The sequence below is a fragment of the Yersinia sp. 2466 StPb PI genome (genome assembly GCF_041538325.1).
GTDB classification, from domain to species: domain Bacteria; phylum Pseudomonadota; class Gammaproteobacteria; order Enterobacterales; family Enterobacteriaceae; genus Yersinia; species Yersinia enterocolitica_E.
Map to the genome: position 1 here is coordinate 2,998,369 of NZ_JAULSL010000001.1, position 57,671 is coordinate 3,056,039.

The window sequence follows — 57,671 nt, forward strand, 5'->3', positions numbered from 1 at the left end:
AAGTGCTATTCAAACCCACTCTGACCGATTTGGCACTTGCTTGCCACCGCCCTACAATTTGAAATCTGTTAGGTATGATTCAATGCATTGGCATAAAAATGTCTGCTACCAGGTTCTTGTCGGCCCAGTATCAATATGTACAAAGTTACTGCGAGGGTAATATCCTACACCACCTGCACGCATTTTTAATGCTGCTTTGCGGATATTACTCAATTGAATACCTTCAATATGAAAATCCATTGCCCGCCCTTGCGTGTGGAAACTGTGTTTGGCCACACCACGGCTGCGTTCGCGCAGTTCATTATTGGTATCAAGTGAGCGGTACCCGGAAATAAGCTGCACCGGTTTAGTTGTGCCAAGAAGCCCTTGCAGGCGGTATAGTTGATCAAACAGGCGTGGGTCGATAGTTTTTACCTTATTGGCCCGATAATCGCGAAAGAGATGGTTTAAGCGGGAAAGTTCATCTTTGTTATAGCCCCGACCATCAAAAAATTCGGCTTTTATGGACTCGCCTGTATTGAGGTTATTCAGGGTCAAGATCCGTGGGCGAGGAGTAGAAAGGGTGGCAAATGCCTGCCCTGGAAGCAGCGATATACCCAGCGCTGCCCCGCCTAACGTTAGCCATTTACGGCGATAATTATCAATTTTATCCATGATCTCTGTTAATACCCGGCAAGAATGTCAAAAGAAAGCACTAACCAAATGTGCCGTCCCGAACCATAACCGCCTACGGAAAACCAGTCAACCCGCATTCGGCCCGCACTCGCTGTGCGTTTAAGTTCGGTTATAGAGAACCCCAATTTGGGGCCCCCTACGACAACCCGATATTAAGACCATTAGTTATTGAGTTTTACTGCATTTATTGCATTAAAAGTTCAGCCTGAGGTGAGATTTGTGCACCGGATCTCACCGTCTTATCATAATTGTAAATATCTGTTCTAAATTGTGGCCTACCGTCATCCGCCACCCATGCTGTCAGGTAATACAATTGCACCGGGACACGTTGGCGAATATTCACGTAGGTGGTATCGCCTTGTTTTAACGTTGAGGAAACCCGCGCATCATTCCAACCAGCATCTTGCAATAACATATTTGCCAGATCCGAGGCTTTATTGACGCGGACACAGCCGGAACTTAATGCACGGATATCTTTCTGGAACAGACCATGGTTCGGCGTGTCATGTAAGTAGATAGCATCAGAGCTTGGCATATTGAATTTGAAGCGCCCTAATGAATTGCTGGCACCTGGTGCCTGACGCAGACGGTACGGGAAGTTATTAGGCGAAATCATGCTCCAATCGATCATCGATGGATCAACAACTTCAGCCTCATTACTCCAACCAGACAGAACGGTATAACCATGACGCTGGAAATAGCCGGCGTCATAGCGTGCTTTGGGTACGATATCCTGGCGCACCAGAGACGTTGGTACATTCCACGGCGGATTGACCACCACATTATTTAACGCACTGCTCATCAACGGTGTCTTGCGGCTTGGACGGCCAACAATCACCCGCGATGAGAGAACCTCAGCACCATTCTTATAATAATTAAGCGAATAGTTTGGGATATTAACCATAATGCCGTTATCGACGTGTCCCGGTAAAATACGCAACCGCTGAATATTCAATGCCAATAATGTTGCCCGCGTTTGTGGTGAGACATTCAACCATTCACGAGTTCGGACACCAATAACACCATCATCACTTAGCCCATGCCACTGTTGAAAACGTTTAACGGCTTCCACCAACTCAGGCGTATAAACATTGTCGGTTATAGTTGTGGTGAGCGGCGCTGATGGCGACGCTACAACCCCACCGGTAACAGGAACGTCGGCCACGGGTGCCGCTGAAGGGCTAACCACTAAACTGTGAGCCTGAGCACGGCTCTTTTCTTCATCAACCGAGAGATCATCATTGACCACGGCTACTGCTGGATTATCCACCGGGATAACCTCTGGGGCTTTGGCCGGTTCAGATGCAATGGGGTGTAGCATGCCCGTTCTGTCTAGGATTTCCCGTAGCGCTGGAATATCGTCACTTAACTGACCTGGGCGCAGGCTGGGGCCATTAGACATCTGTGGCCATGGCTGGCGGTCTGCCAGCATCAGTTTCAATGCCTGATGCATTTTGTCGTATTGAGGATGTTGGGGGGCCAGCGATGCCAGATAGGGTGCGGTGGTCCCTTCATGCACCGCTTGCTGCCAACGATTTAAAATAGTAACCGGCGGCATCGCCATTTTGTATGGCACATTGCTGTATAACCAGACACTACCGTTAGCGCCAACACCTGAGATAAAGTGCAAGTATCCCAGCATGGCATCTGACAAAATAACATCGCGAGCTTGACCGGTAATGTCAGGGTCACTCAGCCATTTTACCCACTGCATAAATTGCGGCTGGAGACCGGAGAGTGCCACTTCAGCTAATTGCTGCTGAAAATGCTGCACCGCAGTTCTATCCTGCCACATCGGTTGCATACGGTTGGCGGCATAAAGCAATGCCAACTCAGAAGCATAGAAAGGTGTCACCGTTTTAGGCAGCACTGATAATAACTGTGAGCGGCTTTGTGCGACCGACATTGTCGTACCACTCATAGGCAGCGCTGAGGATGAGTCTAACGGCATGACAGGTGCCGTGGCTGATGCTGTAAATATCGGCATCAGGCTATAAATTAAAGCGCAGTATAATGCTAATGCGCGTTGCGGATTTCGTTTCCCTATCGACATTCTATGCCCCCGGTATGCTTATCTAAGTACGTCATAGTCTGTCGTTACCCTTCTTCCCTGAAGCCGCAGCATTGTTGCTGCTCTGGCACCCGAATCCCTGAGCGTCGATCAGTTCAACGAGATTTGTTCGTTGGCTACCACTTCAATAGTTTCGGGTTTTCATCATTATTATACAAACAGAACTGCCCCTTGCGTGGTCAACGATATAAATTTAACCATTTACGTTACGCTAACAGATTTCCAGTGGTTATAAAATATAACCCTAAGGTGTGGAAGAAATAAAAATGGCCGCTAGTTAGCGACCATTTAATCGGATTAATTATTGCCGCCTTCTTTCTGAACAATAATTAACCGCCGGGTTGTATCTCGGCAGGTATCGGCGGCAATGTTGGTATTTCATTGGCAAAACCTCGTAAGCCAACCACATGTACATGCTCATGATTTTGGAAGACTTTTCGTACCAACTTATAGGTTGTCCCTTTTTCCGGGCTGATATTTTCTGGTGCTGCAATTATTAATTGCATTTCCAGCCGCTCGCACAGTTCAAATAATGTCGCGATAGATTTGGCATCCAAACGCGCCGCTTCATCGAGGAACAGCAAACGGCAAGGGGAAATATCTTTGCCGCGCAGACGACGTGACTCTTCTTCCCAACTCTGTACCACCATGACCAGTATTGACATACCGGTACCAATAGCCTCACCGGTTGACAATGCGCCGCTTTCTGCCCGCAGCCAGCCATCTGAACCGCGATAAACTTCGACTTCCAGTTCCAGATAGTTACGGTAATCAAGCAGTTCTTCACCGATGGTCTGCGGCAAGCGCTGCCCCATATCCATTTGTGGGTTCAACCGCTGGTACAGTTTTGCCAATGCTTCGGAGAAGGTCAGACGATTGCTATTAAACAGATCCTGATGCTGCTCTTGCTGCTCGGATAGCACATCGAGCAAGGTCGCGTGAGCTTCACGTACATTCACATTCAGCCGCACGCTCTTGACCTGACCAAATGACACCGCTTGCAAACCCTGATTCAGCATACGGATGCGGTTCTGTTCGCGCTGAATAGTTTTACGGATAATATTCGATACACTTTTGGAACTGATTGCCAGCTTCTGTTCGCGAGCGGTTAATTCTTCGGTCAAACGGCCCAGTTCAATCTCCATCTGTTCAATGGCTTCAACCGGATCATCAGTGCGAATAATATCCTGACGAATACGTTCACGCAGATGTTGGTAGACCGCGATATAGAACTGAATCTTACGCTCAGGCCGTTTCGGATCTTCAGACAAACGCAGCACATCGCGCAGATGTTCATTATCAGCCACCGCCAGACGCAGAGCACCCAAGGCTTTATCCGACATAGAACGCAGCTCGTCACCGTCCATATAGGCCAGTTCGCGGCGATGCAAACGACGCTCAACGCCATTATCTTTCACCATCCGCATCACCGCACACCAACCTGCTTTGGCATTGACGACTTGTTCACGGATCTGATGATAATCTCGTTCCAGCTTGCGCAGTTTCTTCTGGAGGCTATCCATCTCAGCTTCACAGAAGGTTAGCTGTTTTTCCAACTGATTACGGCGTGAACGGTTAGTACTTAATGCCGCATGCAACTCGTCACGGCGGGTACGAGCACGGGCTTCTGCATTAGCATCAGCCTGAACACCGATATCCACCAGTTCCTGACTTAACTCTTTCAGCATGTCACGCTTGGCGTCATAAGAACTTTTTAACGACGCTAGCACCTGATTATACTGGGTAAATTGCGCTTGATACTGACGTAACTGCTCACGAGCGCGAGTGCGTTCTGCTTCCGCCTGCTCCAAACGCTGGCGCAGTTTGTCGTTGAGATCAGAGTTCTCCGTCAACATGCCCGCAGAATCGGTATAGCTAAAGTGCGCACGACGCTGAACAACTTCAGTCAGTGCAAAAGCTTGCTGTTTAGCCTGACGCTGGCTGTTTTGCGCCAATACATAGTTTTCCTGCAACTGTTCGTGTTGTTGCGGGTCACTTTGTAATACCGCTAACAGCGGTTCAAGTTTAGTCAGGGAAGCGCCATGCTTCTGAATATGGCGAGCCGCCTCTTGCGCTTGCGCCGATTCTTCAGTTATCTCTTCGACACGGTCAGTCAACGTATCATCAAGTAGCAATGAAATCAGTGGGATCAAGCGGTTAAGGGCTGAAATCCCCTCTTTAGCCTGTTCAAATTGCTGGCGCTGCTGCTGGTTGCTTTCTTCGTGTGCACTCAGAGCTCGCTCTATTTCACCACGACGGGTATTGAGTAAACGAATTTCAGCTTCAGGATCTGCATCAAATGCCACGGCCAGATGAGAACCGATAAAACGGCTGAATGCTTGATGCAAGCGTTGCGTTTTTTGCACATCAAATGACAGCGTGGCATAACGTTCAGCCAGGCTGTCACGCTCTTGATACAGTGCTTCCAGCCGGTTCTCACGGGCAGCGCGGCCAAACAGCGGCAGTTCTGGATAACGGGAGTAACGCCACTGGCGATCCGCAATTTTAACCACTACTGCTTTTTCATGCTCTTCAACGGCAAATACACTGTCATCAAATGATTGTGGGTCACCCTCGATAAGATAGAGGTCTTCCGGGCAGTCTTCTAAACCCTGTAGTTGATCCCGCACTAGTGACAAGTCCGGTACCACGATACCGTGGCGCGATGGGCCATACAGCGCGGAGAAGTATGGCGCATCATCGATGGTAACATCGTCATAAATCTCGGAGAGCAACACACCACCGAAGCGTTCGGCCAAAGCAATCATCCGCGCATCTTCAGCACCACTTGGCTGACTTAACCGCTCAATTTGCGTATCAACAGCACGTTTGCTTGCGGCAACTTCATCGCGATCCACCGTGGTTTCGCGTTCACGCTCCAGCAGTTGCTGCATGTGTTCGGTAACCTGACGGCTATCCTCCAGCGCCTCACCGCTCTGTTCGCTGAGTTGACTCAGCGCATCTTGTGCCGCCAACCAGACTGGCGCACGCGCCGTCAGCTCTTGAATTTTGAGCTTAATTTGCTCGAGTTCCTGACGCATTTCCATGCGCCGCTCACCAGCATCACTGACGTTGAGAGAGAGCTCTTCAACCTGTGACTCCAGCTCACGCTGCAACTCTTCCAACTCCTCCGGCTGGTATACTTGCCCCTGACGTTTACAGAACTCTTGCAGCAAGCGCTCTGCGTCTTGCTGAGCACGTAAACGCTGTTCCAGCTCTGACAAACGCATCCGCAATGGTTGCACACGTTCAGCCAAATGTTGTTGAGACGGCCAGTCACGCAACAATTCCCGCGCAGTTTGCCAGGCTTCACTGCGACTGACCTCGCCGGCGATAGCCACCACTAACTGATAAGCTTGCTCAAATTGGCTGTGCGCAGCATCAGCAACACTCAGTTTTTGCTCAAGTTGTAATAAAGATTCAGTCGCTTCCTGCTCTTTGGCATGGAAGGTTTCTAGCCACTCTTCGGCATTATCGGCAGTTAATTCTGGCAACTGACACAGTGCGCGCGCGCGTTCCAAAGCCTGTAAGGCTTGCTGATATTGGATAGCACGGGTCTGTTGAACGTCCAGCGCTTGCTGGTAATCGGCCAACTGACTTTTCAGTTCGTCCACCTCCAACTCAGCAGCTTCAGCACGGGCTTCGTTATCGGCCTGCTGCTCGCTGGCCTCGGCGACAACTTCATTTTGCTCTTCCAGCCGGTAAGTCAACTCTTCCAAATCACTCTGGTAGCGCTCGATCTTTTCCTGCTGGCGCATGGCGGTCTGCACCAGACTCAGGTGGTCACTGGCCGCCTGATAATCTGTTTCCAGATCCGATTCCGCACTGCTTTGCTCGGCTAATTCTCGCGACATTTCCACATGACGATACTGCTCAGTCACCAATTGCTTGCGGCTGGTCAGCAAGTCACGGCGCAATACCAATGCGCCATCAAGATGGATCCGCCGCTCATTGGCATGACGCATATAGTCAGCAGCAACGTAGGACGTTGCCTCTGAAATCAGATGCTTAAACAGATCACGATCAGATTGAGTGACACGAATAGCCTCAAGGGTCATACGGTTTTCACGCAATGCCGCTTCCATATCCTGGAAGGCTTTCCGCACGCCGCTGTTTTCTGGCAATAAGTAATCACGCAGTGAGCGGGTAATCGCGCTGGAAATACCACCGTACAACGATGCTTCTATCAAACGGTAAAATTTGCTGCGATCGGCAGAAGAGCGTAAACGCTTTGGAATCACACCCAAATCAAACATCAGCGAGTGGTAGTCAGTGATGGAGTTAAATTGCTTGAACTGCACCCCTTCCATCGCTTCGACGCGCTCTTTCAGCTCTTGTAATGACAGGACGCGCGCCTGACGCTCACCCACCACCTCTGTAAGAATCTGGGTAGGTTGGATAGCCGTCGGCAGCCCCTGAATGGTGAAAGGCTTAATATCAACCTTGCGGTCACGCCCTGCCACTTGTTGCAACCGCACCCCGACAACCACACGTTGGTGGCGGGAGTTGACGACATCCAGCGTTGAATAACAGACCCCGGCCCGCAATTTGCCGTGCAGACCTTTATCACGAGAACCACTGGTGGCACCGGCTTCGGTGGTGTTACGAAAGTGCAGCAGTGTCAGGTCAGGAATCAGTGCTGTAACGAAAGCGGCCATAGTGGTGGATTTACCCGCACCATTGCCGCCAGATAAAGTGGTTACCAGCTCATCAAGATCGAATGTCCGGGCAAAAAAACCATTCCAGTTAACCAAGGTCAGCGAGCGAAATTTACCGCGTTCAATCATTCCTGTTCATCCTCTGCACTGTCCGCTGCATTACCCATGGTGATGTCAGTTTCATCGCTTTCATCATGGAGTGACAGACTGTTTTCCACCGCCATGGCCTCGCCATCACGGATCATGCGTAACTGGGCTTCCCGTGGGTCATCGCCGCTACGCACATCAGCACCAAAGCGAAATACCGCTTCAGTGATACGAAACTTGCTGCTGTCATTGCCCATAAAGTAGATCATCCCCAACCGACGCAGCCGGTTAAGTGACGTTCGTACTTTCTCCTGCAACTTCTGCTTATCCAAATCCGACCCGGTTGAGCGCTGGTTAACAAACTTCAGCAATTTGCTCTCATCGGCCAGACTTAGCAGCTCTTCGTATAATTCGTGCTGCGCGAAAATGCCTTCATGGGCCAAACGTTCAGGGCTGAGATACAGATAACAAAGGATCTTGCCAACCATCATATCCAGCTCAGATAGCACCGAGCGTGGAATCAGCGTGGTAGAACGGGGACGCAGATAGAAGAAACCTTCCGGTGCACGGATTAACTCCACGTTATAACGGGTATAAAACTCTTCCAGTTGCTCCTGAAAATCCATCAGGAAAGCATGATTATCCAGTTCATCAATCCCGATATGACGACCGGCACGTAACTGGCTGTCAAGTGCTGGAAACAGTGAGTTGGCCAATGCCTGAGCCAGTTTAACGGGCATTACTACTTCAATATTTGTTGATGACATGTGCCTGCACCTTGGCTCCGTAATCATTGATTGCCAACCATTCTGCTGGTAACCCTGAGAAATCGGCTTCGGCCACACCAAGGCGAACTGCCTGGTCGACCAGGATACGAGCCACGTCGAAATGACGAGCACGCGGATATTGCGCGAGGTAGTCGCGCATCACTTCCCCCAGATTAAGTGGCATCTTTTGTTGCTGGTATACCAACAACGCCTGCTCAATCAGGGCGGCTAATTGCTCACGGATCTCATTAAATTCTTCAAATTCCAGATCCGGTGGCAGCTCCCCGGTAACTTCCTCACTGCGCAACGCCAGTTCTTCATCGCGCATATCCAGCAAGCGATCAGCGTTGGCATAGGTGAGAGTCCATGGGCTATCAAAATAATTCTGAACTGACTGGCGCAAGCGTTGGGCGAAGACACGGTTTTTATCCATATCAATCGCAGTACGGATAAACTTATGCACGTGGCGGTCATAGCCGATCCACAGGTCAATCGCCTGCTGACCCCAACTGATAATGCGGTCAAGTTTACTTTGTAAATCAAAGACCAACTTATCCACCAGATCCAGACCCGCATTGCCGATAGTGGCTTCTTGAATACGTAACAGGTTAGCCTGAAGTTTATCACCTGCCGCTTCCAGCGTATCTTGTAATTCACGCAGTGTGCCGGATGTTTCTGACAACAGCATTTCACAACTGGCAATAGCCGCCCGCCAATCCTGATTCAGCAACGCGGCGATATCTTCCTTCACACTATGTTGCTGCTCGTCCATCAAGCGTTGCGTCATATCAATGCTGTCGAAAATTTCAGCAACTGAATATTTTAGCGGGGCAAAAACATTACGATGCCAGTGGAATTCATCCCCCCCCTCTTCGGCTGCTTCTGCCGCCCGTTGTAGCTCTTGTGCGACAATCGATAACTGCATTGACAGGCGCAGGGTGGAGAATTCGCGCTGCCGGATATAGTAGTCAGTGATACCAATGCCTAACGGCGTCAGGCGGTAAATCGCATTACCATCGGCAATTTCACTGGTAAAGCGGTTGAGTAACCGCTGGCGCACCATGTCATTGATAGCATTATTCGCGCGCACGGCCACGGTTTCATGGGTCTGCTCAAAACCTTTGCAGACGTGGCGAAATGCATCAACTAACTCCCCTTCACTCATTTCGCCATCCAGCCGCTCACCGTTTAACGTGGCAATAGCTAAAAGAAAGGCCAAACGATCGGTGGGCAGAGTAATCGAAAAGTCATTTTTCCGCGCCCAGGCGACCAGTTCGGGTACTGTCTGGGAAAAGTCACTCATAATGGGTCCTTCAGATTTGGCTTAAACGCCATGACATGCACGTAGCGCCCCAGGCTGATAAAGGGCTCCTGCCGGCAATAGCGCTGTTCCAACGCCAATAATTCAGCAAACTCATCAACTTGTTGCTGTTTATTTTTCATGTAATCGTGAAACACCCGTACTCCCGTCTTACCGCTAATGGATAAACCCATTTGCTCAAGCCAACCATATACCGTTGGTGGATCTAAAGGGTATTGCGGCGATAGCGAACGCTGCCTACGCCTTTTTACACCCGGTAACGCCAACTGAAAGTTACCCAATACCGCATTACGCATCACCAATCCATTGGCATTGAAAAACATCAATGAGAGCGCGCCGCCGGGAGTCAACGCATTAAAGAGTATTTGCAGAACTTGTTGAGGCTCTGCAATCCATTCTAAAACCGCATGGAACAATATCAGATCAACCGGCTGTTCTAAATGATGGGTGATGTCCTGAGCCGCACTTTGTACAAATTGCATGTTGTGGCTCACACCTTTTTCCAAGGCAGCGGCCTTCGCGCGCTGGATCATCTCCGCTGACAGGTCACATAATAGGACCTGATGGCCTAATGCCGCCAGTTGGCAAGCCATATGCCCTTCGCCACCACCTGCATCTAAAATCCGCAACGGGCGTGGTGGCAACTGCGCTAACAGCCCGCTGATATCTTGCCAAACCACCGCCTGGCGAATCATTCCCTTCGTCGTACCATAGATATTGCGGGAAAACTTCTCAGCAATGTCATCGAAATTGCGATCCTGCATGAACAACTGCTCCGCTATAACTATTGATTTAACGGCTTTGATAGATAATGGTAAATCAATAGCCACAGTAAAAAGAATGCCTACCAACCTGCTATTTTGGCACAGCCTGACTTAGAATAAATCCTCTTGGCCTGTAATCAGCGCCAAATGCCGGTTTTTCAGCCAAAATGGCCCTATTTTTATGCTTTTCACCTTAAAAAAGTTTGTTGGCGGCTTATTAATGCCCCTGCCCTTGTTACTCATCATCATGGGGCTGGCACTAATTTTATTGTGGTTTACCCGCTGGCAGAAAAGTGGCAAAACACTTTTTGCGTTGAGTTGGCTGGTATTATTGCTTATTAGCCTGCAACCTGTCGCTGACCGCCTGCTATTGCCACTGGAAAAGTCATACCCGACTTATCAGGGAAACGACCCGGTAGATTACATTGTTGTGCTCGGTGGCGGCTACACGTTTAATCCGAATTGGGCACCAAGCGCCAATTTATTCGCAAATAGCCTGCCAAGAGTCACTGAGGGTGTCAGGCTGTATCGTGCACATCCTAACGCAAAAATGGTTTTTACTGGCAGTGCGGGTCCGAACAACCAAAGCAGTGCAACAACAGCAGCTCAGGTGGCAGAAAGCTTAGGTGTTCCGGTGGCGAATATTATTGCGTTAGAGCAACCGAAAGATACCGTTGAAGAAGCCGCGGCGGTCGCCACTCTGGTGGGTAATAAACCATTTTTGCTGGTCACCTCGGCAAATCATCTGCCCCGAGCGATTAAATTCTTTACCGCCATTGGGTTACATCCAATCCCCGCGCCTGCAAATCAGTTAGCCATCACCACGCCACTGCATAGCTGGGAGCGTGCTATTCCAGCAGCGGCTTATTTAGGCCACACCGAGCGTGCCTGGTATGAAACATTGGGGCTGTTGTGGCAAAAATTAAGCGGGGATAGCAAGGATGAATAATTTTGCTATTAATAACTCATTGTCACCCGTCAATATCCAATAGATTTCGAAATGCAGGAAGGCGGCAAGGGAAAAAATCCCGATGAGCTTACTTATTTTTTAAGATCAAGACCAGTAAGTGATTCGGGTTATTGAGCGCAGCCAACACACCAGCAACTTGAAAGATGAAGGATATTAATCTAGCCAAGGGAGAAGTTGCCTGGCGGCATTATCAAATACAGCACGATCCAGATTCCCGGTATGGATGAAGCGGGCCACCAGTTCCCAAAGGGTATAGAGCCATCGGCGGGCAACAAAGGATTCAGAGACCGGTGCTTTATTGAGATAACGATAGAATAGCTGACTAGGCATGCCCTCTTCGCTGAGGCGGAACAAGTCATACTCTCGTGGAGCCCACAACATCGGACCAGGATTAAGCATCGCTAGCAACTGATCGCTGCGCGCATCTTTTAACATGCTGCGGAGAGTCAGGTTGCCGTGCACCAGCACTGAGCTGTCATCAAAACCGGCAAAAAGTGCCGTTAATGACGCCTTCGCACGGTAAAGTATTGCACGGTCTTCCAATGTCATAACCGGTGAATTCATATTAGACAAGGTCGCCCACAACACTTCAACTCGTTGCTGATACCAACTGAACCAATCATTTTCCTGGGTGCTATCAACATTACCCACACAACCGTGGCTATCAATGCGGTGCCATGCCAGCACACCTTCAACTATCTGATCCATTAAAGCATCCCAGCGCTCCCCCGTCCGAGTCGGTGCCTCCACCGAAACACCACGTAAACGCTCCATCAACAGAATTTCTTTATACGGGGATTGGTGGGTCATCACCAGTCCGTACACTGTGGGTAACCGGATATCACCTTCCCGAGCCAGCATGGAAAGTTTATACGCCTCTTGCTGTGCAATCCCCTGACAAACATAGCTCTTCGCCAGTAATGGGATTGCCTGCCCCTGCTGGTTATACATCGCGTACAGGTGGGCATAGGGCTGCTCGCTGATACGTTCGAGGCGGGTGATAGATTCCCCGAGCACCACACTTAATTCAGCTTTCAGTTGTTCCATTATGCTCAGTCCAATTATCTGGCGAAATTGATGGTTCATAATGGGATGACGGGCGGGAGATTTCCAGAATGCAGATCAACTATTATTGATAATAAAAATCAAACTATCGGATACAAAGTAAAAACGCCAGGCCCAATTGGACCTGGCGCAAACAGTTCGGTGCCCGTAATGGTTACTGATGAAGCATGATAGCGCGCACCCGATCCAGATCAGCCTGAGTATCAACCCCAACCGTGGGTATCGCTTTTGCTACCGCGACGTGGATCTTTTCGCCATACCACAGTACTCGAAGTTGCTCTAATAGCTCGATTTGTTCGAGTTTGCTCGGCGCCCAATTAACATAACGGCGGATAAAACCTGCACGATAAGCATAGATACCAATATGGCGTAAGAAACAATCACCGATAGTCTCTTTTGACTGAGCAAAACGCTCTCTTTCCCATGGGATCGCCGCGCGGGAGAAATAGAGCGCGTAGCCTTGCTCATCCATCACCACTTTAACCGCATTAGGGTTAAATGCTTCTTCGCTACTTTCAATCGGCACCGCTAATGTTGCCATGCCAGCACGACAAGCGGCCAGATTATCAGCCACCTGACAGATAATTACCGGGGGTATCAGAGGTTCATCCCCTTGGACATTTACGATAATATCATCATCGGCAAAACCATATAGTTCAATAACTTCGGCTAAGCGCTCGGTGCCAGATTGATGATCGGCACGGGTCATACAGACCTCACCACCGGCAGCCTCAACGGCTCTCACCACCTCAGGATGATCTGTTGCCACAATCACCCGTGACGCGCCCGACGCCTTTGCTCGTTCCATCACATGAACTACCATCGGTTTGCCCGCAATATCAGCCAATGGCTTGCCGGGTAACCGGGTTGAAGCATATCGAGCGGGAATTATAGCGATGAAACTCATGCGTGCTTCTCATCAATTGACAGTGGGCGGGCTTCATTCTCCAACAATACCGGAATACCATCGCGCACCGGGTAAGCCAGATTGTCAGCTTTACATACCAATTCAAGGTTTTCTTTATTGAAATACAACTTGCCGTTGCAAACCGGACAGGCAACGATCTCGAGTAAACGGTGGTCCATACATCCTCCAGAATGGAGTTTAGCCAGCAGGAAAGTGCTCGAGGATACCATATCTGCTGAGGCAGGTTAACTGTACCGATGCTGCCTGCGCTATCAGCGATTAATAACAAGGAGTTATGTTAATTAGCAACTACATAAGTAAATATAGATAGCTATCTCGTGGGATAAATGCTGGTTTTGTTATTGATATGTTGAATAGCGAGGAGTAGAATTTTGTGATTCACATCACATAAATGGGCATGTCGAGTAAGAGATGAAAGTATTCCATAAAATTATTGCGCTGTTTGCTAACTTCAGCAACTAAGCCGCATAAAGACAAATAGAAGCACCTGCAAAAGCTGCCCGGCGACAAAGCAACCTGTCGAATAGAGGCCAAAAATACCCAAGGGTATAAATACAAACGGCTACCAAAAGGTAGCCGTTTGCTTAGAAAACGAGTTGATCGTCGTCGTTTACTTAGAAAGCGATCACATCTGCTGCTGACGGCCCGTGAATACTACGATAAGTAGAGAATTCAACGTCCTGCCCTTCACTGAGTGATTTATTTTTGGTGTTGGCGATAGCCGTCTTGCTGACATACACATCCAAACTACCATCGTGTGGCGAGATGAAACCGTAACCTTCTGATTGGTTGAACCATTTCACGCGACCCATTTTTAACGTCATAATAAATTTCCTTTTACTGGGCATCCTAACAACTCATTTTTATTTATTGTTTAGATGCAGTTGCCCATCCTAAAGTTTTCTGATTAAACCTCTATGAGCTTGATTTTATGAAAAAACCCGCATAAGTGCGGGCTTTAGAATTTTGCTATCCAGATCGATGATTAGCACATCGGCATCATCACTTTCTAAGATAATCTAAACATTATTTCTCTTAAATTACAGAGCAACAACGTTTGCAGCAGCCGGCCCGCGCGGGCTGTCTTGGATGGTATACTCAACACGCTGGCCTTCAGCCAAGGTTTTGAAACCATCAGTTGCGATCGCGGAGAAGTGAACAAACACATCTTTACCGCCATCATGCTGTTCAATAAAACCAAAACCTTTGCTTTCGTTGAACCACTTAACCTGACCTGTCTTCTTAGACATAAACTTCACCTTCAACTTCTTCTTTCAAATAACATTAAATCTGCCATAAGGCACTCGCGCTATGAGTAATAGCGGGCCTGCATCAGAACATTACTTATGGGAGTTACTATCAGAGATACTGGAAGGTTCGTCTTTGGATCGGCATCAACAAGATAACGTCTGGGAGGAACTGCTTTACTTTAGTCTCGAACACTCTTACACATAAATAGGTCTGTAGCACAGGCCAGCGGCTATTAACTCATAAAATACCATGCCGCGCAACTATTTTATCTGGGAAGGTAGTTCAGTAAGTAGCATCAATGGGATGCCACGCATAAAAAACCAATATTCTCCACTGCTTACCCCATTAATTATCGATATCAATCTAGACTAAAAACTGAATAAGCATGAAGGAGCTATCCGATTATGACTCACCCACCGTTTGTCCACCCCGATGAGATTCGCGCCAGATTCTCCAGTGCCATGTCGGATATGTATCAGGATGAAGTGCCGCTATACGGAGCCTTGTTACAACTGGTTGCTGATATCAACAACCAAACTATGGGTCAGCAACCGGAACTTACCCGCCATTTACGCCGGACCGGAGAGATTGAGCGCCTGAACATGGAACGACACGGTGCTATCCGAGTGGGAACCGCCGCTGAACTTGCGACCCTGCGCCGCCTGTTTGCGGTGATGGGTATGCTGCCTGTTGGTTATTATGACCTGGCCCCGGCTGGGGTTCCGGTTCACTCGACGGCATTCCGCGCTGTCCATGAAGCTTCGCTGCAAACCTGCCCATTTAGAATTTTCACCTCATTATTGCGCCTTGAATTAATTGAACAACCAGAGCTGCGGCAACAAGCTGCCGATATTCTGGCAAAAAGAGTGATATTTACTCCACGGGCTATCGAATTAATTACTCAGCATGAAATTTCCGGCGGGCTGACCAGCAATGAAGCCGATGACTTTATTGCTCAGTCATTAGAGACATTTCGCTGGCATAATCAAGCGACAGTAAGTGCTGATGTTTACCAACAACTGCACGATCAGCATCGTTTAATTGCCGATGTGGTGGCTTTCAAAGGACCCCATATTAACCACCTAACGCCACGAACGTTGCATATCGATGCCGTACAAATTGCGATGCCAGAACATCAGATTACCCCCAAAGCGGTGATCGAAGGGCCACCTCCGCGCCGCTGTCCAATACTATTACGGCAAACCAGTTTTAAAGCCCTTGAGGAACAGGTTTCGTTTGTCGCAACAGATGGTCGACTCACTCGAGGGCATCACACCGCCCGTTTTGGTGAAATAGAACAACGGGGGACAGCGCTGACAGCGAAGGGGCGTAATCTCTATGACTGCCTGCTACAGGCGGCACAAGATCAACTACAGGTTCCCGTAAATGAAAAAAATGCCCTGCAATATATGGCGATTCTCAAGGAGAAATTTAGCCAGTTCCCAGATGACTACCCGACAATGCGCGCTGAACAGCTCGCTTTCTTTCGCTATTTCCCTACCGAGAGAGGGCTAAGTACCCTTACTGAATCAATGCAAAACCTGACATTAGACCAATTGATTGACGGGGAATTTATCCAATATGAGCCGTTAGTTTATGAGGATTTTCTCCCCGTCAGCGCAGCAGGTATTTTTCAATCAAATTTAGGGGACAGTGGTCACAGCCAGTTTGCGGGGCACTCCAGCAAGCAGGATTTCCAGCGGGCGCTGGGAGCCACGGTAATTGATGAACTACAGCTATATGAAGAAACCCAGCAGCGCTCAATTGTGGCATGCGCGGCATCCCTCGAGCTAACACTGCTGAGTCTATAAAGTGGGCTACTTGGTGTGGCGTGATAATGCCTGAATGTTCAACAGCAATTGTTCAGCCTGATCCGGCGGTAACTGTGCATCTACCGGCAGGTACCACCAATTAGGCTGAGCAAAAGCCCGGCACTTGACTGCATCTTTTTCAGTCATCAATAATATTTGCGGGCCACTCGTTAGCGGACTAAGTTGTGCTAATGAATAATCCTGATGGTCAGCAAAAGCATGCTTACTCTTAGGCTCAATACCCAGTAAATTCAGGGTAGTAAAGAACCGAGGAGGATGACCAATACCCGCCATTGCAACGACATGCTGGAGTTGCTGTGCGGGTAACCGCTCACCGCTAACCAGATTGACGGCCTGCCGCGCCACCAACTGCATCGGTATTTCTCCGCTGGCGGCAATACCACCATTGGTAATTACCGCATCCACTGAGTGCAAACGCCCCGCCCGTTCACGCATCGGGCCTGCCGGTAACCACCAACCATTACCGAAACGACGCACACCATCGATCACCACCAGCTCAAAATCACGCTGTAGCGCATAATGTTGCAATCCATCGTCGGTGATGATGAAGTCCAAAGTGTGAGCTTTTAGTAACGCTTTGATGGCATCTGAGCGCTTTGGTGAGACAGCGACCGGTGCCTGAGTACGTTGATATATCAGAACCGGCTCATCACCTGCCTGCACCGTGGATGTCTCATTGGATAGCAGTAGCGGATACACCGTAGATTTGCCCCCGTAGCCACGAGACACCACCCCAACACGGTAACCCCGTAGTTTTAGCTGTTCCACTAACCAGATTACGACCGGTGTCTTACCATTTCCGCCAGCAGTAAGGTTGCCGACAATAACCACTGGGACCGGTGAGCGCCAAGCAGAACGCCAGCCAAGAGAGTAACTGGCCCGGATAAGTGCTGTGACCGCACCGTATAACCAAGATAGTGGCAGCAGTAGCAGATACAGCCGAGACCGCCCAGACCAGATACGCTCAATCATTGGCCAAACTGCATACGATTAAGTTGGGCATAGGCACCATGTTGCGCCAACAACTCTGCATGTACACCACGCTCGACAATGCGCCCCTCTTCAATGACCAAAATTTCATCGGCTTTTTCAATCGTAGATAAGCGATGGGCAATAACCAATGAAGTACGGTTTTTCTGCAACTCATCCAATGCGGACTGAATCGCCCGTTCAGATTCAGTATCCAGCGCTGAGGTAGCTTCATCCAGAATCAATATCGGGCAATCTCGCAATAACGCACGAGCGATAGCGATACGCTGACGTTGCCCACCTGAGAGCATCACACCGTTCTCGCCAATAACAGTATCAAGGCCAAATTCCATTTTATTGATAAAATCCATGGCATATGCCATTCGGGCGGCTTCTTCGATTTCAGCGCGGCTATAGTGCTCGTCACGGGCATAAGCGATATTATTGGCAACCGTATCATTGAACAGATGAACATTTTGCGACACCAAGGCGACTTGGTTTCGCAAGGCACCAAGCCGATAATCACGCAAATCGTGCCCGTCCATCAAGATACTGCCTTCGCTGACATCATAGAACCGGGTCAGTAAATTGGCGATAGTTGACTTACCTGAGCCTGAACGCCCTACCAATGCCACGGTCTTACCCGCTTCAATGTGCATATTGATATCATTCAGTGCTGGGGTGTCTTTGCCTGGGTAGTAGAAAGTGACATGGCGGAATTCTATTTCGCCTTTAGCCCGCTCAACTTCCAGTTTCCCCTCGTCTTTTTCCTGTTCCATATCCAGAATAGCAAATAGCGTCTGACAAGCTGCCATCCCGCGCTGGAACTGTGCATTCACATTGGTAAGGGACTTCAACGGGCGCATCAGAGCAATCATTGCCGAGAACACCACAGTGATGGTACCCGCTGTCAGAGTTTCCATCACACTAGGGAAACTTGCCGCATACAGCACAAACGCCAACGCAAATGAAGCAATCAACTGAATGATGGGATCAGAAATGGAAGAAGCAGAAACCAGCTTCATCCCCTGCTGACGCATGCGATTACTGACGGTATCAAAACGCTCGGTTTCAACTTTCTGGCCACCAAAGATCAACACTTCTTTGTGCCCTTTCAGCATTTGCTCTGCACTGGTGGTCACTTCTCCCATGGTGCTTTGCATATTTTTACTGATATTACGAAAACGCTTAGAGACTAACCGGATAGAAACAGAAACAATCGGTGCAATGACGATTAAAATCAGCGACAACTGCCAGCTGTAATAAAACATCATGATAAACAAACCGATAATAGAGGCCCCTTCACGCACCACTGTAACCAATGCGCCAGAAGACGATGCCGCTACCTGCTCAGAATCATAGGTAATACGGGACAACAACGTGCCAGTCGATTGCTGGTCAAAGAAGGATACCGGCATCCCCATCATATGGCTAAATAAGCGGCGACGGATGAACATCACGACTTGACCAGAGACCCATGAGATACAATAGCTAGAAATAAAGCCGGTTATTCCACGAACCACCATCAAACCGATAACAGCCAACGGCATCCATTTTAAAATTGAGCTATTCGCTTTACCAAAACCATCATCGAGCAAAGGTTTCAGTAACGACAGCATAAACGTGTCACTGGCGGCATTAAGGATTAATGCTATCGCCGCGACAACAAGACCGGTCTTATAAGGAGAGATCATTGGCCAGAGGCGACGGAACGTCTGCCATGTGGATAGATCTTTATCATTCATCATGCAAATACCAGCACCAGAAGAAATAGCGGCCCATTCTACTCATTATGGCCTCCAACGCCAAACCGCTGGTGATACCAACGTGGCATTATTTGTTCCCGATAGCCCCTAATTTGCCAACTATCGATGTAAAAATACACAGTTAGCTGTCCGGATACCGAGGTATCACGCCAAATAATGCTATTTTTTTGATAGCGTTTAATCACTTTTTTAGCTGGCAGGTGCCATTGGTTATAGCGTGCAGCGGAAGCAAAAGCCAATTCTGGCTTCACTGCCCGCAAAAATGGGCCGGTTGAAGAGGTATTGCTGCCATGGTGGGGAACTTGCAGCAATGTTGAGGCTAGCTTAGCACGATAATTTTTAACTAACTGCCGCTCTCCCCGTGTTTCAAGGTCGCCCGTCAATAACAGACTGTGTTTGCCATCATCAATGCGAATAACACATGAGTCATCATTTTGGGCGTTAATCACATGAGTTCTTGGCCATAAAACCTCAAAATTTAAATTTTGCCATTGCCATTTCACGCCTTGCTGACAGGGCAAACCCGCTATCGGGCCAGTTAAGGAGAAAGGTGCACGGATTTTCGCCTGCGGGAATGCCGCCTTTAACTCAGCTAGCCCTCCGGTGTGATCAAGATGATCATGGCTAAGGATAATTTGCTCAACCACAATGCCCCGCCAACGTAAATAAGGGAGAATAACCGCAGCTGCCATGCTACTGGTGTGCCAACGATTGCCCGTATCAAAGATAATTGCTTTCCCTGCGCGTTCTATCACTATTGCCAGACCGTGCCCAATATCCAACATATCAACACGCCAGCGATAATCATCACGCCGCTGAGTGAATAACACCAAATTGACACACAGGACTACCACCCCAATTGGATAGCTGCGCCACCACTGAAAACGCCAAATAAGTATTACCAGCCACCCCGTATAAGCCACGGCAACGGATGCTAACCCAGTATGCAACCAACCGGTTTTTAGGTGATTGAGTGGCCAGAGTACCGCGCAAAGCGATATATCGGCCAAGAACCAAAACAGGCCAGCTACGGTAGGCAATGGTATGCAGGCCAAGGCCAACAATACGCAAGGCACAGTAAGCAGGGATATGATAGGCACTGCCCACAAATTTGCAGGGATAGAAAACAAGCTGACGCCATGAAATAGGCCTATCTGCAGTGGCATCAATAGTAGCATCATACCAAATTGTAAATGGAACCAGCGGATAATCAGCCCAAGCCATCCGCCCCTAAAACGCTGAGTAATTGGCACCCAATAGAACCAACATATCAGACTGAATACCGCCAGACAGGAGAGCCAAAAACTGTCTGATAGTACCGCCAGTGGTTCACTAAGTAATATTAACGCCAACACCCAGAGCCACACTTGCCAGGCGCTGCATAAAATACCGAACAACCTCAGCAGTAACCATAGGGTTAATGCTATAGCCGCCCTCATCGCGGGTGGATTCGCACCCGCCAACCAAACATAAACCATTGCCACAAACCAGCCAATCAGCAGCGGGAACACGGGCCCTACCCAACTAACGGGTAGAAAGAACTGGATCCCACGAGCCAGTATCCCGCCAAACAGCGCCGCTAGCCCGATGTGCAAACCCGATATCGCCATCAGGTGCGCCGTTCCGGTATTACGAAAAAGTGCCCACTGACGTGTGTTCAACTGTTCTCTTTCACCAAAAGCTAAAGCTAGCAGTATCTGCCGCTGGTCATACTGCTGTAGCTGCTGTTCAATAACACTGATGGCCCGCTGGCGGAGATTACAATGAGCATCACGCAATTCAGCCTTAATCACTCGCCCTTGCAATGGACGCTGGTTGGCTATAGCCCAGCGTTGGCTATCAACCCCCCCTTCATTGAGTAAGCTATGCACCGCCCGCATTCGTAGCCTCAACACCCATTGCTGCCCAGCACAATAGCGCTCAAGCTTCTCCGGCCACTTTACTGATACTGCAATCGGCGGAAATACTCTTTGCCCATTAACTTGCTGAATGCCCAGCAGGACCTTATTCCCTTCTCCCCATGTCAGATAGGCATTCTTTATAGTGGCGATAACTTGCTGCTCACCTTGAGTTAACGCCTCAATTTGCATTAATACCCTATTTCCGTGCCAACTTCCCCACGCAAAACTGATGATGACTAATGCCACGCATTGCCAGTATATACACCCACTTAACCATACCAGTCCCCCCAACACTAGCAGCCCCACAATGATGAGAGTTCCTGGCAACTGAGGTAGAAAAATAAGAGGTAAGAAGCCAATGGCAATAGCGGCCGCAGCATGATCGATTGATAAAGTGATAAGAAGCCATCCCTTGTATTACTGCCAGATAGCCTCATTGCCATCCGCTTGCCTCATCGTGAATATGTTGATTTTCTCTGTTGATGGATGATGCAGCCAGTACAAAAAGTGGAAGTTCAGAGCGGCTTCGCGGATAGTTTAATCTTGTTACATAGCTAACAACGCCTATGCGGAATGTATCGAAAATAAAGCTGAGCTTATTACAGGTAAAAGGGAGATAGAGATAGAGATAGAGATAGAGATAGAGATAGAGATAGATGAGGGTATTTGAATAAGTGAATAAACAATATTTAATCTATTCGTTATAAGGTTTTAATATATATTCAGCTAATTTTAGCGCGTGACATTAGAAAGAAAAAAAGAAAAACGGTGCCATTAGGCACCGTTTCTTATCAGCGTTTATACCTTTTATAATCAGCGTCATAGCAGTATTAGCTATGACACCAATGATTTAGGTATAGATAATAACGCGGTAAGTTGTAACCAACTTAACCGTAGATATTAGCGCGATCACGCAATTCTTTACCTGGCTTAAAGTGTGGAACGTACTTACCTTCCAATTCAACTTTAGCGCCAGTCTTTGGATTACGGCCAACACGCGGAGCACGGTAGTGAAGAGAAAAACTGCCAAATCCTCGGATCTCAATGCGCTCACCTTCAGCTAGTGTTCCAGCCATATGTTCAAGCATTTCTTTCACTGCATCCTCAACGGCTTTAGCCGGTACATGAGATTGCTGGCCAGCAAGTCTTTCAATAAGTTCAGACTTGGTCATATTACCTCCAAGCTTTGCAGCTAAACTACCGTATAGGGGCGGAAAAACCGCCCCCCGTTATTACTCGCCTTTTGCAGCTTTGAACGCTTCTGCCATTGCGCTAGAGAAGTTACCTTCTTCTGGCTTGTTGTTAACTGTAGCAATAGCATCTTTCTCATCAGCTTCGTCTTTAGCACGAACAGACAGGCTGATTACGCGGTTTTTACGGTCAACGCCAGTATATTTGGCTTCAACTTCATCACCGACGTTCAGAACCAGCGTCGCATCTTCAACGCGGTCGCGAGTTGCTTCGGAAGCACGCAGATAACCTTCTACGCCGCCTGCCAATTCAACTGTAGCACCTTTAGCGTCAACTGCAGTTACTTTACCAGTAACAATAGCACCTTTCTTGTTAACAGACAGGTAGTTATTGAACGGGTCTTCTGCCAGTTGTTTCACGCCCAGGGAGATGCGCTCACGTTCTGCGTCAACTTGCAGAACCACAGCTGCGATTTCGTCGCCTTTCTTATATTCACGAACTGCTTCTTCGCCTGCAACGTTCCAGGAGATGTCAGACAGGTGAACCAGGCCGTCGATGCCGCCGTCCAAGCCGATGAAGATACCGAAGTCAGTGATAGACTTGATTTTACCTTCAACGCGGTCGTTTTTGTTGTGAGTTTCTGCAAACAGCTGCCATGGGTTAGATTTGCACTGTTTCAGGCCCAGAGAAATACGACGACGTTCTTCATCGATGTCCAGAACCATAACTTCCACTACGTCGCCAACGTTAACAACTTTAGACGGGTGAATGTTTTTGTTGGTCCAATCCATTTCTGAAACGTGTACCAAACCTTCAACGCCTTCTTCGATTTCTACGAAGCAGCCGTAATCAGTCAGGTTAGTTACACGACCAGTCAGCTTGGTGCTTTCTGGGTAACGTTTAGCGATAGCAACCCATGGATCTTCGCCAAGCTGTTTCAAGCCCAGGGATACACGAGTACGTTCGCGGTCGAATTTCAGAACTTTAACAGTGATTTCGTCGCCCACATTGACGATTTCGCTTGGGTGTTTAACACGTTTCCAAGCCATGTCAGTAATGTGCAGCAAGCCATCAACGCCACCCAGATCAACGAATGCACCGTAGTCAGTCAGGTTCTTAACGATACCCTTAACTTCCATGCCTTCTTGCAGGTTTTCCAGCAATTGATCACGCTCAGCGCTGTTCTCAGATTCGATAACTGCACGACGAGAAACAACTACGTTGTTGCGTTTCTGATCAAGCTTGATGACTTTGAACTCAAGCTCTTTGCCTTCCAGATGCAGAGTATCGCGAACTGGGCGCACATCAACCAGTGAACCAGGCAGGAACGCACGGATACCGTTCAGTTCGACTGTAAAGCCGCCCTTCACTTTGCCGTTGATCACACCAGTAACGGTTGCAGCTTCTTCGTAAGCTTTTTCCAGCATCAGCCATGCTTCGTGACGCTTAGCTTTTTCACGGGACAGCAGAGTTTCACCGAAGCCGTCTTCAACAGCGTCCAGAGCAACGTCAACTTCGTCACCAACTTGAATTTCCAGTTCGCCTTGCGCGTTCTTGAACTGTTCTGCTGGAATTGCTGACTCAGATTTCAGACCGGCGTCAACCAGTACGATATCTTTATCGATAGAAACAACAACACCACGGACGATAGAGCCCGGACGTGTTTCAATTGTTTTCAGGGATTCTTCAAAGAGTTGAGCAAAAGATTCTGTCATGTTAATAATCTTCAGGATTCTTAAGTTTAACGTCCATCTAGCATCCCGCCGGATGGGGTTGTTTCACATGCCTCGCCACAGATCCTTGCAGCAAGGTTAAAGTGCTCATCAAAAATAATTTTAATTAAAAAATAAATCGTTGAGAGCTCAGAACTGACCGCATTGTCGTTATTTTTTCAACGGCAACGCTAAAATTCGTTGGGCATAAGCCAGCGCCTGTTCGATCACCTGCTCGATGGACATACTGGTTGAATCCAGTACCAACGCATCCGCCGCAGGGACTAAAGGTGCAATAGACCGGTTACGATCACGAGAGTCTCGCTCCTGTATCTCGGCCAAAAGACGTTCAAAGTTAACATTAAACCCCTTTTCCTGCAACTGTAGCATACGTCGGTGCGCGCGTTCTTGCGAACTTGCATCAAGAAATATTTTCACCGGCGCATCAGGGAAGACCACCGTCCCCATATCGCGACCATCGGCAATCAGGCCCGGTGCTTCACGAAATGCTCGCTGGCGGCGTAGTAATGCCTCACGGACTCGCGGGAAAGCCGCCGCCTGAGATGCAGTATTCCCTACAGTTTCGGTGCGGATTTCATTGCTGACATCCTCACCTTCTAAAATCACTTTTAACTGCCCATTCTGTGAGACAAAACGAACATCGAGATGTGCGGCAAGTGGAACCAATGCCTCTTCGGTGCTGATATCAACCTGATGATGCAGGGCTGCTAACGCCAAAACCCGGTAAATCGCACCCGAATCCAGCAAGCGCCAGTTCAACGATTCAGCCAAAGCTTTGCAAAGCGTACCTTTACCTGCACCACTTGGTCCATCAACGGTTATCACCGGGGCTATCGCCGTCATTTCTCTCTCCTTTCGGTAGGCAAAACCTCTTGTCTACCCAGCAGGGCAAACACAGGAGCAGCATTATACGCCGCATCGATGTGAACTGTTACCCTCGCGTGGTTCAGTTGCTGAAAATAAAACCATAAGCCGTGGCTGGAGTGTAGAAGAGATGTGAAAGATAGCCAGAAAAAACATTTATTCTTATTTGCCAATAAAGAAAAGTGCTATCCGTCTATAAAATAGGGAATGGGTACCGACTGGTACCCATTAGAGGTCAATAAATTCGGCGCAAAAAGGTCAGGCTGTCTGGCTCAGATTGGCCAATTGTTCAAAGTAGTCAGGGAAGGTTTTAGCGGTGCATTGAGGGTCAAGAATCGTCACCGGAGTATCAGATAACGCCACCAGTGAGAAGCACATCGCCATACGGTGGTCATTGTAAGTCCCTATTTCAGCGGCAATTAATTGCACGGGTGGCACCACACGAATATAGTCTTCACCTTCTTCAACTTCCGCACCCACTTTTCTCAGCTCAGTGGCCATCGCAGATAAGCGGTCAGTCTCTTTTACCCGCCAGTTATAGATATTACGAATAACCGTCGGGCCATTGGCAAACAGTGCGGTGGTAGCAATGGTCATGGCCGCATCAGGAATGTGATTCATATCCATATCGATACCCTGTAATTCGCCACGGCTACATTCTATATAGTCATCACCCCAGCTAATTTTTGCGCCCATTTTTTCCAGCACATCAGCAAATTTGGTATCACCCTGCACGCTTTTTTTACCGATACCCGTAACACGCACGGTGCCACCTTTAATTGCCGCGGCGGCTAAGAAATAGGACGCAGAAGACGCATCGCCCTCAACCAAATAAGTACCCGGAGTGCGATATGTCTGGCCGCTTTTTATATGAAACAGTTGATAGTTCTCATGCACCACATCAACACCGAAGGCTTTCATCAGATGCAGGGTAATATCGATGTATGGCTTAGAGACCAGAGTGCCTTGAATCTGAATGTCGGTATCTTGCTCAGCCAAGGGGGCAGTCATCAGCAATGCTGTCAGAAATTGGCTGGAGACACTACCATCAACGGTCAGTTTTCCACCACGGAAACCACCACGTAAGCGCAACGGCGGGTAGCTCTCTTGCTCCAGATAATCAATCTGCGCCCCGCCCTGACGCAAGGCATCAACCAAGTGGCCAATTGGCCGCTCTTTCATCCGCGGTTCACCGGTTAGTACGATGTCGCTGTTACCTAAGCAAAGTGCCGCAGCCAATGGGCGCATTGCCGTGCCCGCATTGCCTAAGAACAGTTCCAAGGGTTGGTCTGCGACCAATTTGCCACCTACACCATCCACTTCACATTGAGTGCGATCAGCCGAAAGGCGGAAATTCACCCCCAATGCCTGCAAGGCATCGAGCATATGGCGAATGTCGTCACTGTCTAACAAGTTATTCAGCTGGGTCGTCCCTTCGGCCAGCGCTGCCAGAAGAAGTGCACGGTTAGAAACACTTTTAGAACCGGGTAAGTTAACGGTGCCATTGATCAGAGCAATGGGTTGTAAAGTCAGGGATTCCAACATGGGAAAAGCACTCTCCAGTCTTCTGTGTGCAAATAAATATATTTTAAATAAGGGTGATAACTCAGTCTGAGCAGACAAACATCCGCCCGGAGGAATCAACCATGGCGGCGTTCAAAGTCAGCCATAAAATCTGTTAAGACTTTAACGCCTTCAATTGGCATCGCATTATAAATCGATGCCCGCATCCCACCAGCAACACGATGGCCTTTTAAGGCTTGCAAACCCTGCTCTTGTGCCTCGCTAAGGAACACTTTATCCAAGGAGGCATCCTTCATTTGGAATGGCACATTCATCAAAGAGCGGTTGGCGTGAGCCACCTGATTGCGATAGAAACCGGTCTTATCGATCGCACCATACAATAGATCAGCTTTCGCCTGATTACGTTTTTCCATTTCAACCAAACCGCCCTGCTCCTTCAGCCATTTAAACACCAGACCAGAGAGATACCAGGCAAAAGTTGGCGGCGTATTGAACATGGAATCGTTATCGGCCAGCACCTTATAATCAAGGATCGATGGCAATTCAGTGCGAGCTTTACCTAATAAGTCGTCGCGCACGATAACCACTGTCAGGCCAGCGGGACCGATGTTTTTCTGGGCGCCAGCATAAATGACACCATAGCGACTGACATCAATCGGGCGAGAAAGGATAGATGATGAGTAATCGGCAACGACAATTTTATCGCCAAAATCCGGCTCTTCTTTGATAGCCAGCCCATCAATGGTTTCATTTGGGCAATAATGTACATAAGCAGCATTATCACTCAACTGCCATTGTTTCATCGGCAAAATACCCGTTAGACTATTTTCGTGGGTTGTCACATCGATAACGTTAGGGACACAGTATTTTTGTGCTTCTTTGACTGCACTGTGTGCCCAATAGCCGCCGTCAATATAATCAGCACTGTTGTTGTCGCCGAGTAAATTCAATGGCACTGCGGCAAACTGCGCGCGCGCGCCACCATGGCAAAATAACACTTTATAATTGGCCGGAATTCGTAACAGATCACGCAGATCTTCTTCTGCGTCTTCAGCAACCTGAATAAATTCCTTACTCCGGTGACTGATCTCCATCACCGATGTCCCCAAGCCATGCCAGTTACGTAATTCCTGTTCCGCACGACGTAAAACTTCAACCGGTAACATCGCAGGCCCTGCGCTAAAATTATAAACTTGTGTCATTTCCCCTCACCACACTCAACTGAGATTGCCATCGTTATCATTACTCGGTTTTATCATTCGAGTCCGCCTGCTGCAACGGTTATTCACTGGCAAGGGAGAAACTCTCACCCCCTGCGATAGCAGGCTGTGCGTTATCCTGTCATTAATTTGGAATTATTCACCAAAAGCTACCGAACCAAGGTGTTAGCGCACGATAGATGACTCATTTTGCTCGTTGATGGTCCAAAGCTTCAACCCAGTGGTGGTGACCACAACGTTGGCAGGTTTTCTCTGCACCGCTGGATAACGCCACTATCAGGCTGCACTGGCTACAGGCATACTCCGCAGGTTTTTCAATGGTGACCAAGGGGTTAACACAGCATTTAGGTAATACCGGCAAACCGGGTTTGACATGTTCTTGCGCGAAGAAAAACACACTGATTGCACCATTGACTTCCAGGATGGCCAGCCGTACCTGACCAAGATGCTCGACGCCTTGTTGGCGCAACTCCATAAAAAACTCATCATGGGTAATATTTTCCTGCTGCATGGTTTCCCAAACAAATATCCCATCACTGATGATGATCAACGGCTTCCCTTCCATCCACTGCTGTATTTTTTCGCTGCGTGACATCAAGAAAGTAGAGAGGCGGTACAAAATCATAATGCAGATAAATACCATTACGACTGGCAACATCGGCACATCTTCATAAAAAGTGACATCACCCGCAGCGGATCCCAATGTCAAAATGATCACGACTTCAAATAGCGACATCTGCCGCACGCCACGGCGACCACTCAGTTTGAGGAATAAAAAAACCAAGACAAAGGTGAATAAACAGCGCATGCCCACTTCGGCCAAGAATTCGATGGGGAATTTATCCAGTGCCATTCGTTTGAGATCAAATGTTTGCATTTATAGTTGCCCAATAACTTTTTGATTCATTAAAGATAGTCGCCGGACGGCATGGGTGGGTTTATTTCAGATTAGTGGTAATAAAGCAGATACGGAGGCCGAAGCCCCCGTCAAAGACTTATTGAATCAATATGCGTGGAATAGCTTTTGGATCTCTTGCGGTTTTTGCGTTTGGGTTAATGCCAATTGCAGCAACACACGTGCTTTTTGTGGATTGAGTGAGCCGGATGCAACAAATCCATATTTGGTGTCATCAACTTCTGCATCTTCCGTGGTAGAACCAGTAGGCACACGGGATGAACGCACAACAGCAACCCCACTGTGTGCTGCCGTTGCCAGCGTGTCAAAAACAGAATGATAGAGGTTACCGTTACCAACACCGGCACTGACAATCCCTTTATAGCCATCAGCAATCAGCGCTTTAGCCGGTAAATCAGAGGCATTGGCATAGTTATAAATAATGCCAACTTTTGGTAATTCACTCAGTTTGCTGATATCGAAAGCGGGTTGTCTTGGCGCGGGTTGGTGCAGATAATTCACTTTACCGTCATAAATAGACCCCAAGGATCCGGTATTCGGTGACTGGAATGTCTGCACCGAGGTGGTATTGGTTTTCATCACATCACGGCCACTTAGCACTTGGTCATTCATCGCTACCAGCACACCACGTTTAGCTGAATTGGCGTCACTGGCGACGACCACTGCATTATAGAGATTCAGCGGACCATCTGCACCCAGGGCAGTTGCCGGGCGCATCGCCCCAACCATCACCACGGGTTTATCGCAATTCACCGTTAAATCAAGAAAATAGGCAGTTTCTTCCAGAGTGTCAGTGCCATGCGTAATCACGAATCCGTCTGTTTTGGCGCAATCGGCATTAATTTTTTTCGCCAACTTCAGCCAGACCTCGTCATTCATATCTTGAGAACCGATATTAACCACTTGCTCGCCCTGAATATTGGCGATTTTTTTCATTTCCGGCACCGCGTTTACCAGGGCATCAACCCCCAATTTACCGGCTTTATAGTTAGATTTTGTGGCTGAATCTCCGCCACCGGCGATAGTTCCCCCGGTTGCCAATAGGGTGATATTGGGTAGAGCAAAGGCCGAACCGCTGATCCCTGCTAAGATTCCGGCTAAGACAGTTAGCTTTATAGATTTCACATTATGACTCCGTTATTTATAAGCTAGTGAATTATGCGGAATATCCATACTGAAACTGTGACATTTGCTGCGCTTTAGGAATACATGGAGCTATTAACTAAAACCCCGTATGATTGCGCGTTTTTAGTACCGCCAAAAAGTGACGACAATGACCCAAACCTTTATTCCCGGCAAAGACGCCGCGCTGGAAGACTCAATCTCTCGCTTTCAGCAAAAGCTGAGTGACCTCGGTTTTAATATTGAAGAAGCCTCTTGGCTTAACCCGGTTCCTCACGTTTGGTCGGTACATATCCGCGACCGTGATTGCCCGTTGTGCTTTACCAACGGCAAAGGTGCCAGCAAGAAAGCGGCACTGGCTTCGGCTTTAGGTGAATATTTCGAACGCTTATCCACCAACTATTTCTTCGCTGACTTCTATCTGGGCAAAGCCATTGCCGAAGGTGATTTCGTTCATTATCCCAACGAGAAGTGGTTCCCGATCCCAGCAGATAACTTGCTGCCAGAAGGCATTCTCGATGAGCGCCTGCTGGCGTTTTACGATCCAGAGCAGGAATTGGTCGCCAGTGACCTGGTGGATTTGCAATCAGGTAACGCCAAACGCGGGATCTGTTCATTGCCCTTTACCCGCCAGTCAGATTTAGAAACCGTCTATATTCCAATGAATATTATCGGCAATCTGTATGTCTCAAACGGCATGTCTGCGGGCAATACTGCCAATGAAGCTCGGGTACAAGCCCTGTCCGAAGTCTTTGAACGTAAAGTTAAAAACCGTATTATCGCAGAATCTATCAGCTTGCCGGAGATCCCTGCTGCGGTGTTAAACCGCTATCCAGGTGTGGTAGAAGCCATTGCCAAGCTGGAAGAAGAAGGTTTCCCAATTCTCTCTTACGATGCCTCTCTAGGTGGCGCTTATCCGGTTATTTGCGTAGTACTGTTTAACCCGTCAAATGGCACCTGTTTTGCCTCATTCGGTGCACATCCTGACTTTGGTGTCGCGCTGGAACGCACCGTGACTGAGCTATTGCAGGGCCGTAGCCTGAAAGACCTGGACGTCTTTACCGCGCCGACCTTCGATGACGAAGAGGTGGCAGAGCACACCAATCTGGAAACCCACTTTATCGATTCAAGTGGCTTGATCAGTTGGGATATGTTCAAAGACAAGGCCGACTATCCATTTGTGGACTGGAGCTTTAAAGGCAGCACAGAAGAAGAATTCGCTACCCTGATGGCTATCTTCAAGCAAGAAAACGCCGAAGTGTATATCGCTGATTATGAGCATTTAAGTGTCTATGCCTGCCGGATTTTGGTACCAGGCTGGTCTGATATCTATCCTGCCGAAGATTTGCTGATGGCGAACAACACCATGGGTGTGCATCTGCGAGACAGCTTGCTGGCCCTGCCCGGCAGTGACTGGCAACCTGGGGAATATCTGGCGCTCATTCAGCAGTTGGATGATGAAGGGTTGGATGATTTCGCCCGCGTACGTGAATTGCTGGGTATCGCCTCGGGTAAAGATAACGGCTGGTATACCCTGCGTGTCGGTGAGCTGAAATCCATGCTGGCATTGGCTGGCGGTGATTTGGAGCAAGCACTGATTTGGGTTGAATGGACGCAAGATTTTAACTCTTCAGTCTTTACGGCAAAACAAGCGAACTATTACCGTTGCCTGCAAACCCTATTGTTACTGACTCAGGAGCCGGATCGTGAAGCGGCACAATATTACACTGCCTTTGTGAAAATGTATGGTCAGGAGGCGGTAGATGCAGCCTCAGCAGCCTTGGTGGGTGAGGCGCGCTTCAATGGCCTGTTCAGTGTTGATGAGGATCTAAAAGCCTTACCAGCTCATCAGGCACTACTAGGTGCTTATGAGAAGTTGCAAACTGCCAAACGCCGCTATTGGGCTAAAAGCGAGTAAACATTTTCTGCCAGCAAATAGCTAAATGCTAATCAGCAGAAAACGACCCACGGCGTTGTCTTTTGGCAGCGCCGTTTAATTTAGTACTGCAATTAATCCTGACGAAAATAAATACAAATCGCCGCGCTCAACAATTGTTTTTGTCATAAAAAAACGTTATTTTCTGACGCCGTAATAGCACCTTTAGACAAACATTATTTAGCGACCAGATAAAATAGATAAATAGGTGAATGAATAGTTAATTTTTAATGACTGATAATAATAAAAATAACTACAAATACCCCTTTTAGTTAACCTTCTCAACGGCTTTAAAACAGTCCAATCAAAATTATTTGCAAATCTTAAAATATTTTTTTCAATTAATAATCAATAAGTTAATCGCATCACCCCTATGTTTTATGGTGTTTCACAGCTAACTAAACTCGCGCAATATGATCCATATCAATTTTCACGCTATACTGCTTTGCTAGTATCTCGTTGTGCTTTATTAACCCTTAAGAGAGAGTTAGTGTGAAAGCTGACAACCCCTTCGATGCATTATTACCTGCGGCAATGGCTAAAGTAGCCGAAGATGCCGGTGTCTATAAAGCCACCAAGCATCCGCTAAAAACCTTTTATTTAGCGATTACTGCTGGTGTGTTTATTTCAATTGCGTTTGTTTTTTATATTACAGCGACTACCGGTACTGCTGGCGTGCCTTTCGGCTTTGCCAAGTTGGTTGGTGGTATTTGCTTCTCCCTGGGGCTAATGTTAGTGGTGGTGTGTGGGGGTGATCTTTTCACATCGACCGTACTCACAACTGTCGCTAAAGCCAGCGGCCGTATCACATGGCGTCAACTGGCATGTAACTGGGTTAATGTCTATATTGGGAATCTGTTCGGTGCACTGTTCTTTGTGTGTCTTATTTGGTTCGCAGGCCAACATACTGTGGCAAATGGTCAATGGGGTCTGAATGTTTTGCAAACAGCCGACCATAAATTGCACCATACTTTTATTGAAGCGGTGTGTTTGGGTATTTTAGCTAACCTGATGGTCTGTCTGGCGGTATGGATGAGTTACTCCGGCCGTACCATAATGGATAAAATGTTCGCGATGATCTTACCGGTGGGGATGTTTGTTGCCAGCGGCTTTGAGCATAGCATCGCAAATATGTTTATGATTCCTATGGGTATTGTGATTAAAAATTTCGCTTCGCCTGAATTTTGGCAATCCATAGGATCAACACCTGAGCAATTTGCTCACTTAACCGTAAGTAACTTTATTATTGATAACCTGATCCCAGTCACTATCGGTAACATCATTGGTGGCGGATTATTGGTTGGGTTGACTTATTGGGTAATTTATCTGCGCGGTGACCAGCAACATTAATATGTGGCCGCTACGTCTGGTTTTCGAAGAAATTAACATTAAAAGGTAGATGCATTATGACCGAACTTAATGAAAAATTGGCCAAAGCATGGCAAGGTTTTACCAAGGGTGACTGGCAGAACGGTGTAAACGTTCGTGACTTCATCCAGAAGAACTATACCCCTTATGAAGGCGATGAGTCCTTCCTTGCCGGCCCTACCGATGCGACCGACAAACTGTGGGCGCAGGTTATGGAAGGCATCAAACTGGAAAACCGCACCCATGCGCCAGTTGATTTCGATACCGACGTAGCTGCAACCATCACATCTCATGATGCTGGCTATATTAATAAAGATCTGGAAACCATCGTTGGCTTGCAGACTGAAAAACCATTGAAACGTGCACTGATCCCATTCGGTGGCATTAAAATGGTAGAAGGCTCTTGCAAAGTTTATGGTCGTGAACTTGACCCACAACTGAAAAAAGTCTTCACCGATTACCGTAAAACACACAACCAAGGTGTGTTCGACGTTTATACCAAAGACATCCTGAACTGCCGTAAATCTGGTGTACTGACTGGTTTGCCAGATGCCTATGGCCGTGGCCGTATCATCGGTGACTATCGTCGTGTAGCCGTTTACGGTATCGACTTCCTGATGAAAGACAAACTGGCCCAGTTCAATTCATTGCAAGATGATTTGGAAAACGGTAAAGACCTGGAAATGACTATCCAGTTGCGCGAAGAAATTGCTGAACAGCATCGTGCTCTGGCTCAAATCAAAGAAATGGCGGCCAAATATGGCTGTGATATCTCAGGTCCGGCAACTAACGCCCGTGAAGCAGTACAGTGGACCTACTTCGGCTATTTAGCTGCGGTTAAATCCCAAAACGGTGCGGCAATGTCCTTCGGTCGTGTATCTACCTTCCTTGACGTGTACATCGAACGTGACATGAAAGAAGGTAAGCTGACTGAAATTGAAGCGCAGGAATTGATTGACCATTTGGTTATGAAACTGCGTATGGTTCGCTTCCTGCGTACCCCTGAGTATGATGAACTGTTCTCTGGTGACCCAATCTGGGCAACTGAGTCTCTGGCCGGTATGGGCGTTGATGGCCGTACTCTAGTGACCAAAACCAGCTTCCGCTTCCTGAACACCCTGTACACTATGGGGCCGTCTCCAGAGCCGAACATGACCATTCTATGGTCTGAAAAGCTGCCACTGAATTTTAAAAAGTATGCTGCTAAAGTCTCCATCGATACTTCATCTGTGCAATATGAAAACGATGATCTGATGCGCCCTGACTTCAACAACGATGACTATGCTATCGCTTGTTGTGTTAGCCCGATGATTGTCGGTAAACAAATGCAGTTCTTTGGTGCCCGTGCCAACCTGGCAAAAACCATGTTGTACGCAATCAACGGCGGCGTTGATGAAAAAATGAAGATCCAGGTTGGCCCGAAAGAAGCGCCAATGATGGATGACGTGCTGGACTATGACAAAGTCATGGAACGCATGGACCACTTTATGGATTGGCTGGCTAAACAATACGTTACCGCGCTGAACATCATCCATTACATGCATGACAAGTACAGCTATGAAGCTGCGCTAATGGCACTGCATGACCGTGATGTTTACCGTACTATGGCATGTGGTATTGCAGGTCTGTCTGTTGCGGCTGACTCCCTGTCTGCTATCAAGTATGCCAAAGTAAGCACCATCCGTGATGCTGACGGCCTGGCTATCGACTTCAACATCGAAGGCGAATATCCACAGTTTGGTAACAACGATTCACGCGTTGATGATATCGCTTGTGACCTGGTTGAGCGCTTCATGAAGAAAATTCAGAAGCTGCGTACTTACCGTGGTGCAGTGGCAACTCAGTCCGTGCTGACCATCACCTCTAACGTGGTTTATGGTAAGAAAACCGGTAACACCCCAGATGGTCGCCGTGCTGGTGCGCCATTCGGTCCAGGTGCTAACCCAATGCATGGCCGTGACCAGAAAGGTGCTGTTGCCTCTCTGACTTCGGTTGCTAAACTGCCGTTTGCTTACGCGAAAGATGGTATCTCTTACACCTTCTCTATCGTGCCAAACGCATTAGGCAAAGACGACGAAGTACGTAAAGCTAACCTAGCCGGTCTGATGGATGGTTACTTCCATCACGAAGCGTCCATCGAAGGTGGTCAACACCTGAACGTGAACGTAATGAACCGTGAAATGCTGTTAGACGCGATGGAAAACCCGGAAAAATATCCGCAGTTGACTATCCGTGTATCGGGTTACGCAGTACGTTTCAACTCGCTGACCAAAGAACAACAGCAGGATGTAATTACTCGTACCTTTACACAGTCGATATAATTCCCTGCCGCAGTAAAATGGCATAAACTTAAAGGCTCCACTTTAGTGGGGCCTTTATTCATCCAGCGTTGGAGAAATCCTGCTATGTCAGTACTTGGTCGTATTCACTCATTCGAATCCTGTGGCACTGTTGACGGCCCGGGTATCCGATTTATCGTATTCTTCCAGGGCTGCTTGATGCGTTGCCTGTATTGCCATAACCGTGATACTTGGGATACCCACGGCGGTAAAGAAGTTACCGTTGAAGAATTAGTCAAAGAAGCCATCACCTATCGCCACTTTATGAATGCCTCTGGCGGCGGTGTGACTGCATCAGGTGGCGAAGCTATTTTGCAGGCCGAGTTTGTGCGCGATTGGTTTCGTGCGTGTCATGAAGTAGGCATCCATACCTGTCTGGATACCAACGGTTTTGTACGCCGTTATGATCCGGTCATCGATGAGTTACTTGATGCCACAGATTTAGTGATGCTGGATTTAAAACAGATGGATGACAGTGTGCATCAGAATCTGGTGGGGGTATCGAATCATCGAACACTGGAGTTTGCCCGTTACTTGGCAAAACGTAACCAGAAAACCTGGATCCGCTATGTGGTGGTGCCGGGTTGGTCAGATGATGATAAATCGGCGCACATGTTAGGTGAGTTTACCCAGAACATGACTAATATCGAGAAAATCGAATTACTGCCTTACCATGAGTTGGGTAAGCACAAATGGGTCGCCATGGGCGAAGAATACAAACTGGATGGGGTGAAGCCCCCTACCACAGAGATCATGGATCGGGTGAAAGGCATTCTCGAAAGCTATGGTCACAAAGTAATATATTAAGTCATTACCGTTGCAAGCAGCTAATGGTGCGGCAACTTCAAACAAGAAGGGGGGCGTAGTCAGTTAATTAACGCATCCCCATAGATACCGCCAAATTGGGTTATGCCACTGGCGGTATTTTTTTGGTTGTTATATGGCAGCGTAAGGGGTCTGTTGTTTACCTGGCTTACGCAGCAACATCATCAAATACACTAAGGCGACAGCGGCTATCATGATAAACAGTAAATTATCGGAATAGCGCTGCATCAGCAGCGAGGTCATTGTCGGGCCGGTCAGACTACCGAGGGTATAACTCATCAGTAATGCCTGATTCATTGCCACTAATTCATCAGCGCTGGCCTTTTCACACGCCCAGGCCATGGCGACCGGATAAAGGGTAAAACCGGCACACCCCAGAATAAATAATGCCGGGGCCAAGGCATAATTACCTAAAATGGCTACACTGCCGAGGATGACGACAAACACTTGAATGCGCAGCACCAGTAAACGACCATAACGGTCCGCCATTTTGCCTATCGGCCATTGACCGATAATGCCTGAGCTAACCAGCAAAGCCATCCACCATCCAACGCTGGCATCACTCATGCCCTGATGCGATAAATAGAGCGGCAACAGGCCATAGAGCGAACCTAACAGTACCCCTGAGATAATGCAGCCATTAATACCCAGGCGAGCGCTACGGCGCTTAAGCATCGGCCAAATGGCAATGTGTGAGGACTCACTGCTACCCTGATGTGAGAAGTGGGCAAACAGCAGCGGCAGCATGGCTGTAATAACCAATGTACTGACCCAAGGGATAACATTGAGTAATTGCGTTGACACGACACCTAATAATAATTGCCCGGTGACGGTTCCCAGATAGTAGACCATCATATAAGCTGCCAGCAGTTGCCCACGGTTAGCTAACGTGCCGCTGCGCAGTAACGCACTTTCGACAATGACCCAAATCAGGGCGCAAGCCACGCCGGCCAAAAAGCGCCATCCCAGCCAACTCCAGAAGTCCACTGATAGCATTAATCCGCAAGTCGCCAACGCAAATAAAATACAGGCGTAATGGTAGCTGCGATTAAATCCAAGTTGCTGGATCAAGCGCCCTGCAATCAGTGTCCCAACCAGATTCCCACTAAAATAAGACGAGCTAACCATCCCCACCTGCCAGGTTGGCAATTGTTGATGGGATAACCACAAGGGAACCAATGTATTTAACACTGCGATAGAAATCGTAAACAGCAAAAGCCCACAGAGCAGAAGCAGAACCGGGCGAGAATATGCGGACATAATAAGACAGGAGCCGTCGGGACGATAAAAGTGAACGCATCATGCCACCGGCGATATAAAAGTCAATTACTGCGCGGGAGGGGATAGCACGATATGTTGGAAGCACCTACGAGCAACCTTCAGCCTTTACTCTGGCTATACGCCAAAAAGAAAAAGCGCCCTGGGGCGCTTTCTGCATATTGGATTAGTGATTAATCCGTATGTTATTAACCGATAAAGTCCAGGCCACCCATATATGGGCGTAATACTTCTGGAACCTCAATTCGGCCATCTGCCTGCTGGTAGTTTTCAATCACTGCAACCAGGGTGCGGCCAACCGCCAAACCAGAACCATTCAGGGTATGAACTAAACGGGTTTTTCTATCGGTTTTATTGCGGCAACGAGCTTGCATACGGCGCGCCTGGAAATCCCACATGTTAGAACAGGAAGAGATTTCACGGTAAGTATCCTGCGCTGGCAGCCATACTTCCAAATCGTAAGTCTTGCTGGAACCAAAGCCCATATCACCAGTACACAGCAGCACTTTGCGGTATGGCAGGCCCAGTAATTGCAGAACTTTCTCTGCATGACCGGTCAACTCTTCCAGTGCCGCCATCGAATCTTCCGGGCGAGTAATCTGCACCATCTCAACTTTGTCGAACTGATGCATACGAATCAAGCCACGGGTATCACGACCATAGGAACCCGCTTCAGAACGGAAGCATGGGGTATGGGCCGTCATTTTCAATGGCAGAGTGTCTTCTTCCAGAATCTCATCGCGTACCAGATTGGTCAGCGGCACTTCAGCGGTCGGAATCAGTGCATAGTTACTGCTATCTGACTCTTCTTCCAGCGGTTTGGTGTGGAATAAATCTTCACCAAACTTAGGTAACTGGCCAGTACCATACAAAGTGGCATGGTTAACCAGATAAGGAACATAAGCTTCTTGATAACCGTGTTTTTCAGTATGCAGGTCCAGCATAAACTGGGATAACGCACGGTGCATACGGGCTATTTGCCCTTTCATCACCACAAAACGCGCACCGGTCAGCTTCACTGCAGCAGCAAAATCAAGACCACCGGCCATTTCGCCCAGCGAGACGTGATCTCTCACTTCAAAATCATACTTACGCGGCTCACCCCACCGGCTGACTTCAAGATTGTCTTTCTCATCTCTCCCCACAGGGACAGAATCATCCGGCAGGTTAGGAATAGACAACGCCAGTAAGCGGATTTCGTTTTGCAGTTTGTCCAGCTCAGCCTTAGCCGCATCCAGCTTCTCACCCAGCGCATTCACTTCCAGACGTAATGGTTCGATATCTTCGCCACGCGCCTTGGCCGCACCAATCAATTTCGATCGGGAGTTACGTTCTGCTTGCAGACTTTCTGTTTCAACCTGTAAAACTTTGCGGCGCTCTTCTTGTTGGCGCAACATCTCAACATCAAGTTTAAAACCTCTGCGAGCAAGTTTTTCGGCGACTGCGTCTAGCTCATTGCGCAGCATATTGGGATCGAGCATGCTAGTCCTGTGCTTGTAGTTATAGAATGCCTTTCATCTTTGAAGTTGCAGCGGTATTAGCAGCGTTCTCTCACCCGAATCACTTACCTCAGTAAACTCATCGAGACTCGCTTACTTGCTGCCTATCTGCCACTTCAACTATTTTGGGCATAATGGTTATTAAAGGAGAATTTCATGACATAAGCGGTATAAACAGCCACTTACCATATAGCGCTAACCTTACCGCAACAGCAAGACTAGCGGTAGCGTTTTATCGGGCTATTTTGATCCTGCTCAGCCAACCATGCCAGCTTTTCACCGATTTTACCTTCCAGACCACGGGATGAGGGTGAATAGTAGCGAGTCGCGGCCATTTCTGGCGGGAAATAGTTCTCACCTGCAGCATAAGCATGCTGTTCATCATGGGCATATCGGTACTCCGCCCCAAGCCCCATCTCTTTCATCAGTTTGGTCGGTGCATTACGTAGGTGTTCTGGCACATCAAAGTCAGGCTTATCACGCGCGTCCTGCATCGCTGCTTTAAACGCGGAATAAACCGCATTACTTTTTGGTGCACAAGCTAGATAAACAATGGCCTGAGCAATCGCCCTTTCACCTTCTGCCGGACCGACTCGAGTAAAACAGTCCCACGCTGATATAGCCACTTGCATGGCACGAGGATCGGCATTACCGACATCTTCCGAGGCAATAGCCAATAAACGGCGGGCGACATAAAGGGGATCCCCCCCTGCAGTGATAATACGCGCATACCAATATAGCGCCGCATCCGGGGCCGAGCCGCGAATGGATTTATGCACCGCCGAGATCAGATCATAATAACGATCACCTTTGTTATCAAAACGGGCGCTCCGCTCGCCAGACACTTCTTTCAGCAAATCAGGGGTTAATACTCGCACCCCGTTGGCATCTATTTCTGCCATATCTGCCATCATCTCAAGGCTGTTTAACGCGCGACGAGCATCACCACCAACCAGCTCCGACATCATGCGGCGGGTCTCGTCCGGCAGTTTGATATTCTGCCCACCGTAACCACGGCTGCCGTCTGACATCGCTTGATCAATCACTTTCTCGATATCTGCGGCGGTTAATGCCTTAAGCAAATAAACCCGCGCTCTGGAGAGCAATGCCGAATTCAGTTCAAACGAGGGGTTTTCAGTCGTAGCACCGATAAAGGTAATAGTGCCATCCTCAATATGCGGCAAAAAAGCATCCTGCTGGCTTTTATTGAAACGATGGACTTCGTCAACAAACAAGATAGTGCGCCGACCAGCATCACGGTTTTGCCGTGCGCGTTCGATGGCCTCACGAATCTCTTTAATACCGGAGGTCACGGCAGAAATGCGTTCCACATCAGCTTGGCCGTAACGACCAATAATTTCGGCCAATGTGGTTTTGCCCGTCCCAGGTGGCCCCCAGAGGATCATGGAGTGTAACTGCCCCGCAACGATTGCCCGTGGTAGCGGTTTACCCGGTGCCAGCAAATGTTGCTGACCAATATATTGATCCAACGTCAAAGGCCGCATCCGCGCGGCCAGTGGTTGAAACTCATTTTGGGAAAAGTCGAGGGACATATTACTCACGCAAACCTCACTGCCGCTGGTCGTCCAGCGTCACCCCTTTTGGTAGGGTAAATTTAAATTTGCTGGCGTCAGCCGAGCTATTTTGTTGGCCTTTCAGGGTGTAAGCACTGCGCTGCCCATCTTGCTCAACCGCAGTAAAACTCTTGATAGTCCCCGTCGGCGTAACCGTAATGGCAAATTGCTTCAGATTACCGCTGGCACTTTTAGGTGTCAGTTCAAAATCATCGCCTTTCTGCTTAACATTGTACTGTTTCCAGTCATCCGGGTTGTTGCGGGTAATCAGCATAAACGGAGTGTTACCGGTTGCATTCTTCAACCAGGTTGCCGTGGCCTGCTCAACAAAGGGGTTGTAGAACCACAAGGTTTCCCCGTCTGAGATAAGTACGCTTTCATCCGGTGAGGTCATATGCCAGTTAAACAGATTTGGCCGTTTCACCCACAGCTCCCCTTCACCTTCCTGCACCGTCGCGCCATCAGCACTGGTCACTTTTTGCGAGAAATTAGCATGGAAACTGTTCACCTTACTCAGACGACCTTGCAAATCGGTACTGACATCCGCCAGAACTGAAGCTGAAATTAAACCCGATAACAGACAGCAAGCAACAAGCAGTTTTTTCATTATTCTAAATACCTTATAAAATTCTCTGATAAATACGGGGTTATGCTTCTTTGCATAAGGGCCGCAAAGCGGCCCTGTCTATACCCGTCATCTTTCAAGATGCAGGGGTGTTAGCTGCCATCACTCACCCAACTCATTGAGTTATCTCAACTCCTTGGGGTCATTTCGTTGCCGCCTACCTGCAACTCGAAATCTATTGGGTATATGTTAACTTCCTCAGAGCAAAATATGACTACTCATGTGGCGGCGGGGCCAACACTTCACGATTACCATTATGGCCCGGCGTACTCACAATCTGCTGGGCTTCCATCTGTTCGATAATACGTGCAGCACGGTTATACCCAATACGGAATTGGCGCTGCACGCCAGAAATTGACGCCCGGCGTTTCTCTAACACAAAGCTCACGGCCTGATCAAACAGTGGGTCCAGCTCTTCATCACTGTCCAATCCAAGACTACCGCCTTCCCCTTCTTCACTACCACTAAGAATGCTCTCAATGTATTGAGGACGACCTCGGGCTTTCCAATCATTAACCACGGCATGCACTTCTTGGTCACGGACAAAGGCACCGTGCACACGTACCGGAATCGAAGAGTTTGGTGCCATATACAGCATGTCCCCCATCCCCAGCAGTGATTCCGCGCCGCCCTGATCGAGGATAGTCCGTGAGTCGATTTTACTGGAAACCGTAAATGCGATACGGGTTGGAATGTTAGCTTTTATCAAACCGGTGATGACATCTACCGATGGACGCTGGGTAGCCAGCACCAGATGGATACCGGCAGCACGGGCTTTCTGTGCCAGACGTGCTATCAACTCTTCAACTTTTTTGCCCACTGTCATCATTAAATCGGCAAACTCATCCACCAGCACCACGATATAAGGCAGTTTCACCAGCATCGGCGGTGAGATGTCCATGCTATCGGATGGCTTCCAGAATGGGTCAGGGATTGGCCGCCCCATAGCTTCAGCCTGAGCTACGCGCTCGTTATAGCCTGCGAGATTACGCACGCCCAGCGCCGACATCAATTTATAGCGCCGTTCCATCTCGCCGACACACCAGCGCAATGCATTCGCGGCATCCTTCATATCAGTAACCACTTCGGTTAGCAGATGAGGAATGCCTTCATACACCGATAACTCCAGCATTTTCGGGTCAATCATGATAAAGCGCACCTCATCTGGTGTGGCTTTATACAAGATACTGAGGATCATCGCGTTCACCCCAACCGACTTACCAGAACCGGTAGTACCGGCCACCAGCAAGTGTGGCATTTTGGCTAAGTCTGCCACCACCGGCTGCCCGGCAATATCTTTACCAAGCACAATAGCAAGCGGAGAAGGGTTATCACGGAATTTGGCACAGTCGAGCACTTCCCTCAGGTAGACCGTTTGACGATGCTTATTCGGCAATTCAAGCCCGACATAAGGTTTGCCCGGAATAACTTCCACTACACGCACAGCGATAGCTGATAGAGAACGGGCCAAATCGCGGGAAAGATTGGAAATGCGCGACGCTTTAACACCTGGAGCCAAATCCAACTCAAAGCGAGTAATGACTGGCCCTGGAGAAATACCCACTACTTCCGCTTTTACCCGATAATCACCTAAACGTGCTTCAACCAGACGAGCTGTTTGCTCTAAAGCAAACATATCAACTGGTTCTTCCTCCGCTGGCGGAGAAGAAAGTAAATCAAGCGTAGGCAGTGGTGTGGTCGGTTTAATCAACGGCTGATCATTACGCATCAGGAACGGGTGAATCAAGCTGTCCATTGCTGGCGTTGGTTGCACGGGGGCGACAGGTGGTACCGGTATTGTTGGCTCAACAGCAGACGGGGCTATTGCCGGAACATGTGCTGTTGTCGGTGCATAAGTAGGCGTTGCCGCAGACTGCGTATAGGGTGCTGGCACCGATGTGACTTGCCCTGAATGCGTTTGATGCACTGATGGCTGCTGATATTGCGCTGGTTGCTCAGGCGAAATAGCGTCTGGAGAAGCGACGTGGTCCTCTTCATCAACATAGGGAGAAAGCGTGAACAAGGGCTCACGAGGGCTATCATCAACAAGATCTGCGACCGGCGAGAATGTATAGGCGCGGCGGATATCAACAGGCTGCATTCCTTCTGCGGCACTGTTTTTGTGATGAGTAGAGTCTTCGTGATGAACAACGTCTTGGTGCTGAACCGCCCCATAACGATGCTGTTGTTGTGCTGCGAATGCCTGCCGTAATGCGGCTTCTTCTAAAGCTTGCTCATCTTCTGGCTCAGGGGCGGTGAACGTATTACCCCCTGCGTCTGATGATTGCTCGTAACGCTCGGATTGCTGGTCGGCAAACGCTTTACGCAAGATAGCCTGCTGCAACGCATCATCATCTGCTGATAGAGGCTCGCTGTCGAACGACGCTGCAGTAACCTGAGGATTTTGCGCTTCTTGTTCGCGTTGTTCCTGTTCCGCCATACGTTGTGAAGGCAACTTGATACCGTAAGAGGCCAACTCACGCCGCGTTGGAATACGCACAGGGTTAGGCCGTGGTAACTCAGGACCGATACCCTGTTTTACCTGAGAACCGGTGTCACTAGTAGCAGTAAATGCTGGCATAAACGTCGCTGCTGCACTCGCAGCGGCGATGGCTGTTCCCGACAAACCGTGATGAGACAATGGGTTATTTGACAAGCTGCTATTGATCAATGGGTCACTAATCAGTGGATCACTGGCCGAACTTACTGCGGCCAAACCATCAAGGGCACGGCCAAAACCAGTGTTCGCATTAGGAACACTATCGACCTGATCACTATGGCGCTGTGCTGTTGAGAAATCGAACGGCGAATGGCTGACAGGTGCAGGTGGTACATCCCATGCCCCCATTTGTGGCTCTGGCCGCTCAACAGGCGTGGCAACGCGAGTCTGAACCGGTGATGGCGTCTCTTGCGGAATTTCAAACGAATATAACGGCGGTGTCGCTGTCGAGTTAGCCGTCATCGGTGCCGTGCTATGGCTGCTAACAGACTCGGCTATCACCCCAGGAGCAGGTTGATAGTCATCATCTGTTGCCCGCAGGCTGCTTAATAGAGGATCATAGTCGCCATTGGACCCCGGCGCTGGGGATAAGGCCGGTTCAGGCGCATTGGCGATGGCGTCGGTTGCTGATGGCGCGGAGAATAGCACGTCGTCATCAGCATGAGCCGCAGATGCCGCAAGTGCGGCGCTAGCCGCGCCTACTGCTAGCGCTTTATTTGAAGCCGCCCGCTGCTCTTGTTCAGCAACGTCGGAATCTTCAACCTGATAATCGTCATCTTCATCGTCATAGCGTTCTTCACGACGTGAGCGATTAGTCATAAATGTCAGTGAGCCTAAGACCACTCCGCCAATTTTCTCAGCAATGACCAACCATGACCAGCCGGTAAACAGCGTCAGGCCAACAGCCCAGATACAGAGCAATGTCAGTGTTGCACCGACACCATTGAACCACGGCAACATGGCATTACTGAACAAACTGCCAATTACCCCACCAGAGGCAAAGTAATAAAGATCGTCAACATTCAATGCAGCCAGGCCACATGACGTTAAAATCAAGGCTAATGTGCCAATCAGACGTAAAGAAAGAGCAAAGTAATCAACGTGTTCATTGGCATCGCGCTGACGGAAAGCCGCCCAGCACAACATCACCATAATCACAGGGATTGCGTAAGCCAAAACACCAAAGGTGAAGAACAGTGTATCGGCCATCCAGGCACCAATACCCCCACCAAGATTGTGGATAGGCTCATGCCATGCAGTTTGGGACCAGCTTGGGTCCGAAGGATTAAAACTGAGCAGCGCCGCCATCAGGTAGGCTGCCAAAATTGTTACCACAATCAAAACCGCCTCAAGTAAACGACGCCCGCTGCTGAGTTTTTTCAGGGTAACTTCTTTATCTTCTGTATATTCCTGGCTCAAGAAAGGCTCTCCAGGTTCCTGTTAACTGGTATGAGTGACAACGCCGAGAACCCTCCCGGCGTTGAAACTGTATGAATAAACAGGAGTGTAACCAAATTACTCAGGTTTTGCACCTGCCTGTTTACCGCGTTTTAATGACTAGGCGGTTACTCTGCTTCACTTCTTCCATGACCACATAGGTACGAGTGTCATTGACGCCCGGCAGGCGAAGCAAGGTCTCACCGAGTAATGTACGGTAAGCAGACATATCAGGTACGCGGGTTTTCAACAAATAGTCGAAATCGCCGGAAACCAAGTGACACTCTTGAATTTCCTCAAGATTTTTAACAGCGGCATTAAATTGCTCAAACACATCCGGAGCGCCACGATTCAGAGTAATCTCAACGATAACCAGCAGCGATGCATCCAAATACTGTGGATTAAGCAGTGCGGTATAACCTTGGATGAAACCCTGACGCTCTAAGCGGCGAACTCGTTCCAAACATGGTGTTGGTGATAATCCTACTCGTTTTGAAAGCTCAACGTTAGAGATGCGCCCATCCTTTTGTAATTCATTCAGGATGTTACGATCTATACGATCAAGCTCTTTCCCCGGGCGTTTTTTATTATCTATCATCTTATAGTCTCTCTTAATTTCCTTGAGTCTGTGACATGCTCTCATCGTGCTTATACTTCGAGCCTGCTACAGACAACGACCCGCAGCCTGTTTTATGCAAATATATCAACACGTTGTTATCTCACACCCTGTCTGTCCAACTGTATGCGAGGTACTCGATGATTATTAGCGTTGAGGAAGAGATAGCACATCACGAACCGCCGTAGAAACTCCCCCCTACAGTTGTTCGAGAACTTACTTCACACGCCATCCAGCATTAATCGAAAACGTTCCAGGGTTTTCGCTTGGCATCACTGATACCAAATCTGAAATTTATGGCGCGCAGATAATTTCTTCTTCCTATGATGTTTTCGCAAATGCACAGCCGATTGTCAAAGTAAAAGAAGTTAAATCAGTAGAACGTGCCAGAATTAAAATCCCAGAGTGTTTCCCTTAGCTATTTTTTCGTCCTAAATTTGCTATAAAATGGTGCAAAAAGGTGGTTTTGTGTCATGGCTATTTTTTGCTCAATCGGCTTGCAAGCCACATTTTTTATAGGGTCAAAGCTTTTCAGCGCGAATTGGCGCGTAACGTAAAAATTAATTTGGGTCCAATTTGCCCGCAGCCTGACGTCGCTTCACCGCTAACTGCCGATTCTTAATACATTTAGTTCATTAAATAGGCATCACCTATCAAACAAATCGCTAACAACATTTTTGTCTGCTTTTTTTAATGCCCAATTTTCCCTACAATCGCTAACATTGTCCGCCATTGTGGGAAAGAGGTATTCATGAGCACGGCTAAACATAGCAAATTGATTATTCTGGGTTCTGGCCCTGCGGGTTACACTGCGGCGGTTTATGCTGCACGCGCCAACCTGAAACCTGTATTGATTACCGGAATGGAGAAAGGCGGTCAGTTAACCACCACTACTGACGTGGAGAACTGGCCTGGTGATCCTGAAGGCTTGACTGGTCCTGCTCTGATGGAGCGGATGCATGAGCATGCAGAAAAATTCCAAACAGAGATTCTATTCGATCATATCAACAGCGTTGATTTGCAAAACCGCCCATTCCGCCTGTTTGGTGATGGTGCTGAGTACACCTGTGACGCGCTGATTATTGCTACAGGGGCTTCTGCCCGCTATCTGGGAATGGCGTCAGAAGAAGCCTTCAAAGGCAAAGGGGTCTCTGCCTGCGCGACTTGTGATGGTTTCTTCTATCGGAATCAGAAAGTGGCGGTAGTCGGTGGCGGTAATACTGCGGTTGAAGAGGCGTTGTATCTGGCGAATATCGCAGCTGAAGTTCATTTAATTCATCGTCGTGATAGCTTCCGCTCAGAGAAAATCCTGATTGATCGCCTGATGGAAAAAGTAAAAAACGGCAACATCGTATTGCACACTGATCGCACCTTGGACGAAGTTTTGGGTGATGATATGGGTGTCACCGGTGTCCGCCTTAAATCCACCAAAAACAGTGAGACAGAAGAGATTGCTGTTGCTGGCGTCTTCATTGCGATTGGTCACAGCCCAAATACCGCCATCTTTGATGGTCAGTTGGCACTGGAAAACGGCTACATCAAAGTTCAGTCAGGTCTGCAAGGCAATGCCACACAAACCTCCATTCCGGGTGTGTTCGCTGCGGGCGATGTTATGGACCATATTTATCGCCAGGCAATTACCTCCGCCGGTACCGGCTGTATGGCGGCACTGGATGCAGAACGCTATCTGGATGGGCTAGTAAACGATAAGTAACGATTCCGCATGGGGATCCAAGCGCTATGTGGCGGGTGGTTTACGATAAGTGAACCACCCGTTTTTTATTTTCACTCGCCCGCATCCCAATTAAAAACAGTAAATTACTCCTGTTGTGGAATGCGGCGACTATCACAACCTAATGGTTTCACCTCTCGTCATGACAAGGTAATATTGCCTTTCGCGAGTTTGCCACCGTCAACGGTGACAGACACTTTTTGATATTTTCTAGCTCCCTGCGCAGATAAATTGCCTGATGAATAAAACAAGACAGTATGAGTTGATTCGTTGGCTGAAAAAACAAAGCGCCCCCGCGCAACGTTGGCTCCGCCTGTCCATGTTACTTGGCCTCCTCAGCGGGTTATTGATCATCGCTCAGGCATGGTTACTGGCCACCCTGCTGCAATCTCTGATTATCGACCAACTCCCCCGATCGGCATTGACTGCTGATTTTTGGCTACTGGCCGGAACCTTTGCATTGCGCGCCGTGATCAGTTGGTTGCGTGAACGGGTGGGATTTATCTGCGGAATGAAAGTTCGCCAGCAGATCCGTAATGTCGTTTTAGACCGATTAGAACAGCTCGGCCCTGCGTGGGTGAAAGGTAAGCCCGCGGGCAGTTGGGCAACCATCATTCTGGAACAAATTGAAGATATGCAGGACTACTACTCCCGCTATCTACCACAGATGTATCTGGCCGTATTCATTCCATTGCTTATCCTGATTGCCGTCTTCCCTATCAACTGGGCGGCAGGTTTGATCTTGTTTGTCACCGCGCCATTGATCCCGCTGTTTATGGCACTGGTCGGGATGGGTGCCGCCGACGCCAATCGGCGTAACTTTGTCGCACTGGCACGGTTGAGTGGCAACTTCCTTGATCGCTTACGCGGATTAGACACGTTACGGTTATTTAACCGCGCTAAAGCAGAAACCGACCAAATTCGTGATGCCTCAGAAGATTTCCGCCGCCGCACCATGGAAGTGCTGCGTATGGCATTCTTATCTTCAGCCGTATTAGAGTTTTTCGCCGCCATCTCTATTGCCGTGGTTGCCGTCTACTTTGGTTTTTCCTATTTGGGTGAACTGAATTTTGGTAGTTATGGTTTTGGCGTCACCCTGTTTGCGGGTTTTCTGGTATTGATCCTGGCCCCTGAATTCTTCCAACCGCTGAGAGATTTAGGCACGTTTTACCACGCAAAAGCTCAGGCAGTTGGCGCAGCAGAATCGCTGGTCACATTTTTGAGTAGTGAAGGCGAAGCGATTGGCCAAGGTGACCAAGTGCTGACAGGTAACCAAGCTATCACCCTGGAAGCCGACCAACTGGAAATTCTGGCCCCTAATGGCACCCGGTTGGCCGGACCGTTGACGTTCTTATTACCCGCAGGCAAACGCGTTGCCATTGTTGGTCTGAGTGGCGCAGGTAAAAGTTCATTACTCAACCTGCTGCTGGGCTTTTTACCCTATCGCGGCTCACTGAAAGTGAACGGGGTTGAATTACGCGAACTGGAAGCACCAGCGTGGCGTAGACAATTAAGCTGGGTTGGCCAAAACCCACATTTGCCGGAACAGACGCTGGCGGCCAACATTTTGCTGGGCCAGCCAGATGCGTCACACAGCCAATTACAACAGGCGGTGGAGCGTGCCTATATCAATGAATTCCTGGCTGATTTGCCACAAGGGCTGAATACTGAAGTCGGCGACCATTCTGCACGTCTCTCCGTTGGGCAGGCGCAACGTGTTGCCGTTGCCCGCGCCTTACTGAATCCGTGCCGCTTATTGCTACTGGATGAACCCACCGCCAGCCTTGATGCTCACAGTGAACAGTTGGTGATGAAAGCACTAGAGGAAGCCTCTCGCAGGCAGACGACGCTACTGGTTACCCATCAGTTAGAAGATACGCTGGGTTATGATCAAATCTGGGTAATGGATAGTGGCCTTCTGATTCAGCAAGGTGATTACTCCACCCTCAGCCAGTCTGACGGTTCATTTGCCAATCTGCTGTCCCATCGCAGTGAGGAGCTTTAATTATGCGCGTACTTCTTCCTTTTTTGGCGTTGTATCGCCGCCATTGGTTCCTGATTTGTCTGGGTATCGTGCTGGCAATTGTCACGCTGCTGGCCAGTATCGGCTTGCTGACATTATCCGGTTGGTTCCTTGCGGGTACCGCCATCGCTGGCCCTGCTGGATTATATACGTTTAACTACTTACTACCGGCAGCCGGTGTCCGAGGGGCCGCAATTACCCGTACGGCGGGCCGCTACGCAGAGCGAGTTGTCAGCCATGACGCGACATTCCGTGTACTGGCACATCTGCGGGTCTTCGCTTTCCAGAAGATCCTACCACTCTCCCCTGCCGGTATTGCCCGTTTTCGCCAAAGTGAACTGCTGAACCGGTTGGTCGCCGATGTTGATACCCTCGATCATCTCTATCTGCGCGTCATCTCACCGCTGGTGGCCGCCATCGCAATTATTGCTGCCGTGACGTTTGGTTTAAGCTATCTGGATGTCAATCTGGCCCTGACACTCGGTGCAATTCTGCTGGGGTTATTACTGCTCGTCCCATTGATCTTCTACCGTGCCGGTAAGCCCATTGGTCGTGACCTGACGGACCTGCGTGGTCTTTATCGTTCGCAACTGACCTCTTGGTTACAGGGGCAGGCAGAGTTATTGGTATTCGGTGCGTTGCAGCAATTCCGTGCCTCGTTGCAGGATATTGAACAACGCTGGATGAAACGCCAACAACAGCAAGCATCCTTGGCTGGTTTAGCGCAGGCGCTAATGATTCTGGCTACTGGCCTAACGGTCACGCTAATTTTATGGCTCGCCGCTGAAGGTATTGGCGGGAATAATCAACCAGGCGCATTACTGGCGCTCTTTGTTTTTACCTCTTTAGCCGCATTTGAAGCCTTGCTGCCGGTGGCTGGTGCATTCCAACACTTGGGGCAAGTTATCGCTTCCGCGACCCGCGTTGCGCAATTGATGGAACAACAGCCTGAAGTGACATTCCCGACCCATGGTCCAGAGGTGACCGCACAGGTGGCGCTAGAAGTGACAGGGTTGAGTTTTACCTACCCACAGCAGCCTTTACCCGTTTTGCAGAATATATCGCTGTCACTGGCCGCAGGGGAGCATATTGCGCTACTTGGGCGCACGGGCTGTGGAAAATCCACACTGTTACAATTATTAACCCGGGCCTGGGATGCCAGCCAAGGCAGTATCACGCTTAATGGGGAACCATTGGCCAATTATGACGAAAATACCTTGCGCCAAATGATGACAGTGGTCAGCCAGCGGGTACATGTCTTCAGCAGTACGTTACGTGAAAATCTGTTGCTGGCTTGCCCTACGGCATCTGATGCACAGTTGAAAACGGTTTTGGAACACGTCGGGTTAGCCAACTTACTTGATAACAGTGAGGGACTGAATGCCTGGATGGGGGATGGTGGCCGGCCACTCTCTGGCGGTGAACAGCGTCGTTTAGGAATTGCCCGTGCCTTGCTACATCCAGCGCCTCTTTTGCTACTTGATGAACCTACCGAAGGGTTAGATGCTGAAACAGAACAACAAATTCTGGCTCTGCTGCGCCAACACTGTCAGCACAAGAGCCTGATCATGGTCACTCATCGTTTATACGGTCTGGAATATATGGATCGAATCTGCGTGATGGATGGTGGCAAGATAGTCGAGCAAGGCAATCACCACAGTTTATTGCAACACAAAGGGCGCTATTACCAATTCCATCAACGCCATTGAACAGTGGGCTGCGTGAATTGTGAATGAGTCACCTGATGCGAGCAGGTAATTAGCATAATTCGCGCTAATATGAATAAAAACCACTGAAGAAAAAGTGGTATTCATTGTTATTTATTATACCCAGCGAACTGAGCGTAACAGCTAACAACGCTGTGGCTTCAAGTACCAAGGCTATGGAGCCTGAAGATATCATCAGGGGGATTTATGCGCATTACACAGCTATCTTCTCAGTCATTTGCATTCCCCTCACCTGAGCTGGCTCTGCGCGAACCTAATGGTTTGCTGGCTCTTGGGGGCGATTTAGCCGCTCCTCGCCTGCTGGCAGCTTACCAAAAGGGGATTTTTCCTTGGTTTAGCCCCGGAGAGATGATCCTATGGTGGTCACCGGACCCGCGCGCGGTGTTATTCCCAGAAGATTTGCATATTAGCCGCAGCATGCGCCGCTTTCTGCGCCGTTGTCCTTATCGCCTCACACTTAACCATGCTTTTGCCGATGTGGTCAGCGCTTGTGCTGCGCAACGTGATGAGGGGACGTGGATTGGCGAGGATGTACAGCAAGCTTATTGCCAATTACATGCATTAGGGCACGCGCACTCAGTTGAAGTTTGGTTGGAAAATGAACTGGTTGGCGGATTATATGGCATTGCAGTAGGTAAACTGTTTTGCGGAGAATCGATGTTTAGCCGAGCTGACAATGCTTCAAAAAGCGCATTAATGGTTTTTTGTCATCATTTTACCCGTCAAGGTGGAGAACTGATTGACTGTCAGGTCCTCAACGCTCACACTGCGTCGCTGGGTGCGATTGAGATCCCACGAAACTTTTTTATGCAGCAGTTGAGTCAACTCCAGTTTAGTCCACTACCGGCTGAATGCTGGTTACCGCAATCGTTGAATTTTTCATCCGCGATGCAGTAAAGATCAACCGTTGAGAAAGTACCCCACATTAGGCTTTATCCCCTCTTACCGGCAGACTAATTTTGCTGAAATGGTGCGATGACCGCCAACACTTCTTTACATAATGTGGGTTTTTCGGCATTATCTTGCCGGTTAAAAACTAAGGTAGTAACACCTAGAGGATTCGATGGCCAAAGAAGACAATATTGAAATGCAGGGCACCGTTCTTGATACGCTGCCGAACACCATGTTCCGCGTTGAATTGGAAAACGGGCACGTGGTAACCGCTCATATCTCCGGTAAAATGCGTAAAAACTATATCCGCATCCTGACGGGTGACAAAGTCACTGTAGAGCTGACCCCGTACGACCTGAGCAAAGGCCGCATTGTCTTCCGTAGCCGTTAATCGGCTAATCTGTCGCCAGTTTAAGACTGGCGAGCTCTGAGGATGTAGTCCCCCTCCGGCGCCCTTCCCATTTATGGCAAGGGCGTTTTGCGTTTTCTTTTTTATCGATTGAGTAGGTTTATTCATCGTGAAATAAACAGCAAAATGCAAAAGTCACTAATCGTGGAAAACAAAAAGGGCGATAAGTTTATAGCTTATCGCCCTTTTTTATTGCCCGGTATACTTGACGCAGTAATCGTATAACGCCGATATCCCCCGAATCACTCAATACTCACTCATCGGGAATCTTTCATTTGCCATCGACTGCAACGCCACTTATTTCGGATATCTTACATTTAATGAACGGCACCTTCAGTTTTGCGTTTTTGCGCACTCTGAAACTCATAAGCCAGTTGTTGTTTTTCTTTATCCAGCCCAACAGTGACCGAGCCACCATCAACCAGAGAACCAAACAACAGCTCGTTTGCCAGCGGTTTCTTCAGATTCTCCTGAATCACCCGCGCCATTGGTCGTGCACCCATCGCTTTGTCATAGCCTTTATCAGATAACCAATTACGTGCTTCTTCACTGACTTCCAGTGACACGCCTTTAGCATCTAATTGCGCCTGCAACTCAACAATAAATTTATCGACCACCTGCTGAATAACAGTAGGTGACAAGTGGTTGAACCAAATAATGTTATCCAACCGGTTTCGGAATTCCGGGGTAAACACTTTTTTGATCTCTTCCAGTGCGTCAGTGCTGTTATCTTGCTGTTTAAAACCAATTGAGGTCCGTTGCGTTTCACGCACACCAGCATTGGTGGTCATCACCAGAATGACGTTACGGAAATCAGCTTTACGCCCATTGTTATCCGTCAGAGTGCCGTTATCCATCACCTGTAGTAACAGGTTAAACACATCTGGATGGGCCTTTTCAATTTCATCCAACAGCAGAACTGCATGAGGATGTTTGATAACCGCATCGGTCAACAGACCACCTTGATCGTAACCTACATAACCCGGAGGCGCACCAATCAGGCGGCTGACAGTATGGCGCTCCATATATTCAGACATATCAAAACGCAGCAGTTCGATATCCAGTGCTTTGGCCAATTGCACCGTAACTTCTGTTTTACCAACCCCTGTTGGGCCAGCAAACAGGAACGATCCGACCGGCTTATGCTCGTGCCCTAATCCTGCGCGGCTCATTTTGATCGCCTCAGATAGCGCATCAATGGCTTTATCCTGACCGAATACCAACATATTCAGCCGATCACTCAGATTTCTCAGCACATCGCGATCACTGGCAGAGACGGTCTTCTCAGGAATACGGGCGATACGAGCCACCACGGATTCAATATCCGACACATTGACAGTTTTCTTACGTTTGTTAAGTGGCATCAGGCGGCTACGAGCACCAGCCTCGTCAATCACATCAATGGCTTTATCCGGTAAATGGCGGTCATTAATATACTTAACCGACAACTCCACCGCTGCGCGTATCGCTTTCGCGGTATAACGCACATCATGATGTGCTTCATATTTCGGTTTCAGGCCGTTAATAATCTGAACGGTCTCTTCCGGTGTCGGCTCAGTAATATCAATTTTCTGGAAACGCCGTGCCAGTGCACGATCCTTTTCAAAGATATTGCTGAATTCCTGATAAGTGGTAGAGCCAATGACCCGGATCTTGCCACTAGAAAGCAGTGGTTTAATCAGGTTAGCTGCATCCACTTGCCCACCGGAGGCAGCACCTGCGCCGATAATAGTATGAATTTCATCGATAAACAGGATGCTATCTTTGTCATTTTCTAACTGTTTCAGCAGCGCTTTGAAACGCTTTTCAAAGTCACCACGGTATTTGGTTCCGGCCAGCAGTGAACCGATATCCAGTGAGTACAGAGTGCATTCCGACATCACTTCAGGAACATCGCCCTGCACGATACGCCAGGCCAGGCCTTCTGCGATAGCCGTTTTACCGACACCGGACTCTCCGACCAACAGCGGGTTGTTTTTACGCCGACGGCACAATACCTGAATAGTCCGTTCCAGCTCTTTGTCGCGACCGATAAGTGGGTCAATGCCCCCCACCCGAGCCAGTTGATTCAGATTGGTGGTGAAGTTTTCCATACGGTCTTCCCCTCCTGCCTGCTCTTCATTTACCGGGTTTTCTGCATTCGGTGCTTGACCCGGTTCGTCCTTACGAGCGCCGTGGGAAATAAAGTTCACTACATCCAGACGGCTGACATCATGCTTACGCAGCAGGTAGGCCGCCTGAGACTCTTGTTCACTGAAGATGGCGACCAACACGTTGGCACCCGAGACTTCATTGCGCCCAGAGGACTGGACGTGGAAAACTGCACGTTGTAACACGCGCTGGAAACTGAGCGTAGGCTGGGTGTCACGCTCTTCTTCGCTAACAGGTAATGTTGGTGTGGTTTGTTCGATAAACGCTTCCAGCTCCTGGCGTAACGCTACCAGATCAACCGTACACGCCTCCAGCGCTTCCCGCGCAGCCGGATTGCTTAGCAATGCCAGCAATAGGTGCTCCACGGTCATAAACTCGTGTCTGTGCTCACGCGCTCTGGCGAAAGCCATATTGAGACTGAGTTCAAGTTCTTGATTGAGCATAGGCACCTCCCAATAATTGCCTTAATCAGGCTTTTTCCAGCGTACAAAGCAATGGATGCTCGTTCTCCCTGGCGTATTGATTTACATGTGCGACTTTCGTCTCTGCAACTTCAGCAGTAAAAACACCGCAAATCGCCTTTCCTTGATAATGCACATTGAGCATCAGTTGTGTTGCACGTTCAATATCATAAGAAAAGAACTTTTGCAGAACGTCAATCACAAATTCCATCGGTGTGTAATCGTCGTTGTTAAGTATAACTTTATACATAGACGGCGGTTTGAGCGCCTCTTTCTGTTTATCTTTGACTAAATGTTCAAAATTTAGCCAATCGTTGTTGTTACCCATTGCCTGCCCATCGTTTCACAGAACCATACAGGAGCAATACCTCACTCCGGTTATAAGACCATTTCATGCAGATATCTATTATTATTTTAACATCACTTATGCCATAACGCCGCCAGAGAAAGAAGTCGGTTTTTTTGCGTTAAAAGTGATTAAATTGTAACCAGATAAACACAATAGCGTTAGCTACATCAAACTTTGAATAACTGCCTTGGTCAGACAAAAGCCCTCCCCTTGACGTTAAGGCCATTTCCACTAGAGTGTATTTTCGTGATCTGTTGGAGTTTTAACCAATTCGCGCTCACTTTAACCAGTTATTACCTCATCTCAAACTAGAATAGCCTTGCGAGGAACGTAGAAGTATGGAGACGGGTACTGTTAAATGGTTCAACAATGCCAAAGGTTTTGGCTTTATTTGCCCTGAGGGCGGCGGCGAAGATATCTTCGCTCACTATTCAACTATTCAGATGGATGGCTACCGCACATTAAAAGCCGGTCAGATGGTTAACTTTGATGTCCATCAGGGACCAAAAGGAAACCATGCCAGCCTGATAGTTCCACTCGGGTTAGAGGTCCTATTGCAAGAAGCCATACCGCAGGAGCTCGCTGCAATGGCCTGACACCACGCATTCACTCGCCTGCACCTGCCCATCAGCGAAACAGTCTGGTGCCAACGGTATTCCCCGGGCGGCGTGTTGCTACTAACATCGATTGCGTTTCAAAATGCCAGCCAACGATGACTGGCATTTTTATTTCTCATACTTCTAATATGCGGCCATATGAACCAAGTTCAATCCTTTGACTGATCTATTCACCAGCTAATTTATTCTCGAGCTAATGCATCAATCGGGTTTAGTCGAGCAGCACTGCGGGCCGGTAGATAACCAAACACCACACCTATCACTGTAGAGCACAAAAATGCGCTGAACAATGCAACCGGCGGGAAAGCTATCTGCCAGTTAGGCAGAAACATCTCTACAACCAGACCGATGGCAAAGGATAGCGTGATACCCAGAGCTCCACCGACCAGGCAAACCAGAATCGCTTCAATTAGGAATTGCTGCATAACATCACTGGATCTCGCCCCTACAGCCATGCGAATACCAATCTCTCGAGTGCGTTCGGTCACCGAAACCAGCATAATATTCATCACCCCAATTCCCCCCACCACTAATGAAATTACTGCCACCAGTGTCAGGAACAATTGCATGGTACGGGTAGTTTTTTCCGCCGTTTGCAACAAACTATCCATGTTATAGGTGAATATGTCTTTCTTGCCGTGGCGCATCGTCAACAACCGCACTAGCTGCTGCTCAGCTTCTTTGCTGCTATATCCCTCTTTAATGCGGATAGTTATCGAATCAAAGTAGGCACGCCCCATCAGACGGCTCGCCATGGTGCTGTAAGGTACCCATATTCGCAGCGCTTTACTGCTACCAAACATAGATTGCTTTTCTTCTACCACCCCAACCACGGTGGCAGGCATATTCCCCACCAATATGACCTGCCCTACGACGTCTTTCATATGCGGGAACAAGCGGCGCTGGGTATTACGGTCAATAACAGCAACTTGCGACTGGCGTTCAACCTGCTCACGGGTAATGGCCGTTCCCTGTTCGAGTTTCATACCATATACACGGAAATACTGTTCACTGACCCCCGATACGCTGGCGGCAACATCAATATTGCCATAGCGGAGCCGCATACTGCCTGCGATGGTCGGGGATACAGCACTGACGTAGGACTGTGCTTTCAGTGCTGCCATGTCGTCATAAACCAATGCCTGCCGGGTACTGGGGTCGTCATCACCGAAATCTTTGCCGGGATAAACATCAATAGTATTGGTGCCAATAGCCCGGATATCAGCAAGAACGAGTTGTTTGGCCGCATCCCCAACTACCAAGATAGAGACAACAGAGGCAATACCGATAATGATGCCCAACATGGTCAAGGCCGTGCGCATTTTATTGGCCGACATAGCACGCCAGGCCATTAATAAAGCCTCGCGGAAACGGCCCACCAGTTGCTGCCATGATGGAGCGGGTGGCGTCAGACTAATTGCCTCAGAAGCGGCCACTGCTTGCACCGTTTTCGAGCCTGAATCCGCCATAATGCGGCCATCTTTTATTTCGATAACCCGCTCAGCTTGAGCCGCAACAGTAGGGTCATGAGTCACAATAATAACCGTGTGCCCCTGCTGCTGTAGCTGTTTCAGAATAGCCATAACTTCAACGCTGGAATGACTATCCAGTGCACCGGTTGGCTCATCAGCCAAAATCACCTGCCCACCATTCATCAGAGCACGGGCGATACTGACACGCTGCTGCTGCCCACCAGATAGCTGGTTGGGTTGGTACCCG

The 57,671-nt window shown here is 48.7% G+C and carries 42 protein-coding genes (1 of these 42 running past the window's edge); 12 read left to right on the top strand and 30 right to left on the bottom strand.

Annotated features, from left to right (window positions below; translation table 11 throughout):
* Positions 1-105 precede the first annotated feature (105 nt).
* From Q2T72_RS13630 to cmoM, 6 genes are all read right to left on the bottom strand, one after another.
* Positions 106-654 carry a YcbK family protein gene (locus Q2T72_RS13630; RefSeq protein WP_083158449.1) on the bottom strand — a complete coding sequence of 183 codons (549 nt, stop codon included), beginning with the start codon at positions 652-654 and terminating at the stop codon, positions 106-108.
* A gap of 205 nt (positions 655-859) precedes the next feature.
* Positions 860-2,728 (bottom strand): L,D-transpeptidase, encoded by a 1,869-nt coding sequence (gene ldtD, locus Q2T72_RS13635; RefSeq protein ID WP_372569313.1) that lies wholly within the window; start codon positions 2,726-2,728, stop codon positions 860-862.
* A gap of 347 nt (positions 2,729-3,075) precedes the next feature.
* On the bottom strand, positions 3,076-7,533 hold the full coding sequence (gene mukB / locus Q2T72_RS13640; RefSeq protein WP_372569314.1) for a chromosome partition protein MukB: 4,458 nt from the start codon (positions 7,531-7,533) through the stop codon (positions 3,076-3,078).
* Complete coding sequence (gene mukE, locus Q2T72_RS13645) at positions 7,530-8,258, bottom strand: chromosome partition protein MukE (RefSeq protein WP_042568220.1); 729 nt, start codon at positions 8,256-8,258, stop codon at positions 7,530-7,532. The genes mukB and mukE overlap by 4 nt, the downstream gene beginning before the upstream one ends.
* On the bottom strand, positions 8,239-9,561 hold the full coding sequence (mukF, locus tag Q2T72_RS13650; RefSeq protein ID WP_102970391.1) for a chromosome partition protein MukF: 1,323 nt from the start codon (positions 9,559-9,561) through the stop codon (positions 8,239-8,241). The genes mukE and mukF overlap by 20 nt, the downstream gene beginning before the upstream one ends.
* Positions 9,558-10,343 carry a tRNA uridine 5-oxyacetic acid(34) methyltransferase CmoM gene (cmoM, locus tag Q2T72_RS13655; protein WP_372569315.1) on the bottom strand — a complete coding sequence of 262 codons (786 nt, stop codon included), beginning with the start codon at positions 10,341-10,343 and terminating at the stop codon, positions 9,558-9,560. Before cmoM ends, mukF begins: the two co-directional genes overlap by 4 nt.
* Positions 10,344-10,524: 181 nt before the next feature.
* Between cmoM and elyC the strand changes: the two genes are divergently transcribed.
* Positions 10,525-11,292, top strand: a complete 768-nt coding sequence (elyC, locus tag Q2T72_RS13660) for an envelope biogenesis factor ElyC (RefSeq protein WP_083158445.1) — start codon at positions 10,525-10,527, stop codon at positions 11,290-11,292.
* Positions 11,293-11,466: 174 nt separating this feature from the next.
* Here elyC and Q2T72_RS13665 read toward each other — a convergent pair whose 3' ends face one another.
* The 5 genes from Q2T72_RS13665 to Q2T72_RS13685 form a co-directional block, all read right to left on the bottom strand.
* Positions 11,467-12,360 (bottom strand): YcbJ family phosphotransferase, encoded by an 894-nt coding sequence (locus Q2T72_RS13665; protein ID WP_083158444.1) that lies wholly within the window; start codon positions 12,358-12,360, stop codon positions 11,467-11,469.
* 172 nt (positions 12,361-12,532) lie between these two features.
* Positions 12,533-13,285, bottom strand: a complete 753-nt coding sequence (gene kdsB, locus Q2T72_RS13670; protein WP_372569316.1) for a 3-deoxy-manno-octulosonate cytidylyltransferase — start codon at positions 13,283-13,285, stop codon at positions 12,533-12,535.
* Positions 13,282-13,464, bottom strand: coding sequence for a Trm112 family protein (locus Q2T72_RS13675; RefSeq protein ID WP_004700032.1), 183 nt, complete (start codon positions 13,462-13,464; stop codon positions 13,282-13,284). The genes kdsB and Q2T72_RS13675 overlap by 4 nt, the downstream gene beginning before the upstream one ends.
* Before the next feature lie 456 nt (positions 13,465-13,920).
* On the bottom strand, positions 13,921-14,130 hold the full coding sequence (locus Q2T72_RS13680) for a cold-shock protein (RefSeq protein WP_005159937.1): 210 nt from the start codon (positions 14,128-14,130) through the stop codon (positions 13,921-13,923).
* Between the two features lie 216 nt (positions 14,131-14,346).
* On the bottom strand, positions 14,347-14,556 hold the full coding sequence (locus tag Q2T72_RS13685) for a cold shock domain-containing protein (RefSeq protein ID WP_032906172.1): 210 nt from the start codon (positions 14,554-14,556) through the stop codon (positions 14,347-14,349).
* A 405-nt stretch (positions 14,557-14,961) separates the two neighbouring features.
* Between Q2T72_RS13685 and Q2T72_RS13690 the strand changes: the two genes are divergently transcribed.
* A complete protein-coding gene (locus tag Q2T72_RS13690) occupies positions 14,962-16,368 on the top strand; it encodes a VOC family protein (protein WP_372569317.1) in 1,407 nt (468 codons plus the stop codon).
* Between the two features lie 6 nt (positions 16,369-16,374).
* Here Q2T72_RS13690 and lpxK read toward each other — a convergent pair whose 3' ends face one another.
* The 10 genes from lpxK to ansB form a co-directional block, all read right to left on the bottom strand.
* Positions 16,375-17,361, bottom strand: a complete 987-nt coding sequence (gene lpxK, locus Q2T72_RS13695; RefSeq protein WP_372569318.1) for a tetraacyldisaccharide 4'-kinase — start codon at positions 17,359-17,361, stop codon at positions 16,375-16,377.
* On the bottom strand, positions 17,358-19,106 hold the full coding sequence (gene msbA / locus Q2T72_RS13700; protein ID WP_083158440.1) for a lipid A ABC transporter ATP-binding protein/permease MsbA: 1,749 nt from the start codon (positions 19,104-19,106) through the stop codon (positions 17,358-17,360). Before msbA ends, lpxK begins: the two co-directional genes overlap by 4 nt.
* Before the next feature lie 35 nt (positions 19,107-19,141).
* A complete protein-coding gene (locus Q2T72_RS13705) occupies positions 19,142-21,424 on the bottom strand; it encodes a ComEC family protein (protein WP_372569895.1) in 2,283 nt (760 codons plus the stop codon).
* A 488-nt stretch (positions 21,425-21,912) separates the two neighbouring features.
* A complete protein-coding gene (gene ihfB, locus Q2T72_RS13710) occupies positions 21,913-22,197 on the bottom strand; it encodes an integration host factor subunit beta (RefSeq protein WP_005184672.1) in 285 nt (94 codons plus the stop codon).
* 60 nt (positions 22,198-22,257) lie between these two features.
* On the bottom strand, positions 22,258-23,931 hold the full coding sequence (gene rpsA, locus Q2T72_RS13715; protein ID WP_004391091.1) for a 30S ribosomal protein S1: 1,674 nt from the start codon (positions 23,929-23,931) through the stop codon (positions 22,258-22,260).
* A 168-nt stretch (positions 23,932-24,099) separates the two neighbouring features.
* Positions 24,100-24,792 carry a (d)CMP kinase gene (gene cmk, locus Q2T72_RS13720; protein WP_050084945.1) on the bottom strand — a complete coding sequence of 231 codons (693 nt, stop codon included), beginning with the start codon at positions 24,790-24,792 and terminating at the stop codon, positions 24,100-24,102.
* 279 nt (positions 24,793-25,071) lie between these two features.
* Positions 25,072-26,358: a 3-phosphoshikimate 1-carboxyvinyltransferase gene (gene aroA, locus Q2T72_RS13725; protein WP_083158438.1), complete on the bottom strand. Its 1,287-nt coding sequence runs from the start codon at positions 26,356-26,358 to the stop codon at positions 25,072-25,074.
* Between the two features lie 95 nt (positions 26,359-26,453).
* Positions 26,454-27,539 (bottom strand): 3-phosphoserine/phosphohydroxythreonine transaminase, encoded by a 1,086-nt coding sequence (gene serC / locus Q2T72_RS13730; RefSeq protein ID WP_083158437.1) that lies wholly within the window; start codon positions 27,537-27,539, stop codon positions 26,454-26,456.
* Positions 27,540-27,741: 202 nt separating this feature from the next.
* Positions 27,742-28,434, bottom strand: a complete 693-nt coding sequence (locus tag Q2T72_RS13735; RefSeq protein WP_083158436.1) for a DUF421 domain-containing protein — start codon at positions 28,432-28,434, stop codon at positions 27,742-27,744.
* A gap of 126 nt (positions 28,435-28,560) precedes the next feature.
* On the bottom strand, positions 28,561-29,598 hold the full coding sequence (ansB, locus tag Q2T72_RS13740; RefSeq protein WP_083158435.1) for an L-asparaginase 2: 1,038 nt from the start codon (positions 29,596-29,598) through the stop codon (positions 28,561-28,563).
* Between the two features lie 148 nt (positions 29,599-29,746).
* Between ansB and ycaO the strand changes: the two genes are divergently transcribed.
* From ycaO to pflA, 4 genes are all read left to right on the top strand, one after another.
* Positions 29,747-31,513 carry a 30S ribosomal protein S12 methylthiotransferase accessory factor YcaO gene (ycaO, locus tag Q2T72_RS13745; RefSeq protein WP_083158434.1) on the top strand — a complete coding sequence of 589 codons (1,767 nt, stop codon included), beginning with the start codon at positions 29,747-29,749 and terminating at the stop codon, positions 31,511-31,513.
* 510 nt (positions 31,514-32,023) lie between these two features.
* Positions 32,024-32,881 carry a formate transporter FocA gene (focA, locus tag Q2T72_RS13750; RefSeq protein WP_050084953.1) on the top strand — a complete coding sequence of 286 codons (858 nt, stop codon included), beginning with the start codon at positions 32,024-32,026 and terminating at the stop codon, positions 32,879-32,881.
* 56 nt (positions 32,882-32,937) lie between these two features.
* Entirely contained in the window at positions 32,938-35,220 is a 2,283-nt protein-coding gene (gene pflB / locus Q2T72_RS13755) for a formate C-acetyltransferase (protein ID WP_083158433.1), read from the top strand.
* Positions 35,221-35,304: 84 nt separating this feature from the next.
* Complete coding sequence (gene pflA / locus Q2T72_RS13760) at positions 35,305-36,045, top strand: pyruvate formate lyase 1-activating protein (protein ID WP_083158432.1); 741 nt, start codon at positions 35,305-35,307, stop codon at positions 36,043-36,045.
* 129 nt (positions 36,046-36,174) lie between these two features.
* Here the strand turns inward: pflA and Q2T72_RS13765 are convergent, their stop codons facing one another.
* The 6 genes from Q2T72_RS13765 to lrp form a co-directional block, all read right to left on the bottom strand.
* The gene (locus Q2T72_RS13765) at positions 36,175-37,323 is read right to left on the bottom strand and encodes an MFS transporter (RefSeq protein ID WP_372569319.1); all 1,149 of its coding nucleotides are present in this window, start codon (positions 37,321-37,323) and stop codon (positions 36,175-36,177) included.
* A gap of 206 nt (positions 37,324-37,529) precedes the next feature.
* Positions 37,530-38,822 carry a serine--tRNA ligase gene (gene serS, locus Q2T72_RS13770; protein WP_083158430.1) on the bottom strand — a complete coding sequence of 431 codons (1,293 nt, stop codon included), beginning with the start codon at positions 38,820-38,822 and terminating at the stop codon, positions 37,530-37,532.
* A gap of 236 nt (positions 38,823-39,058) precedes the next feature.
* Positions 39,059-40,402, bottom strand: a complete 1,344-nt coding sequence (locus tag Q2T72_RS13775; protein WP_372569320.1) for a replication-associated recombination protein A — start codon at positions 40,400-40,402, stop codon at positions 39,059-39,061.
* Between the two features lie 7 nt (positions 40,403-40,409).
* Positions 40,410-41,021 carry an outer membrane lipoprotein chaperone LolA gene (gene lolA / locus Q2T72_RS13780; protein ID WP_083158429.1) on the bottom strand — a complete coding sequence of 204 codons (612 nt, stop codon included), beginning with the start codon at positions 41,019-41,021 and terminating at the stop codon, positions 40,410-40,412.
* 232 nt (positions 41,022-41,253) lie between these two features.
* Entirely contained in the window at positions 41,254-44,958 is a 3,705-nt protein-coding gene (locus Q2T72_RS13785; protein WP_372569321.1) for a DNA translocase FtsK 4TM domain-containing protein, read from the bottom strand.
* Between the two features lie 121 nt (positions 44,959-45,079).
* Complete coding sequence (gene lrp, locus Q2T72_RS13790; protein ID WP_005184714.1) at positions 45,080-45,574, bottom strand: leucine-responsive transcriptional regulator Lrp; 495 nt, start codon at positions 45,572-45,574, stop codon at positions 45,080-45,082.
* Between the two features lie 769 nt (positions 45,575-46,343).
* Between lrp and trxB the strand changes: the two genes are divergently transcribed.
* The 5 genes from trxB to infA all read left to right on the top strand — a co-directional run bounded on the left by trxB (position 46,344) and on the right by infA (position 52,356).
* Positions 46,344-47,306 carry a thioredoxin-disulfide reductase gene (trxB, locus tag Q2T72_RS13795; RefSeq protein ID WP_372559344.1) on the top strand — a complete coding sequence of 321 codons (963 nt, stop codon included), beginning with the start codon at positions 46,344-46,346 and terminating at the stop codon, positions 47,304-47,306.
* 256 nt (positions 47,307-47,562) lie between these two features.
* Positions 47,563-49,329, top strand: a complete 1,767-nt coding sequence (cydD, locus tag Q2T72_RS13800) for a cysteine/glutathione ABC transporter permease/ATP-binding protein CydD (protein ID WP_083158426.1) — start codon at positions 47,563-47,565, stop codon at positions 49,327-49,329.
* Between the two features lie 2 nt (positions 49,330-49,331).
* Complete coding sequence (cydC, locus tag Q2T72_RS13805; protein ID WP_083158425.1) at positions 49,332-51,056, top strand: cysteine/glutathione ABC transporter ATP-binding protein/permease CydC; 1,725 nt, start codon at positions 49,332-49,334, stop codon at positions 51,054-51,056.
* A gap of 204 nt (positions 51,057-51,260) precedes the next feature.
* Positions 51,261-51,971: a leucyl/phenylalanyl-tRNA--protein transferase gene (gene aat, locus Q2T72_RS13810; protein ID WP_083158424.1), complete on the top strand. Its 711-nt coding sequence runs from the start codon at positions 51,261-51,263 to the stop codon at positions 51,969-51,971.
* A gap of 166 nt (positions 51,972-52,137) precedes the next feature.
* Positions 52,138-52,356, top strand: a complete 219-nt coding sequence (gene infA, locus Q2T72_RS13815; protein WP_002211347.1) for a translation initiation factor IF-1 — start codon at positions 52,138-52,140, stop codon at positions 52,354-52,356.
* 335 nt (positions 52,357-52,691) lie between these two features.
* On the opposite strand, the gene clpA is transcribed toward infA, so the two are convergent.
* Positions 52,692-54,968: an ATP-dependent Clp protease ATP-binding subunit ClpA gene (gene clpA / locus Q2T72_RS13820; RefSeq protein ID WP_050084965.1), complete on the bottom strand. Its 2,277-nt coding sequence runs from the start codon at positions 54,966-54,968 to the stop codon at positions 52,692-52,694.
* A 25-nt stretch (positions 54,969-54,993) separates the two neighbouring features.
* Entirely contained in the window at positions 54,994-55,314 is a 321-nt protein-coding gene (gene clpS / locus Q2T72_RS13825; protein ID WP_005184739.1) for an ATP-dependent Clp protease adapter ClpS, read from the bottom strand.
* A 359-nt stretch (positions 55,315-55,673) separates the two neighbouring features.
* Between clpS and cspD the strand changes: the two genes are divergently transcribed.
* Positions 55,674-55,931 carry a cold shock-like protein CspD gene (gene cspD / locus Q2T72_RS13830; protein ID WP_083158423.1) on the top strand — a complete coding sequence of 86 codons (258 nt, stop codon included), beginning with the start codon at positions 55,674-55,676 and terminating at the stop codon, positions 55,929-55,931.
* Between the two features lie 203 nt (positions 55,932-56,134).
* Here the strand turns inward: cspD and macB are convergent, their stop codons facing one another.
* On the bottom strand, positions 56,135-57,671 hold the 3' portion of the coding sequence (gene macB, locus Q2T72_RS13835) for a macrolide ABC transporter ATP-binding protein/permease MacB (protein WP_372569322.1). 413 nt of this gene lie beyond the right edge of the window; the window shows 1,537 of its 1,950 coding nt (coding positions 414-1,950); the start codon falls outside the window, past its right edge; it ends in the stop codon at positions 56,135-56,137.

Coding starts and splice junctions, on each gene's coding strand:
- cspD (WP_083158423.1), top strand. CDS start 55,674: ATGGAGACGGGTACTGTTAAATGGTTCAACAATGCCAAAGGTTTTGGC.
- kdsB (WP_372569316.1), bottom strand. CDS start 13,285: ATGAGTTTCATCGCTATAATTCCCGCTCGATATGCTTCAACCCGGTTA.
- lolA (WP_083158429.1), bottom strand. CDS start 41,021: ATGAAAAAACTGCTTGTTGCTTGCTGTCTGTTATCGGGTTTAATTTCA.
- cmk (WP_050084945.1), bottom strand. CDS start 24,792: ATGACGGCGATAGCCCCGGTGATAACCGTTGATGGACCAAGTGGTGCA.
- ihfB (WP_005184672.1), bottom strand. CDS start 22,197: ATGACCAAGTCTGAACTTATTGAAAGACTTGCTGGCCAGCAATCTCAT.
- msbA (WP_083158440.1), bottom strand. CDS start 19,106: ATGATGAATGATAAAGATCTATCCACATGGCAGACGTTCCGTCGCCTC.
- rpsA (WP_004391091.1), bottom strand. CDS start 23,931: ATGACAGAATCTTTTGCTCAACTCTTTGAAGAATCCCTGAAAACAATT.
- mukF (WP_102970391.1), bottom strand. CDS start 9,561: ATGAGTGACTTTTCCCAGACAGTACCCGAACTGGTCGCCTGGGCGCGG.
- Q2T72_RS13680 (WP_005159937.1), bottom strand. CDS start 14,130: ATGACGTTAAAAATGGGTCGCGTGAAATGGTTCAACCAATCAGAAGGT.
- serC (WP_083158437.1), bottom strand. CDS start 27,539: ATGACACAAGTTTATAATTTTAGCGCAGGGCCTGCGATGTTACCGGTT.
- serS (WP_083158430.1), bottom strand. CDS start 38,822: ATGCTCGATCCCAATATGCTGCGCAATGAGCTAGACGCAGTCGCCGAA.
- clpS (WP_005184739.1), bottom strand. CDS start 55,314: ATGGGTAACAACAACGATTGGCTAAATTTTGAACATTTAGTCAAAGAT.
- pflA (WP_083158432.1), top strand. CDS start 35,305: ATGTCAGTACTTGGTCGTATTCACTCATTCGAATCCTGTGGCACTGTT.
- ycaO (WP_083158434.1), top strand. CDS start 29,747: ATGACCCAAACCTTTATTCCCGGCAAAGACGCCGCGCTGGAAGACTCA.
- mukE (WP_042568220.1), bottom strand. CDS start 8,258: ATGTCATCAACAAATATTGAAGTAGTAATGCCCGTTAAACTGGCTCAG.
- Q2T72_RS13735 (WP_083158436.1), bottom strand. CDS start 28,434: ATGCAAACATTTGATCTCAAACGAATGGCACTGGATAAATTCCCCATC.
- Q2T72_RS13675 (WP_004700032.1), bottom strand. CDS start 13,464: ATGGACCACCGTTTACTCGAGATCGTTGCCTGTCCGGTTTGCAACGGC.
- cydD (WP_083158426.1), top strand. CDS start 47,563: ATGAATAAAACAAGACAGTATGAGTTGATTCGTTGGCTGAAAAAACAA.
- cmoM (WP_372569315.1), bottom strand. CDS start 10,343: ATGCAGGATCGCAATTTCGATGACATTGCTGAGAAGTTTTCCCGCAAT.
- Q2T72_RS13765 (WP_372569319.1), bottom strand. CDS start 37,323: ATGTCCGCATATTCTCGCCCGGTTCTGCTTCTGCTCTGTGGGCTTTTG.
- Q2T72_RS13685 (WP_032906172.1), bottom strand. CDS start 14,556: ATGTCTAAGAAGACAGGTCAGGTTAAGTGGTTCAACGAAAGCAAAGGT.
- mukB (WP_372569314.1), bottom strand. CDS start 7,533: ATGATTGAACGCGGTAAATTTCGCTCGCTGACCTTGGTTAACTGGAAT.
- cydC (WP_083158425.1), top strand. CDS start 49,332: ATGCGCGTACTTCTTCCTTTTTTGGCGTTGTATCGCCGCCATTGGTTC.
- trxB (WP_372559344.1), top strand. CDS start 46,344: ATGAGCACGGCTAAACATAGCAAATTGATTATTCTGGGTTCTGGCCCT.
- Q2T72_RS13665 (WP_083158444.1), bottom strand. CDS start 12,360: ATGGAACAACTGAAAGCTGAATTAAGTGTGGTGCTCGGGGAATCTATC.
- lpxK (WP_372569318.1), bottom strand. CDS start 17,361: ATGATTGAGCGTATCTGGTCTGGGCGGTCTCGGCTGTATCTGCTACTG.
- elyC (WP_083158445.1), top strand. CDS start 10,525: ATGCTTTTCACCTTAAAAAAGTTTGTTGGCGGCTTATTAATGCCCCTG.
- Q2T72_RS13690 (WP_372569317.1), top strand. CDS start 14,962: ATGACTCACCCACCGTTTGTCCACCCCGATGAGATTCGCGCCAGATTC.
- clpA (WP_050084965.1), bottom strand. CDS start 54,968: ATGCTCAATCAAGAACTTGAACTCAGTCTCAATATGGCTTTCGCCAGA.
- ldtD (WP_372569313.1), bottom strand. CDS start 2,728: ATGTCGATAGGGAAACGAAATCCGCAACGCGCATTAGCATTATACTGC.
- lrp (WP_005184714.1), bottom strand. CDS start 45,574: ATGATAGATAATAAAAAACGCCCGGGGAAAGAGCTTGATCGTATAGAT.
- aroA (WP_083158438.1), bottom strand. CDS start 26,358: ATGTTGGAATCCCTGACTTTACAACCCATTGCTCTGATCAATGGCACC.
- Q2T72_RS13630 (WP_083158449.1), bottom strand. CDS start 654: ATGGATAAAATTGATAATTATCGCCGTAAATGGCTAACGTTAGGCGGG.
- infA (WP_002211347.1), top strand. CDS start 52,138: ATGGCCAAAGAAGACAATATTGAAATGCAGGGCACCGTTCTTGATACG.
- pflB (WP_083158433.1), top strand. CDS start 32,938: ATGACCGAACTTAATGAAAAATTGGCCAAAGCATGGCAAGGTTTTACC.
- aat (WP_083158424.1), top strand. CDS start 51,261: ATGCGCATTACACAGCTATCTTCTCAGTCATTTGCATTCCCCTCACCT.